Raw genomic sequence first — 57081 nt, 5'->3', positions numbered from 1 at the left:
ATGAAGATGTCGTGCTGGCGCCACAGCACACCCTTCGGCATGCCGGTCGTGCCCCCGGTGTAGAGCACATAGAGATCGTCGGGCGAGGGCTCCAACGGTGGCAGCACCGCAGCGCCCGATCCGACGATCGACTCGTAATCGACTGCGCCGTCGAGCAGATCATTACCCGACTCGTCGGCGATCTGGATCAGCACCCGTAAGTTGGGCAGATCCGGCAGCACCTCGGCGACTCGCGGCGCGAACGCGGCGTGGTAGAGCAGCGCGGTGGCGCCGGAATCGGCGAGCAGGTACTGCAGTTCGGTCTTGACGTAGCGGTAGTTGACGTTGAACGGCGCGACCCGGGCGCGCCAGGCGCCGAGCATCGCCTCGACGTACTCCGGCCCGTTGTAGGCGTAGATGCCCAGCAGGTCCTGGCCCACCTCGTGGCCGGCCAACTCGGAGCGCTCGACATGGCATCCAAGGCCGCGGCTGTGCAGGAAGGCCGCCAGCCGGTTGGCGCGTTCGACGACCTGCGCGTAGGTGTAGCGACGGTCTCCCTGAATGATGAACTCGCGGTCGCCGATCGCGGCGGCGACGGTGTCGGCGGCAGCCGGAACGGTGAACTCGGTGGTGCCCGAAGGCGTGGGCGTGGTGAGCGGATCAGACATCGTGCCTCTCAGGGCTGGTGTGGTAGCAACTTGATCATCAGACCGTTGGCCTCGGATAGTACGTTGCCGGCGAGGTCGGTCATCGCCGCCCTCACGAACAGTTTCCGCCCGTCCACCGAGTCGATCCAGGCGCGCGACTCCAACGGCACATCGATCGGCGTCACCCGCCGGTGGTCCACATGAAGATATGCGGTGCGGCTGTCCGCCCGTCCGGCGGACGCCACCCCGGCGGGTGCCCTGTATTGCTCGAGTTGCTCGCACACGTTCTCGAGGAGTTCGGCGGTGTGATCCCACAGCGCGGCATCGGGGTTGGTTGAGACCGCGATGTCCTGGAGCCGTCGAACGGCCGCACTGAAGCGGCCCATCTCCGCAGTCCCCAGAGTCGGCTGCACTCTGGCGAATTCGCGGATGTCGTCCTCGGTGTCGGTCACTCGTCTACTACTTCCACGCCTTGATCAGGTCGTCGGTGGTGGTGATCGTCGCCAGAAGGGACAACGTGTTGTCGATGATCGCATTCGCATAGTCGGTGGGGACACCTGCCACCGCGTCGCGCGGCACAACGACGTGGTAGGCGGCGTTGACGGCGTCCATCACCAGGTTGGTGATCGCGACGTTGACCGAGACCCCGACGGCGACGACCGTCGTCACCCCGAGATTGCGCAGCACCGCGTCTAGTTCCGTGCCGCCCATCGGTCCGATGCCGTGGCCCCGTCGCAGCACGATGTCGGACGGTTCCGGGCCCAGTGCCGGCAGTAGTTCGGCGCCGGGTGTGCCGGGGGCGATCGCGACGGCGCCGCCGAACGAGAAGATCTTCGCGTTGTGGTTGGCTCCCTTCCCGTCGGCGCGGCGCTGAACAAGGCAGTGCACCACGGTCACCCCCGCGCTGCGGGCGGCGGGCAGCAGCCGTTCGATGTTGGGAACGGCCTCGCGACGGGCCTCGTCGGCAAGGGCTTTGAGCCCGGTGTCGGGGCCGACGACCGCGCCCTGGCATTCCTGCGTGACGATCGCGGTGTGGCCGGGCGCCGCGATCTGGGCCAGATCGACCCTCATACCTGTGCCGGGACCTCGCCGGGCGAGGTGGCGGGGACTTCATAAAACTGAGTCGCCCACTTGCGCATGGCCATATAGGGCTTCGCGTCGACCTTGGACAATGCGGGGCGTTCGATGTACTCCTGGTAGCGCCAGATGTTGAGGTCGTCCCACACCGTGCCCATGAACTGCCGCTCCACCTGCTCGCGCACGTGGTCCGGCGGCACGTCGGAGCTGTCGCCGGGCACTCGGGGCCACCAGATCGAATAGAACATGTCCGAGTAGCCGTCCTCGACCGGTGTGCAGGCGAAGATCAGGCGGTGGTTCGACGATCCCTCGAACGCGCTGATGGCGAAGCCGAGCCCGGAGAAGTGGCTGTGGATGTACAGCGCCATCTTCGCTGGGTCCTCGCTGCGCGCGTCGGGCCAGCCCGTCAGGAAGCGCCATTCCTCGTCGACCGCTTCCCAATTGAGGCACACGGGGGTGACCGTGGCGCCGTGGACGTAGTGGAAGTGGGCGCTGTCGGGACCGTTCTCCGCGACGATCTGAGGGTGCACCGGCTCGCGTTCGGCACGACTTGAAAACTCAGGGTACGGGCGGTAATACGCATCGGGGTCGGTGGGAAACTGCGGGAATTTGTGAAACAGGTCGGGCATTTCCCACTGCGGTTCCTTGCCGTCCGGTTGATGCCAGGCGAACACGCAGCCGTACTGCTCGACGACCGGGTAGACGCGCAGGCGCAGCGCCTTGTTGGGCCGGTCCGGCTGATAGGGGATGTAGCGGTTGGTGCCGTCGGGCCCCCAGCGCCAGCCGTGGAAAGGGCATTCCACGCAGTCGCCGACGACCTTGCCGCCGTGGCCGATGTGGGCACCGAGGTGGCGGCAGTGCGCGGACAGCAGATGCAAGTCGCCGGCCTCATCGCGGTAGGCCACCAGGTCATCGCCGAAATAGCGCAGCGGCCGGACCTCGCCCTGCGGGAACTCCGCGGACCAGCCGATCATGAACCAGCCGGTGACCTTCCAGGTGAACGGGACTTTCACGTCGCCTCCTCTGCCTGCCTCTATACGGAAAATCTTACAGTAGATGTTTCAGCATCGGTGCACAGAAGGTCACGTGTGAGCGTTCGCCCGAATGAGCCCGGATGGCATTCGTTTGCGGGCAATCTGCGATACGCCCCTCGCGTCTTGGGAACCTACGCTAGCGTAGGTTCCACATCCGCAGATGTTGGCGACGGGAGAGTCTTGATGACGACAACCCAAGAGGCGCTGCTCATCGAATTGGAGCCGGTGGTAGAGGCGAATCTGAACCGCCACCATGCGATGGCGAAATCCTGGAATCCGCACGATTACGTGCCATGGAGCCGCGGCCGAGACTTCGCGTTGCTCGGCGGGCAGGACTGGGTTCCCGAGGATTCGCCCCTCGACGAGGTCTCGAAGGCCGCCATGGTCGTGAACCTGCTGACCGAGGACAACCTCCCCTCCTATCACCGCGAGATCGCCATGCGGTTCGGGCTCGACGGGCCCTGGGGCCAGTGGGTCGGTCAGTGGACGGCCGAGGAGGCACGTCACAGCATCGCGATCCGCGACTATCTCATCGTCACCCGCGGCGTCGATCCTGTCGCACTCGAGCGTGGTCGCATGGTGCACACGGCCGCCGGTTACGACTCGGGCGACAAGTCGATGCTGGAGGCGCTGGCCTATGTGTCCTTTCAGGAGCTGGCGACGCGCATCAGCCACCGCAACACCGGACGGGCCTCTGGATGTCCTGTCGCCGAACAACTTCTGAGCCGCGTCGCGACCGACGAGAACCTGCACATGGTCTTCTACCGGAACCTGGTCGACGCGGCGCTCGACATCGCGCCGAATGAAACCATGGTGGCGATCGCTCATGAAGTCATCAACTTCCAGATGCCAGGCAGCACGATGCCCGGTTTCGCCGAGAACGCCGTGACGATCGCCAAGGCGGGCATCTACGACCTGCGTTCGCATCTCGACGATGTGTTGCGTCCAGTGCTGCGGTTCTGGAAGGTGTTCGAGCGCGACGATCTGGACGGCCGGGGTGCACACGCGCGCGACGAACTGGCGGCCTTCCTCGACCTCGTTGACGACCGGGCCGCTCACTACGAGCAGCGCCGCCAGGAACGGTTGGCGGCTTCAGGCGCGTCATCCCGCTGACGGTCGGACTCCGCAGTCTCGCGTCATCGAAACGGACCCGCAGCTCGGTCTAGATACTGTAATCATTACAGTATCTCTGATTCCGCGAACGTGAGGTGACGATCCGTGAGTGCTTCCAGTCCGGCCCGCTTCGATGCGATCGTTATCGGCGCCGGTTTCTCGGGTCTCTACGCGCTGCACCGACTGCGGGAGCAGGGGCTGCGGGTCGTCGTTCTCGAGAAGGCGGAGAACGTCGGAGGCACTTGGCTGTTCAATCGGTACCCGGGAGCTCGTTGCGACATCGAGAGCATCGAGTATTCCTACAGCTTCTCCGACGAGATCCAGCAGGAGTGGGTGTGGACGGAGACCATGCCCGCTCAACCGGAAATCGAGGCGTACCTGAACTTCGTCGCCGACCGCCTGGATCTGCGGCGCGACATCCGCTTCGGCTGCGAGGCCGAGTCGATGTGCTTCGACGAAGCCGCCGCCGAGTGGCGGGTGCGGACAGCGGCGGGGGAGTCGTTCGTCGCGTCGTTCGTCGTCGCGGCGGCCGGCATCCTGTCGGTGCCCCTGGATCCGGACATCGCCGGCATGGACACGTTCGAAGGGCTGTCGCTGTTCACCAGCCGGTGGCCGAAGGAGCGCGTCGATCTCACCGGCAAGCGGATCGGCGTGATCGGCACCGGCTCCACGGGTGTACAGCTGATCCCGGTCGTCGCTGAGGAGGCCGGCCACCTCACCGTGTTCCAGCGTTCGCCCGCCTACACGCTGCCTTGGCGAGTGCGCCGGTTCGACGACGGTGAACTCGACGAATTGAAAGCGAACTACGCCGAAATCCGCACGGCGCAGCGTGAGCACGCCGTAGGGGCGGCCCGGCTCAGCGCTTTCTCGGTGATGTTCGAGATGCTGGCCAAACCCCCGCTGAAGTCGGCGACCCGCGAAGAGCAGGTACGTGCCGTCGAGGAGGGTGGTGTGATCGGTGCGCTCAGCTGGGGTGACGTGTTCTTCGACATCGAAGCCAACCAGATGGCCGCCAAGCTGTACGGCGAGGCCGTGGCGCACATCGTCGAGAACCCCGAGACGGCGGCGTCGCTGACGCCGACGCATCCGTTCGGGTGTAAGCGTCCGATCATCGACCAGGGTTACTACCAGACGTTCAACCGCGACAACGTGACGCTGGTGGACCTGCGCAAGGGGCCGATCACCGAGGTGACCCCGACGGGCATCCGCACCGAGCAGGGCAGCCACGAGCTGGATGTGATCGTCTACGCCACCGGTTTCGACGCGATGACCGGGGCCCTCACCCGCATCGCCACCACCGGCCGCGACGGTACCTCGCTCGGTGACTTCTGGACTTCCGAGGGGCCCTACACCTACCTCGGGATCGCGGTCGCCGGCTTCCCGAACCTGTTCATCGTGCAGGCGCCCGGAAGTCCGGCGCCGGCAAGCAATTTCGTGACCGCACTCGAACAGCACGTGGAGTGGATCGGCGATTGCATCGCGTACGTACGGGCCAGCGGGTACCGCACCATCGAGGCGCTGCCGGACGCGCAGCGAGACTGGGTCGAACACACCACGTCCCTCGTGGCGCCGACGGTGCTCGCCCATCCGACGTGCAACTCCTGGTACAACGGCGGCAACGTGCCGGGCAAGAAGCGGATGTACATGGGTTACACCGCAGGCATTCCGGAGTACCGGCGGCGCTGCGACGAGATCGCCGAGGCCGGCTACACCGGGTTCAAGCTTTCATGAGAGCGACCGAGCGCGCGTACCGCATCGGCCGCGACTTCGCCGGCGTGGTGCCGCGTGCCCATGCCGCGCTGCGGGAAGATGACTGGAAACCAGTCTCCGTGGGCGGTGTTCGACAGCTGGGTGAGGTCGTGCTCGACGAGTTGGCGCTGACCGGCATGACCTTGGCCGCGCCACCGCCGAAGCTGGAGCGCTCGCTCGACTCTTGTGTGACCGTGGCGCAGCAGCTTTCGCCCTCATCGTCGGCTGTACACGCCGAACCGGATCCGTTGCAGCCGACGGCGATCCGGCGACGTCGTTTCGGGCGAGACCGGTACGAGCAGCTGGTCTTCGAACATGATCCGCATCTTCCGGAACCGCTGGCCGAATTCGGCGGACCGGCGACGGCGGTGGTGCACCTGTGCCGACACGGTGACGAGACGCGGCCGTGGCTGGTGTGGGTGCACGGCGCCGGGCAGGGCAGGCCGATGGATCTCCTGTTCTCCCGGGCTCGGCGGCTTCAGGACCGGCTCGGGTACAACATCGCGCTGCCGGTCCAGCCCGGCTGCGGGGTCCGGCGTCGCCGGTGGCCGACCTATCCGAACATGGACCCGCTGAACAACCTGGCCGGCGTGCTCAGGGCGGTCTCCGAGGTGCGGGCGGTGGTCCGCTGGCTGCGGCCGCAGGCCAGTACCCTTGCGGTGTCGGGTGTTTCGATGGGCAGTCCGGTGGCGGGCCTGGTCGCCCATCTCGAGGAGGTGGACGCCGTCGCCGTGTACACCCCGATCTTCGGGCTCAACGCGATGATCGCCGCGCACCTGAGCAGGTGGGGACCGTCGGTGCACGACACCATCGAGTTGCTGCGCTCAGAACCCGTCGAGCAGATGATGTCGCTCGTCGACTATCACCCGCTGCAGCCTTCACCACCGCCCGAACGGCGGCTGATCGTCGGGGCATGGCATGACCAGATGGCCCGACGCGAACCCGCCGAGCGGCTGCACGAACGCTGGGGCGGTGAGCTGTACTGGCATCGCGGCAGCCACGTAGGGCACCTGTTCGCCGGTGGGGTGCGGGCCGCCTCCGAGCGGTTCCTCGCCACGGCCAGTCGGCAGCGGAGCGTTTCATGACAGCGAGCACGGCCGCGGTACCGGCCGGCATCGACGACGTGGACGCCGCCTGGTTGACCGAAGCGCTTCGCGACGACGCCGGCATGGGCACTGCGATCGTGAGAGCTGTTCGCGCCGAGCAGATTGCGATGGACAGCGGGTTCTCGTCGTTGCTGTACCGGCTGCACCTGACCGGCAGCGAGGTGCCGCCCACCCTGATCGCCAAGCTGCCCGCGGTGTCGGAGGCGCGCGGCGCGATGGAGCTGCTGGGCGGTTACCGGCGCGAGCTGGCGTTCTATCGCGACATAGCCGGACGCACCCCGATGCAGACTCCACGCGTGTACACGGCACGGGTGGCCGACAACGGCGTCGACTTCGTACTCCTGCTCGAAGACCTCGGGGACTGGGACAACGCCGACCATCTGGCGGGCCTCTCGATGCAACGTGCCCGCACCTGCATCGGCCAACTGGCCGGACTGCACGCATGGTCATGCAGACGACCCAATTCGACTGCGATACAGCAGTTTCCGAGCATCGATACGCCGATCGCCCGAGACCTGCTGGTGCCGGCCTTCGGGCCGGGTTGGGAGGTTTACCGCGCGCACACCGAGAAAGCGGTGCCCGCGGCGGTGGCCGCATTCGCCGAGCGGTTCGCTGAACGCGCGGTGGAGGCACTGCCCGTGCTCACCGAACGCGACATGCTCTTGCACGGCGACATCCGCGCCGACAACCTGTTCTTCGCGGCCGAGCAGATGAAGGTGGTGGACTTCCAGTTCACCGCCCGTGGCGCGGGCGCTGCCGATGTGGCCTACCTCGTGACTCAGGGCTTGCCGGCTGCGGTCAGGGCGGGCCATGACCAGGCACTCCTGCGCGAGTATCTCGACCACGTCGTGGCGCACGGCGTCACCGATTACGGATTCGACGAGGCATGGCGGCAATACCGGTACGCAGCCGTCTATCTGATGGTCCTGCCGGTGATCACACTCAACGGGTGGGCGACGATGCCCGACCGGTCCCGGCGGTTGTGCCTGACGCTCACCGACCGGGCGGTCGCGGCCATCGACGCGATCGACGCCCTGGAGGTGTTCGGGTGACCCGGTCTGCCCGCGAGGTGGTGGAGTTGTACAACCTGGTGGTATGGAATCAGCGCGACTTCGCGCTAGCCGAGGAGCTGTTGGGCGACACGGTGATTCGTCACGAGGTAGGCGAAGCGCACACCCTCACTCACGATCAGGCGGTGCGGCGGGTCATCGACATGTGGGAGGTCTCCGAGCGCATCCGGTTCGACCTGAACCTGGTGGTGGCCGGCGACGACGGCGAGCACGTTGCGATCCTCTACCAGTCGCCGATGAAGCTCAAGGACGGAACGGAGACGACGATCGGCAGCATGGAGATCTTCAGGGTGGTCGACGGCAGGATCGTCGAAGTGTGGAACTGCGGCTACAAACAAGGAGTCTGGGCGTGACGGATCGGGTGCTCGACGAACTGGGCTACTACCTGCTGGCCGGCGCCGGGGGAGAAGGCCCGGCCACGCTGATGGACGAGGCCCGCCGCGGTGAACAGCTCGGGTTCGGCACCGCTTTCATCTCCGAGCGGTGGAACGTCAAGGAGGCGTCGTCGCTGGTCGGCGCGGCGTGCGCGGTGACCACGCGGATGCAGATCGCTACGGCGGCAACGAATCACAACACCCGCCATCCGTTGATCACCGGCTCGTGGGCGACCACGATGCACCGGCTCTCCGGGGGCCGGTTCACTCTCGGCGTCGGCCGTGGGGTGGCGGCGATGTACGGGGCGTTCGGCATCCCGTCGGTGACCACGGCGCAGATGGAGGATTTCGCCCATGTCATGCGCAGGCTCTGGAACGGCGAGGTGATCTTCAACCACGACGGACCGATCGGCAAGTATCAGGTGCTCTTCCTCGACCCCGATTTCAAGGAGGACATCCGGCTGGCGATCGTGGCGTTCGGGCCGCAGACGCTCGCCCTGGGCGGGCGGGCTTTCGACGATGTCATTCTGCACACCTACTTCACGCCGGAGACGCTGCAGCGTGCCGTCAAGAGCGTAAAGGACGCCGCCGAACAGGCCGGCCGCGACCCGGCGAGTGTGCGGGTGTGGTCCTGTTTCGCCACGGTCGGCGACCACCTGCCCGAGGAGCTGCGGCTGAAGAAGACGGTGGCCCGGCTGGCCACCTATCTGCAGGGTTACGGCGATCTGCTGGTCAATACCAACGGCTGGGATCCTGCTGTGCTGCAGCGCTTCCGGGACGACAAGGTGGTGCAGTCCATCCCCGGCGGTATCGACCACAAGGCGAGTGCCGAGCAGATCGAGCACATCGCCACGCTGATTCCCGCCGAATGGCTCGAACCTGCGGCCACCGGTTCACCGCAGCAGTGCGTGGACCGCATTCGCAAGGAATTCGACTACGGCGCCGACGCGCTCATCATGCACGGCGCCACCCCCGACGAGCTCGAGCCGATCGTCGCCGCCTACCGCGCTTCGTGAGAGTCCTGAGAGCGATTTCGGTGTCGGCAGTTGCGGTGAGCGCAACCAACTACACCGAAATCGCCAGCGCCTACGGCGTGATCACCGTGCGCGACACCGGCTCGGCGGCGGCCTGGCGGCTGTAGACCGCCCGCTGCAGCGCCGACATCAACGCGTTGCGGGTCTCCTCGGGATGGATCAGTTCGTCGAAGCCGAGGTGGCCGGCCGATCGGAACGACGCCTCGACCTCCATCCGCCGAAGGCGTGCCTCGACATCCTCGGCGGCGTGGGAAGCCTTGCTGAGCGCGGCCGCGCTCATCGCACCCATCGTCGCTCCGGGGTAGGCGAACGTCGCACTCTGGTTGTCAAACCCCAACAGCGACATGACCATCGAGCCGAAGCCGTAGGCCTTGCGCAACGTGACGTGCAGCTTGATCGTCGTTGCGGCAGTCTGCGCCGCGAACATCCGCGCTCCGCTGCGCAGCACACCGCTCTTCTCGGACCGGCTGCCGGGCAGCATGCCGGGATTGTCGGCCAGAAACACGATCGGCAGATGGAACGAGTCGGCGACCGCGATGAAGTGTGCGGCCTTGTCGGCGGCCTCGGCATCGATCGAACCGGCAAGGACCTGTGGCTGGTTCGCCACCACCGCGACGGGGTGGCCGCCGAGATGGGCCAGCGCGCAGATGATGGCAGCGCCGAACTTCGGTTGGACCTCGAACCAGTCGGGGCGGTCGAACACCACGTCGAGCACCCGTCGCATGTCGTACACGCGCCGGTTGCCGCGGGGCACGATATCGAGCAGTTCGGACGTCGTCCGCGGTTCGGCATCGTCGGCAAGCGATTCCGGATACGACCACGCACTGGACGGGAAGTAGGACAGATAACGACGGATGTCGTCGAGCACGGCTTCGTCGTCGTCGGCGAAGTTGTGGATGACGCCGCTGGCGAGCGCCACGGCCGGCCCGCCAAGGTCCTCTTTCGAGATCTCCTCGCCCGTCGACTCTTTCACCACCGGCGGCCCCGCAGTGAAGATTGCGCCCTGACTGCTCATGACCGTCCAGTCGCAGACGGGGGCGACGAGTGCGCCGTGGCCGGCCGACGGCCCGAACAGGCCGGCGACCATCGGTACCTTGCCCGAGCACTGCGCCTGCGCGAGCAGGTCGGTCGGTGTGCGGCCGTAGTGCTCACCGCTGGGCCGAAAGCCCGCGCCCTCGAGCAGCATCACCAGCGGTACCCTGTCGCGCAACGCCAACTCCGCCAACCGATAACGCTTGGCGTTCCCGCCGGGGCCGATGCTGCCCGCCAGCGTCGTGAAGTCCTCGGCGCCGACCATCACCGGCCTGCCGTCGACGAATCCGGAGCCGGCGACGATGCCGTCGGCGGCGATGTCTCCGCCGACCAGCGTGCCGAACTCGCGGAAGCTGCCCTTGTCCAGGAGATGCTCGATGCGCGCGCGGGCGTCGAGCTTGCCTTTGCCGTGGTGCTTTGCCAGTCGCTCGGCGCCACCCATGCCGTGGGCATGCCGGCGTCGACGGGACAACTCGTCGAGCGTGTGCTCCCAGCCTTCTGCCTCGGCCATCACAACTCCTGTCTCCGCACGGCGATCGTTGCACTCGGATGTCCGCGTTGACCATACTGAATCGCTTACTGTAGCGTCTACGACCATGCTTAGCGGCGCCGGCCTGAAGGTCGACGGGGCGGTTTCCAGTCAGCTCGCCAACGTCGCGAAAGCGGCGAGCACGCTGCAACGACGCGGCTATGACGGGTGCTGGACGGCCGAGGTCAACCACGACCCGTTTCTGCCGCTGACCCTCGCGGCCGAGCACACCGACACCCTCGAACTGGGAACCAGCATCGCGGTCGCGTTCGCACGTAATCCGATGACAATCGCCAACATCGGCTGGGACCTACAGGACTACTCGCGCGGCCGGCTCATCGTGGGTCTCGGCTCCCAGATCAAGCCGCACATCGAGAAGCGGTTCAGCATGCCGTGGAGTCACCCGGTGCGCCGCATGCGCGAATTCGTTGTCGCGATGCGCGAGATCTGGGCGTGCTGGCGAGATGGCACCAGGCTCGAGTTCGAGGGTGACTTCTACACGCACAAGCTGATGACACCGATGTTCACGCCCGAACCGCACGACTACAGTGCGCCCAAGGTGTTCCTCGCCGCGGTCGGTGGGGCGATGACGGAGTTGGCCGGCGAGGTGGCCGACGGGATTCTGGCGCACGCGTTCACCACCAAGCGCTATTTCGCCGAGGTGACCACGCCGGCGCTGCAGCGCGGAATGGCCCGATCGGGCCGCCAGCGCAGCGACTTTCAGGTGTCTTGTCCGATCTTCGTCGTCACCGGCGAGCAGGACCGCGACGTCACCGCGGCCGCCGCCGCCACGCGCAAGCAGATCGCGTTCTACGGGTCGACTCCGGCCTATCGCAAGGTTCTGGAGTTGCACGGCTGGGGCGATCTGCACACCGAATTGCACCGGTTGAGCCTGGCGGGGCAGTGGGATGCGATGGGCACGCTGATCGACGACGAGATCCTCGAGGCGTTCGCAGTCGTCGCGCCGATCGACAAGCTGGCGGCGAAGATCCGGGACCGCTGCGACGGATTGATCGACCGGGTGATGATCGGCTTCCCCTCGTCGGTTGCCGAAAAGACCGTCTCCCAGGTGCTGAAGGAGTTGCGCGGCAGATGACAGTTCTCCAGAGGAGTTGCTCGTGAGCACACCGATGATGGACGAAGCGGCCAAGGTCTTCGCCACCCCGCGGGCCTACACCGACGAGGCCAAACTGCATGAGTCGCTGACGCATCTGCGCGTGAATGCCCCCGTGTCGTGGGTCGATGTGCCGAACTACCGCCCGTTCTGGGCGATCACGAAACACGCGGACATCATGGAGATCGAACGGGCGAATATGCTGTTCACCAACTCCCCGCGACCGGTATTGGTCACCGAGGAGGGTGACGAACAGCAGGCGGCCATCGGCGTGCGCACCCTGATCCACATGGACGACCCGCAGCACCGCGTCGTGCGGGCGATCGGCGCCGACTGGTTCCGGCCGAAGGCGATGCGCGCGTTGAAAGTTCGCGTCGACGAACTCGCGAAGGTGTACGTCGACAAGATGATGGCGATCGGGCCCGAGTGCGACTTCGTCCAACAGGTCGCGGTCAATTTCCCGCTCTACGTCATCATGTCGTTGCTCGGCATCCCGGAGTCGGACTTCCCGCTGATGCTCAAGCTCACTCAGGAGTTGTTCGGCAGCGACGACGACGAATTCAAACGTAGTACCGACCCGGCCGAGCAGATGTCGGCGTTGCTCGAGATGTTCGAGTACTTCACCGCGCTGACCGCCTCACGCCGCGAGAACCCGACCGATGATCTGGCATCGGCGATCGCCAACGCGACGGTCGACGGTGAACCGCTGTCGGACATCGACACGATCTCGTACTACGCGATCATCGCCGCGGCAGGACATGACACGACGAGCGCGACCATATCCGGAGGGACGCTGGCGCTCATCGAGAATGCCGACCAGCGTCAGCGGCTGTGCACCGATCTTGGGCTGATGCCACTGGCGGCTGAAGAGATGATCCGCTGGGTCACGCCGGTGAAGGCCTTCATGCGTACCGCCGCCGAGGACACCACAGTCCGCGGTGTATCGATCGCGGCTGGGGAATCGGTTCTGTTGTCCTACGTCTCGGGTAATCGCGACGAGGACGTCTTCGACGACCCCTTCCGCTTCGACGTCGGGCGCGACCCCAACAAGCACATCGCGTTCGGTTACGGCGTGCACTTCTGCCTGGGGGCCGCGTTGGCCCGCATGGAGGTGAACAGTTTTTTCACCGAGTTGCTGCCGCGCCTGAAAGCGGTCGAGTTGGCCGGCGAACCCCAGTTCGTCGCAACGACTTTCGTGGGCGGGCTCAAGCATCTGCCGATCCGCTATTCGCTGTCACCTCGCTAGCAGCAGCGCGCGATTGGATTGGCGTCAGCCGCGGCGTGGCGCATCCGCCAGTAATCCCGTTCGGAGAGCACCGGTTCACCCGGATGGATGCGCATCCGGTGCTCGACATAGCGACGGTAGTGGGTGTCGCCCATCAGGTCGCCTATCAACGTGCCCCAGTGCCAACCGAACTTGCGTGCGACTTCGACAACGCGTCCCATTGCTTCTGCACCTCCTTCTCCGGCTTGGTCATGATGAGGCCCCTCGGCCCGAACAGCCGCGAGGGCACCGGTTCGTCTTCGGTCGACGGCAGGGCGGTGCCGCGAACCGCCCGGATCACCATGATGACCCCGGCAAGGAACACGATCAGAACCAACAGCGCGAACACGATCGACAGCGTGCCCTGGATGAAGGTGTTGCGAATGACCGCGTCGAGTTGGTCGGCGTCTTTCGCCGCGCCGAACGCCGTCTCACCGGCATCCCTGGCGTTGCGATACTGGAAGTGCTGCGTCCAGTAGCCGACCTTGGGATCGCCCGAGAAGATCTTCTGCCAGGACGCCGTCATCGTCACCGTCAGATCCCACAACAACGGGATGCCCGGCACCCAAGCCCATTTCAGCAGGCCCTTCTTCACGATGACCACCGTCACGACCGTCAGCGCGATCGCCGCCAGCAACTGGTTGGCGATACCGAACAGCGGGAACAGCGTGTTGATGCCCCCGAGCGGATCGGTGACACCCATCAACAAGATGCTGCCCCACGCCGCCACCACGATCAGGCTGCAGATCCACGCTCCCACACGCCAACTCGGATCCTTGAGCTTTCGCAACGGGCCGCCCAGGTTGCTCAGGCCGTCGGAGAGCATGAACCGGGCGACCCGGGTGCCCGCGTCGACGGTGGTGAGGATGAACAGCGCCTCGAACATGATCGCGAAGTGGTACCAGAACGCTTTGAGCGCGTCACCGCCGAAGACCTTGCTCAGCACTTCGGACATGCCGAACGCCAGCGTCGGCGCGCCACCGGTGCGGGAGACGATCGACTCTTCGCCGACGCTTTCGGCGGCTCTGGTGATGTCGTCGGCACTGATCGGTGGGCTGTCGATCGGCAGTCCGTTGACGTACGCCGCCGCAGTTTCGGCCGTGGCCCCTGTCGACGCCGCAGGCGCGTTGATCGCGAAGTACAGGTGCTGGTTGAGGATGGCCGCCGTGATCAGCGCCATGATCGCGACGAACGACTCGGTGAGCATGCCGCCGTAGCCGATCAGCCGCATCTGTCCTTCCTTCTCCAACAGCTTGGGCGTGGTTCCGGACGAGATCAGCGCATGAAACCCCGACAGCGCACCGCAGGCGATCGTGATGAACAGGAAGGGGAACAGTGATCCTGCGAACACCGGACCCGTGCCCTGGCCGGCGAACGCCGAGACCGCCGGTGCCTCCATGACCGGGCGGGCCAGCAGAATGCCCACCGCCAGCAGGGCGATGGTGCCGACCTTCATGAACGTCGACAGGTAGTCGCGGGGGGCCAGCAGCAGCCATACGGGCAGGACCGAGGCGGCGAAGCCGTACACGATGATGGCCCACGACAGGCTCACCTTCGACAAGGTGAACCAGTCGGTGCCCCATGATGTTTCGGCGACCCACCCGCCGGCGACGACCGCGAGCAGCAGCAGGCCGACACCGATTAGCGACACCTCCGATACCCGGCCGGGGCGAAAGAACCTCAGGTACAACCCCATGAAGATCGCGATCGGGATCGTCATCGCGATCGAGAAGACGCCCCACGGACTTTCGGCGAGGGCGCCGACGACCACCAACGCCAGCACCGCCAGCAGGATCACCATGATGACGAGTACGCCGACGATCGCGGCCACCCCGCCGATCGTCCCGAGTTCGTCGCGGGCCATCTGCCCGAGTGACCGGCCGCGGCGCCGGGTGGAGATCGACAACACGAGATAGTCCTGCACGCAGCCGGCGAGAACGGCACCGATGATGATCCAGATGGTGCCGGGCAGGTAGCCCATCTGCATCGCGAGGACGGGGCCGACAAGCGGACCGGCGCCGGCGATCGCGGCGAAGTGGTGGCCGAACAACACCCGGCGATCGGTGGGCATGTAATCCGTGCCGTTCTCGAATAACTCGGCGGGCGTGGCGTTGTCGTCGCGCGGGCGAACGATTTTCATCTCGATGAGCCGGGCGTAGAACCGGAATCCGATGACGTAGGTGCAGATCGCGGCGATCACGAACCAGACCGCGTTGACCGTTTCGCCGCGGAAGAACGCGATCACCGCCCAGGCGAGCGCGCCGAGCACGGCGACGATCCCGAAGACGATCCGGTGTCTGGCGGTTATCGGCGACCGGTCGATGATCGCCACCGGGGGCAGATCCTTGTCGGTGCGCACGTAGGTGACGTCGCCTTCGGTTTCCTCTGTGCGCTGCGAAGCAGCGGTTGGGGATGCCATGTGGCGATCTTTTCATCGGCCGCGTCGGCCACGTGACAAAACGGTCGCTTTAGCTTCCGCGCTGGTAGAAGGCGCGCACCGTGTCGATGGTGTCGGCTTCTGCGGGGCTCTTGTCGTCGCGGTAGCGCAGTACCCGGGCGAATCGCAGCGCCATTCCGCCCGGGTAGCGCGATGAGCCCTGAACGCCGTCGAACGCGATCTCGACAACCTGCTCTGGCCTCAGCCGCACCACGTAACCGTCGGTCGGTCCGTCGGCCAACTCGAGGAACCGCGCGGTCTGCCACTCGAGCATTGCGTCGGTCATGCCCTTGAAAGTCTTTCCGAGCATGACGAATTCGCCCGTGCGGGGTTCCCTGGCGCCGAGGTGGATGTTGGACAGCTTGCCGCTGCGACGGCCCGATCCCCACTCGACCGCCAGCACCACCAGGTCGAGGGTGTGCACGGGTTTGATTTTGAGCCATCCGGCGCCGCGGCGTCCCGCCTCGTACGGCGCGCCGAGCGACTTCGCCATCACGCCTTCGTGGCCCGCCGCCAGCGTCACCTCCAGGAACTCCCGCGCCTTCGCGGGATCGTCGGTGACCAGGCGGTCGACCCGGTTCACCTTCGGGACAAGCGCGTCCAGCACCTCGATACGCTCCCTGGTCGGCTTGTCCAGCAGATCGACGCCGTCGACGTGCAGCAGGTCGAAGACGAAGACCGACAACGGTTGCGCGGCCGCGGCGGCGGCGATGTCGACGGAGCGACCGAAGCGTGACGCCGTGACCTGGAAGCGGTGCGGACGTCCGTCGGGTCGCAACGCGATCGCCTCGGCGTCGGCGATCAAGGTTGCGACGGGCAGGCCCAGTGCCGTGTCGACGACCTCCGGCAAACGGGCGGTCACGTCGTCGAGGCTGCGGGTGTAGATCGACACGGCGTCACCGGATCGGTGCACCTGCACCCGGGCGCCATCCAGTTTTGCCTCGAAAACGGCTGTGCCGCCGAGACGTTCGAGTGCCTCGGCGACGCCCGCGGCGGTCTGCGCCAGCATCGGGCCGACCGGGCGCCCGACCGTGAGGGTGAACTGTTCGAGCGCCGCCTCGCCCTCGGTCAGGGCGGCGGCCGCGACGGCGGGCAGGTCGCCACCGAGCATGGCGGCACGCCGCACCGCGGCGGCGGGCACCCCGGCGGCCTTGGCGACCGCGTCGGCCATCACGCCGACGAGCGCGCCCTGGCGCAGTTCGCCGCCGAGCAGCCTGCGTAAAAACGTCTGCTCGATGTCGGTTGCGGCGCCGAACAGCCCGGCGAGCAACTCTGCACGCCGCGCCTGCGAGCCCTTGCCCGCGACCAGTCCGATCTCGGTGAAGCGAGCGTGCACCTCCGGCACCGTCAGCGATGCGGCCGTCGCCGGTTCCGGCATCGAGCGAAGCGCGGCCCAACCGACGCCGATCTGGCGTTGCGGCAACTCACCCGACAGCCACGACACGACGACCGCCACCTGATCAGGGTCGCCCTCCTCGCCGACCCTGCGCAGCAGGTCGGCGATCGTGGCGGTCTTGGCCAGCCGCGACGACGAGGCGCCGACTTCCGTGGACGCGGTCGCGACGTCGAGCAACTGCACGGGTTCAGCCTGTCACGGGACACTGAGGATGCGCGAGTGACCGCGTTTGTACCGGCAATCGCGGCGTGTCGGTGTGCAGACACGGTCGCTCGCCGTGGGTGGGGGTCAGGCGGCGATGCGTTAGGTGACCGTGAACTCGACGCTGTGCCAGCCGGTGGCGCCGTCGGGCACCGAGTCGGCGACGTCGGCGGTCTGCAACGCGCCGGTGTTGTCGGTGGCCCGCACGGTGATCGTGTGGCGTCCGGGTCGGGCGGCCTGCCACGGAAAGCTCCACAACCGCCACGTTTCGTCGGAATAGGCGGCGCCGAGATCGGCCTGCTGCCAGTTACCTTGGCCTTCGGGGCTGTCGATGCGCACCTCGACGTTGCGCACCCCGCGGTTCTGCGCCCACGCCACGCCGCCGAACGTCACCGCACCGCGCGGCACGTCCTGACCGCTGCGCGGCGCGTCGATCCGCGACGACGTCTTGATCGGCCCGCGCGCCGACCAGCCCAGCCGGGTCCAGTACGCCTCGGCCCGGTCGAATCGGGTCACTTCCAAGTCGACGACCCATTTGGTCGCCGAGACGTACCCGTACAACCCGGGCACCACCAACCTGGCGGGGTAGCCGTGATTGGTCGGCAGCGGTTCGCCGTTCATGCCGACCGCCAACATCGCGCCGCGGTCATCGGTGAGCGCATCGACGGGCGTCCCCGCGGTGAACCCGTCGATCGACATCGACAGCACCATGTCCGCGTCCGGGCGAATTCCCGCTTCGGCCAACAGGTCCCGCGTTCGGTAGCCCGTCCAGGCGGCGTTTCCGATGAGGTCGCCGCCGACCGGGTTCGACACACACGTCAGCGTCACCAGTTCCTCCACCACGTCGAACCGCTCGAGATCACCGAAGCGCAGGGTGATCTCGCGGTCCACCATGCCGTGGATCCGCAGTTGCCAGTTCTCGCGGCTCAACTGTGGCACCCGTAGCGCCGTGTCGATCCGGTAAAAGTCGGCGTTGCTGGTGATGAACGTCGGCAACGCAACACCTTTCGGCTGCACCGCCGCTGGAACGGGTGGCGCGGCGACGTCGACCGGCGGCAGTGAGAAAGCGTTGCGATCGCCCGAGACGGAGGTCGTCAGGCGGGAGAGCACCACGCCCCCGACACCGGTCAGCGCCCCGACACCGAGAAAACCCAGTGTCACCAACGACAGTCGGCGGCCGGGGTCGGGACCGTCGTCCGTGGGTTGCGGAGCGTCGGTGAACCGGCCCGAGACGAGTAGGCGCAGCACCGCGACGCCGCACGCGGTGCCCACCACGGTCGGCACCACGTCGAACAGGTTCGCTCCCGCGCGCGACAGCACGGCCGCGCAACCGAGGACACCCGCCGCGACGATCGCAATGCTGCCGATGGGAACGCGTCTGGTTTCGAGAGCGGCAGTGGCCGCGGCGACGACGGCGATCACCGCCAGCACGAGCATCGAGAGCACGAGTTTGTCGGCCATCCCGAAGGTCTGGATCGCCCATTCCTTGACCGACCCGGGTGTCCGGTCGATGACCGACGAACCGACAGCGGTGCGGGCGTCGGCCTCCGGCCCAACGAAAGCGGCGAGAAGCTGGGTGACCCCTAGCGCCACGGCGGCCGCTGCGATGCCGCCCATCGCCTTGGTGCTGCGCGCCGTCATGCCGCCAAAGTACTCATGTTGGCGACCCGAAGGCCTTACCAAAAGGTGACGTCGGCTAAGTTGCTTTACGATTCGAGCATTTTTTGGAAAGGGGAGACCCAGGTGGAAATCCAGGGCAAGAAGGCCATCATCGTCGGCGGTGCGTCGGGCTTCGGCAAGGCCACGGCCGAGTTGCTGGCACAGCGCGGGGCGGACGTCGCGGTGCTGGACCGCCCGCAGTCGAAGGGTAAGGAGGTCGCCGACGCGATCGGCGGCTCGTTCTTCGAGGTGGACGTCACCGACTTCGACGGCACCGAGAAAGTGCTGCAGCAGGCCATTGAGAGGCTGGGTGCCCTGCACGTCATCGTGACGACGGCCGGCGGCGGCGCCGCGGAGCGCACCGTCAAGAAGGACGGCCCGCACAGCCTGGAGTCCTTCCGTAAGTGCGTGGACCTGAACCTCATCGGCACCTTCAACATCAGCAGGCTGGCGGGCTGGCAGATGAGCCAGCAGGACCTCGTCGACGACGAGCAGGAAGAGCGCGGGGTCATCATCAACACCGCGTCGATCGCCGCGTTCGAGGGCCAGATCGGGCAGGTCGCCTACACCGCCTCCAAGGCGGCGATCGCCGGGATGTGCCTGACGATGGCCCGCGACATGGGCAGCCTGGGCATCCGGGCGCTGGCCATCGCGCCGAGCCTGTTCGCCACCGGCCTGACCGAGGGCATTCCCGACGAGTTCGCCAAGGCGCTGACCAAGGACGCGGCGTTCCCGAAGCGGCTCGGCAAGCCCGAGGAGTACGCCAAGCTGGTCGCCGCGATCGTCGAGAATCCCATGCTCAACGGTCAGTGCCTGCGGCTGGACGCGGGCCAGCGCTTCGCCCCCAAGTAAGTGGTGGTTTCGGTGTCGCTGGTCGCGCTCACCGCAACCAGCGACACCGAAATCACAATGAGACGATGACGCCATGCCTGACGACGCGCATCAGCTTCCGACCCTGAGTGAGGATGACCGGGCCGCCGTGCAGAAGTGGGTGCGGCGGCAGGGCCTGGGATCCACTGTCAGTGACGTCGAACCGCTGACCGGCGGAACGCAGAACATCGTGGTGCGGCTACGCGTCGACGGCAGACCCATGGTGCTGCGCAGACCGCCGGTGCACCCACGGCCGACGAGCGACAAGACGATGCTGCGCGAGATCGCGGCGCTGCGCACGCTGGCCGGCACGCCGGTGCCGCATCCCGGCTTCATCGCCGGCTGCGAGGACCTCAGCGTCCTCGGAGTGGTGTTCTATCTGATGGAGGAGGTCGACGGCTTCAACCCGGGCGACGACATGGCGGAGGCCTACGTGCGCGACCCGGCCATGCGCCATCAGGTCGGGCTGTCGTATGCGGCGAGCCTGGCGATGCTCGGGCAGGTCGAGTGGGAGGGCCGTCCGCTCGCTGCACTCAAGCGTCCCGGCTCGTTTCTGGAGCGACAGGTCCCGCAGTTCCTGCGGCTGCTCGAGAGCTATCGGCACGACCGCTACGACCCCGAGTCGCTGGCCGTGACGGAACTCGCCGAGTGGTTGGCGTCGAACATACCGCCGGAGGGGCGGCCGGGCGTCATGCACGGGGACCCGCATCTGAGCAACGTGCTGCTGCGCCGTGACAAGCCCGAGCTGGCGGCGTTCGTCGACTGGGAGATGTGCACGGTCGGTGACCCACTGCTGGACCTGGGCTGGATGCTGATCTGCTGGCCGTTGGAAACCAACACGATCACCGCAGGCGCGCAGCTCGCCGCGCTCGGAGGGCTGGCCAGCCGGGGCGAGCTCCTCGCGGCTTACCTCGCTGCGGGCGGCCGCGAAACCGCAAGTCTCGATTGGTATATCGCGATGGCTTGCTTCAAGTTGGGCATCGTGATCGAGGGCACCTGGTCGCGCTTTCTGGTCGGCCAGGCCAGCCGCGACGCGGGTGAGCGGTTGCACGCCAACGCCCAGAACCTCATCGACCTCGGTACCCGGGTCGTGAAGGGCGACAGCCCGTTCGAGCTCTAGTAGCCGCGGCGAGCAGTCGCGAAGTGCCCCACTTTGCGGCGTGTCGAGGGCATTTCGCGTCTGCTCGCGTTAGGAACCGTAGGCGTCGATTCCCAGCTTGAGCGCCAGTGCCACGCCCGCCGCGCCGATCACCACCCGCAGCGGGCCGGCGGGCGCGTGCCGGACGACGATCGGGCCCAGCCGCGACCCGACCAGGCAGCCGAGGCCCAACACCAGCGCCGCCCACCAATGCACCGGCGCCAGCAGCGCGAAGACCACGGCCGCAACGGTATTCGCCACACCGAGGACCACGTTCTTACCCGCGTTGGCGTGAGGGAGCGATACGGGAGCCGCCCGCAGCAGCAGCGCAAGCAGCAGCACACCGGCCGCCGCGCCGAAATAGCCGCCGTAGACACAGATCGCGAAGATCGCCGAGACCTCGAACAGCACTCGGGTTCGGTGCCGCAGGTGACTGGCGACCTGTGCCTCGGTGGATATCCGGCGCGGCAGCAGAATTGCGAGCGAGGCGAGGCCGAGCAGAATCGGCACGGCCTTCTCGAAACCCTCCGCGGGCGTGGAGAGCAACAGCGCGGCGCCCGCCGCGCCACCGAGCACCGCGACCGGCAGGGTGCGCCTGATCCACCGACCCTGGCCCTGGAGTTCGGGCCGCGAGCCCAGCACCGAACCGATGCCGTTGAACACCAGCGCCACAGTGTTGGTCACATTGGCCGTCACCGGCGGCAGGCCGAACAGCAGCAGGGCGGGGTAAGTGGTCACCGAGGCGAGTCCGGCGATGCTGCCGGTGAGCCCGCCGAGAATGCCGGCGGCGAACAGCAGCGCCCAGTTCACCCGCGACCCGAACAACGCTCCAGCCATGCGGATGACACATGACCGGCCGACATCAGCCACACGTTACGGCCACGGGGCACGTCACGAGCCATGGAGGTGAACGGAATTGTCTTTGCAGCCGTGTGCGCATGCGTCTACGATCGGACGCGTGCCGAGGCGACTCGTAGTAGCAACCCGCAGCGGGGTCTGATTCTGACCGACCCCTCGCTGTGGGTCGTCGCTACGTAGTCGGTCACTTCCCTTTCGAAGAAGAGATCGGCACATGACCACCTCGTTCGCAACCGAATCCGCTACCAGCGCAGCGCCGCCCACGTTCGCGGCTCACGTCGACGCCCCGATGCCGCGCGGCCTGCGGGAGGAGGCCTACGCGATGTCCTTCGAATCGTTTGTCGCCGAGTTCGCGCCCAGTTCGGGTCCACTGCGGCTGGGCAACTGGAGTTGCATCGACGGTGACCGCCCCGCTACCCGGCTGGGCCCTCAGGCCCGCCGGTATCAGGCGACACTGGCGTTCGGAGACCGGATCTGCACGACGTCGGCGGCCGCGCCGGGCCCCGTCGCCGCGTTGACATCGATGCTCTACGACCGGGGAATCGCACTGGAGATGACCGCTTTTCACCAGCTGCACGCGGGCGAACGCACCGCCACCTTCATCCGCGGCTCCGACGGTTTGCGGTCCGAATGGGCGATGGGGTTGTCCGACGATCCGACGCAGTCGGCACTGAGCGCCGTCATCGCCTGCGCGAATCGCCTGCTGACAGCGGCCTGATCGCCGAAGGTCAGCGCAGCGGGCGCAGCACGATGTGCATGCCGTCCTTGGGCACCGGCATGCCGCCGTAGTCCCACTCCGTCGTGTAATCCGGGCGCGGCAGTTCAAGCCGATACTTGCGCAGCAACCGGTGCAGGATGGTCTTCACCTCGAACTGGCCGAACGTCATGCCGATGCACTTGTGTGCACCACCGCCGAACGGGCTGAACGCATAGCGGTGCTGCTTGTGTTCGTTGCGGGGCTCGGTGAAACGTTCCGGGTCGAACTTCATCGGCTCGGGGTAGAACTCCTCGAGCCGATGGTTCATGCCGGGATAGGCGATGACGTTGGTGCCCTTCGGCAGGTAGTAGCCCAGCAGTTCGGTGTCGCGCACGGTCTGGCGCATGGCCCACTGCACCGGCGTCACCAGCCGGATCGACTCGTTCATCACCAGATCGAGCGACTCCAGCTTCTCCAGCGCCTCGATGTCGACGGGCCCGTCGCCGAGGCGGTCGGATTCGTCGCGGCAGCGGTCCTGCCACTCCGGGTGCTTGGCCAGGTGGTAGATCATCGTGGTGGCCGTCGACGTCGACGTGTCGTGCGCGGCCATCATCAGGAAAATCATGTGATTGACGATGTCCTCGTCGGTGAAGCTGTTGCCGTGCTCGTCCTCGGTGTGGCACAGCACAGTCAGCAGGTCCGACCCCTCCTTGCCGCGGCGTTCCCTGACCCGCTCCTCGAAGTACTCCTCGAGCAGCTTGCGGGCCTGAATGCCGCGCCACCACGTGAACGGGCGCACCGGCTTGCGGATGATCGCGTTGCCGGCGCGCGTCGTGGTGGTGAACGCCTGGTTCACCTTGGTCACCAGTTCCTTGTCGGAGCCGGGCTCGTGCCCCATGAACACCATCGACGCGATGTCGAGCGTCAGTTCCTTCATGGCCGGATACATGAGGAAGCGCGGGTCGTTGGCCACCCATTGCTTGGCGATGACCTGAGACACCACCTTGTCGACTTTCTCCTGATAGCCGACCAGGCGACTGCGGACGAACGCCTCCTGCATGATCCGCCGGTGGAACATGTGCTCCTCGAAGTCGAGCAGCATCAGCCCACGATGGAAGAACGGCCCGATCACCGGTACCCAGCCCTGTTGGGAGAAGTCCTTGTTGCGGTTGGAGTAGACGGCCTGCGCGGCGTCGGGGCCCAGCGCGGCGACGGCCGGCAAGGCGGGGGAATCTCCGTAGTACAGCGGCCCGTATTTGCGGTAGACGTGCAGCAGATAGTCCGGCCCGCCGCGGAACATCTCGATCATGTGGCCGATGATCGGCAGGCCGGCGTCGCCGATGACCGGCTTCAGGTCGCTACCCGCCGGCGGCAACGCCATCGGCTTCTGCGGAAAGTCGGTGTTGAGAAGCTTGCGCTCGACCAGGCCCATGCCCGGAAAGTTGTTGAACGACGGAGTCAGCCTGCGTTTCGCTTGGTCGAGCAGGTAATCCTTGGTGTTGATGGTCGTCGTCATCGACAAGCTCCTGACACGAAGAGACTGTGGCCGTTCTCACTCTCATCCTCATCCTGGATGGCACACTTGACGCATGTCAAGTTTTGTCTTGGCGCGCCGCGGTGCGAAGGTCTAGGGCGATGACTGCCCAACCAGCGCCGCAGGCGCGTCGCAGCCGCGGCGACCGGCAGCGCGACGCGATCGTCAACGCCGTCCGGGAACTGGTTCAGGAGCGTCCGTTCGCCGACCTGTCGGTCAGCACGATCAGCGAGCGCGCCGGGGTCGCCCGGTCCGGCTTCTACTTCTATTTCGACTCCAAGTACGCGGTGCTCGCGGTGATCCTGGCCGACGCGGGGGAGATGCTCGACAGCCTCACCCACCACTTCGCTCCGCGTGAGCCCGGTGAGACGCCGGAGGCGTTCGCCAAGCGCATGGTCGGCAGCGCCGCGGCCGTATACGCCAATGACGACCCCGTGTTGACGGCGTGTGCAGTCGCTCGCAACACCGACGCCAAGATCCGCGAGATGATGGACGACTTCTACGACGGCATCATCGAGAAACTCATCACGCTGCTCGAACAAGATGTCGACGCGCGCCCGATCTCCGATGACCTGCCCGCACTCGTTCGCACCCTGGCCGCGACGACGACGATGACGCTGACCCAGGACAGCACCTTCGTGGGCCGCGGCATCGATCCGAATCGAGCGATCGACGCCCTGGAGCGACTCTGGGTTGCGGCGTTCTGGGGGAGTCCGGAACCGTCCGGCCGGCCGAAGGGCTGAACACAGTATCCTCACCGCCATGGCGCACCCCGGCTTTGCGAACAAGCGTTGTTTTCTCACCGGAGCCGCCAGCGGCATCGGCCGCGCGACCGCGTTGAAGTTGGCCGCAGAGGGCGCCGAACTCTATCTCATCGACCGCGACGCCGAGGGCCTGGAGAAGACCGTCGCCGACGCGCGCTCGCTCGGCGCCGAGGTGCCCGAGTACCGGGCGCTCGACGTCTCCGACTACGACGCGGTGGCCGCGTTCGCCGCCGACATCCACTCGCGCCACCCCGCGATGGACATCGTGATGAACATCGCCGGGGTATCGGCGTGGGGCACTGTGTCCACGCTGACGCACCAGCACTGGAAGTCGATGGTCGACATCAACTTGATGGGTCCGATCCACGTCATCGAGGCGTTCGTGCCGCCGATGGTCGCGGCGGGCACCGGAGGTCAACTCGTCAACGTGTCCTCGGCGGCCGGACTGGTGGCGTTGCCATGGCACGCCGCGTACAGCGCAAGCAAGTACGGATTGCGCGGGATGTCGGAGGTGTTGCGCTTCGATCTGGCCCGACACCGGATCGGGGTCTCCGTGGTGGTGCCCGGCGCGGTGAAAACGCCGCTGGTGCAGACGGTTCAGATCGCCGGGGTGGACCGCGACGACCCGCGGGTGAAGAAGTGGACGGACCGGTTCGGCGGCCATGCGGTGTCGCCGGAACACGCCGCCGAGTGCATCCTCAAAGGCGTTCGCCGTAACCGGTTCCTGATCTACACCTCGCCCGACATCCGGGCGCTGTATCTGTTCAAGCGCACGATGTGGTGGCCGTACAGCGTCGCGATGCGCCAGGCGAACGTGTTGTTCACCAAGGCGCTGCGGCCGGCGGCGCGCCGCTAACGCCGACCCCAGTCCCACGGCGGCGCAGAGAGCATGCCAAGCCCGTCGACGCGCGTCTCCCCGAGATCCTTGTACAGCGAGATCTCCACAGCATCGCCGCCGTCACCGACCGCAACCGTGTCGAGGTGCTCGAGCAGGGCCTTGCTGTGGGTCACGACGACCACCTGGGTGCCGCCTGTCGCCGCGCGGATCAACGACGCCAGCGGACGGACCAACTCCGGGTGCAGCGAGGTCTCCGGCTCGTTGAGTACCATCAACGACGGCGGCTGCGGGCTGAGCAGCGCGGCGGCCCACAGCAGGAATCGCAATGTGCCGTCGGACAATTCGGCCGCGCGCAGCGGCCTGAGCATGCCGCGCTGCTGCAACTGCAGGTCGAACAATCCGTCGTGCACTGCCACCGACACCGCGGCGCCGTCGAAGGCGTCGGCGATGGCCCGCTGTAGGTCGTCGAAACCGGCTTCGAGGATGGTCTGGATCGCGGCCGCCAGGTCGCTGCCGTCGTCGGACAGGACAGGGGTTCTGGTTCCGACCGTGCGCTGTCGTGACGGCGCGGCGGCGTCGACCCGGAACCCGTCGTAGAAACGCCAGTTCCGCAACCGGTCCCGCACCGCGGCGAGTTCGGGATGTGCGCCGGGATGGGCGAACTCGGCGAGTACGCTGCGGTAGGGCGGTAGCGACTGGGACAGTTTGTCGAACCCTCGGCCGGACTCCGCGCTCGCCTCCACGTACTCGCGGGTTCGGCGCACCAGAGTCGAACTGCTGCGCATGACCGGACCGGCGAACACGACTTCTCGCTTGATCTCCGGATCGCGCCCGAACAGCGACCCGTGGCCCGCCATCTGCGGCAGGCCCAGGTCGACAAGGTAGCCGAAATCGTCTGATGCAAAGCCCATTTCGAGTGACACCGGACCGGTCCGCGTCGTGCCCTCGACGCGTCCGGTGCGGCGGGCGCCGCTGGGCTGTTCGGGACCGGCCCACAGCACCGATTCGAGGCCACCCTCGCGCGCCAGTGAGCCGATCACCTCGCCGCGGCCGCAGTCGGCCAGCAGGCGCAAGGCGCGATACAGCGACGACTTACCCGTCCCGTTGGCGCCGGTGACGACGGTCAGTCCCGCCAGCGGTAGGACGATGTCGCGCAGTGACCGGTATCCGCGGATCGCGACCGTGTGCAGCATTGGTTCAGTACCCGCCTTCTGGCGGCGTCAGTTCCAGCCGCACGCCGAGCAGTCGGACGGGTCGGTCGAGCTCGAACTGGCCGAGGAGATCGAGTGCGGTCCGGGTGACAATTCCGGCGTCGACTGTCGGTGCGGGTAGCTTGCGGATCTTTGTCCTGGTGTAGAAGGTCTTCGTCCGCACCGTCACGGCCACCCGGCTGACGACCCGGTTCTGCTCGACGACCTCGCTCAGGGTCTGCCGTGCGAGATCGACGACCGCGCTGTCCATTTCGGCGCGCTCGGTGAGGTCGGCGGGGAAGGTGACGACGTGGCTGCGCGAGCGCGGCACCCACGGTGTGGCGCTGACGTCGGTGTCGCCGCCGCCCTTGGCGAGCAACAGAATCCACAGCCCGGTGGTGGGGCCGAAGGTCGCGGTGAGCAGCGACGCGTCGGTGGCTGCCAGATCGGCGACGGTGGTGATGCCCATCGCTGCAAGCCTTTTCGCGGTTTTCGGTCCGATGCCCCAGACGGCGTCGACCTCACGGTCGCCCATCACCGCCATCCAGTTCTCGTCGGTGAGTTGGTAGATGCCCGGCGCGTCGTCCGCCCCCGGGATACGCGTCGGCTTGCCGAACCCGGTCGCGACCTTGGCGCGCTGTTTGTTGTCGCTGATGCCGACCGAACACGACAGGCCCGTGTGGGTCGCGATCGCCTCGCGGATCCGCTCGGCGAGCCCGAACGGGCTCTGCGCGTCGTCGAGGTCGGCGCCGATGTACGCCTCGTCCCAGCCCCACACCTCCACGGGGTGCCCGAGGTTGCGCAGCAGGTCCATCACCTCCTCGGAAGCCGCATCGTAGGCGTCCGTGTCCAACGGCAGGAACGTCGCATCCGGACACTTGCGAGCCGCGGTGCGCAACGGCATGCCCGCGTGCACCCCGTACGCGCGGGCCGGATAGGACGCGCACGTCACCACCTTGCGGGGTTCGCTCGGATCGCCGTTGCCGCCGACGATGAGCGGCAGACCGGCGAGCGCCGGGTTGCGGCGGATCTCGACCGCGGCCTGGAACTGGTCGAGGTCGACGTGCAATATCCAGCGCCTCATCGGAGCCGTCTGTCCCCCTGCTCTTTGGGCGGGTGGTGCCCCGACTTCGCCCAAGCGCTCATCGCCCGCACAGCTTGCGCGCCAACGCTTCCCAGGCGTCGGCGAGTGACTCGAGCGTCGCACCGCGGGCGTTGAGTTCGTGGTGCACGTAGTCCGCGTCGAGCAGGGCGAGCAGCGCCGCGGCCTGCGCGTCGAGGTCACCGGTGGTGTCGGCGGCCTGCAGCAGCACGCGGACATGCTGATGGTGCAGCGTGGCCGGCGGGCTGAACCGCATCTGGGGATCCCGGTTGGCATCGGAGAGCAGCGCGTGGTGGCTGTGCACGAACTGCAATCGGTCGCGGCCGTAGGCCAGCAGCCGCTCGAGCGGCGGAGCTCCCGGCCCCAGCGGTGGGGGCCCGAACAGGAACGCCTGCTGCTGGGCCTTCTCGTCCTCGTCGAGCAGCACGAGCATCAAGCCCGCGCGGCTGCCGAACCGGCGGAACACCGTGCCCTTGCCGACGCCGGCGGCCGTGGCGATGTCATCGGTGGTGACCGCGTCCGCGCCGCGGTCGGCGATCAGCTTCCGCGCGGCGTCGAGAATCAGCGTTCGGTTGCGGGCGGCGTCACCGCGCTCGTGAGGAGTTGTGGTGGAAACCGGCAGCGCGTTGAGGGGACGAGGCGCGGCCATGTCAGCAGTTTAGTTCAGCCGGAATGATTCGGACTGCAGTCCGGTTGTGCTGTGCGAGGATTTTCACCGTCGATCGAGGAGAACACGAAGATGTCGGACACGTCGAACGTCAAGGTGCTGGTGCTGCTGGGCAGCCTGCGGGCGGGATCGGTCAATCGGCAGCTGGTCGAGACTGCGGTCGAGACAGCTCCGGACGGCGTGCAGTTGGAGCTTTTCGACCGGCTGGGCGAGTTGCCGTTCTACAACGAGGACATCGACACCGGTCAGGATCAGGGCGGAGTGCCCGAACCGGTGGTGGCGCTGCGCCAGGCCGCGGCCGATGCGGACGCCGCGCTGGTGGTCACCCCCGAGTACAACGGCAGCATCCCGGGCGTGCTCAAGAACGCGATCGACTGGTTGTCGCGGCCCTATGGCAACAGCGCGCTCAAGGACAAGCCGCTCGCGGTCGTCGGCGCGTCGCTCGGGCGCTACGGCGGCCAGTGGGCGCACGACGAGACGCGCAAGAGCTTCGCGATCGCTGGACCGCGCGTCGTGGAGGATCTGCGGCTGTCGATACCGACCACCACGCTTGAGGGCAGGCATCCGCGGGAGGACGCGGAAGTAGTCGCCAAGCTGCGCGACATCGTCGGCAAACTGGCCGCCGAGGCCGGCTGAGGTCCACCTGTGCACTGGCCGTCGGTCCGGCCGTCAGGACGGGCCGGCGGCTTTGCTGAATCGTGACCGGCCGGAGTGGGTTTGTCGGTGCCGAGTGCTATACCTGCCGCAGGCACCCGACACGCTTGGGGTGTGACGTGCGACACGCCGAGCGTCGGTGGCCGCAAGAGCTTACGACCTGGGAATTCCAAGATTGTTATTCAGAACATCTGGTATTCCTTCGCAATGTCGGACACTAGGTGTAGTGTTTCGAGCACCGACAGGCCCCCACGATTCCAAGCTCGCTGAGGGTCGGCCGGAGCCCCCGAACCCGGTCGTGTCGGCGTCAAGGCACACCGGACGGTGGCCTCGGGCGACAGGAATTTTCAGGGTCTCCGGGCTGCTGAAATTCGATGAATCTCGGCCAGATGAAGTGTTCGACCAGTTGCCAGTCCCAGTTCGCAGACCCAGTTCGCAGAGGAGCCGTACCGCATGACTCAGCACTCGATCACCGTGTACACCAAGCCCGCGTGCGTGCAGTGCAACGCGACCTACAAGGCGCTGGACAAGCAGGGCATCGCCTACGAGAAAGTCGACATCACCCTGGACAGCGAAGCCCGCGACTACGTGATGGCGCTCGGCTATCTGCAGGCACCGGTCGTGGTGGTCGGCAACGAGCACTGGTCCGGATTCCGGCCCGACCGCATCAAGGCCCTCGGAGCGGTCGCGGCGACGGCTTAGGGGTATCCGACGGGCAGAAAGGGAGAGCGCGATGAGCAATCTCGTCTATTTCTCCAGCGTCTCGGAGAACACCCACCGTTTCGTCGAGAAGCTGGGCCTGCCCGCCATCCGGATCCCGCTGCACGGGCGCATCGAGGTCGACGAGCCCTACGTGCTGGTGCTGCCCACCTACGGCGGTGGACGCGCCACACCGGACATCAACGACGGTGGCTATGTGCCCAAGCAGGTCATCGCGTTCCTCAACAATGAACACAACCGGTCGTTGATCCGCGGCGTCATCGCCGCGGGCAACAACAACTTCGGCGCCGAGTTCGCCTACGCGGGCAATGTCGTGTCCCGCAAGTGCGGCGTTCCGTACCTGTACCGCTTCGAACTGATGGGAACCCCGGACGACGTCGACGCCGTCCGATCGGGCTTGGAAGAGTTTTGGAAGGACCAGACGTGTCACCAACCGTCACAGCTGCAGAGCCTGTAGCGACCGCCGCGCCGGCCACACATTCGGCTCCGGGGGCCGGCGAGATGGATTACCACGCGCTCAACGCGATGCTGAATCTGTACGACGCCGACGGCAAGATTCAGTTCGACAAGGACCGCGAGGCCGCGCACCAGTACTTCCGTGAGCACGTCAACCAGAACACGGTCTTCTTCCACGATGTCGACGAGAAACTCGACTACCTGATCAAGGAGAACTACTACGAGCGCGAGGTGCTCGACCAGTACTCGCGCAACTTCGTCAAGAGCCTGCTCGATCGCGCGTACGCCAAGAAGTTCCGGTTCCCGACGTTCGTCGGCGCGTTCAAGTACTACACCAGCTACACGTTGAAGACCTTCGACGGAAAGCGCTATCTCGAGCGGTTCGAGGACCGCGTGGTGATGGTGTCGCTCACGCTGGCAGCCGGTGACACGCTGTTAGCTGAGAGACTGGTCGACGAGATCATGGACGGCCGATTCCAGCCTGCCACACCAACTTTCCTCAACTCGGGTAAGAAGCAGCGTGGTGAGCCGGTTAGCTGTTTCCTCCTTCGCATCGAGGACAACATGGAGTCGATCGGCCGCTCCATCAACTCAGCGCTGCAATTGTCCAAGCGCGGTGGCGGAGTTGCCTTGCTGCTGAGCAACATTCGCGAGCACGGCGCACCGATCAAGAACATCGAGAACCAGAGCTCGGGCGTCATCCCGATCATGAAGCTGCTCGAGGACTCGTTCTCCTACGCCAACCAGCTCGGCGCACGCCAGGGCGCGGGCGCGGTGTACCTGCACGCACACCATCCAGACATCTACCGCTTCCTGGACACCAAGCGGGAGAACGCCGACGAGAAGATCCGGATCAAGACGCTGAGCCTCGGCGTCGTGATACCCGACATCACCTTCGAGCTGGCCAAGAAGAACGAGGACATGTACCTGTTCTCGCCGTATGACGTCGAACGCGTCTACGGCCTGCCGTTCGCCGACATCTCGGTCACCGAGAAGTACTACGAGATGGTCGACGACGCGCGCATCCGCAAGACGAAGATCAAGGCGCGCGAGTTCTTCCAGACCTTGGCCGAGCTGCAGTTCGAGTCGGGCTACCCGTACATCATGTTCGAGGACACGGTGAACCGGGCCAACCCGATCGACGGCAAGATCACGCACTCCAACCTGTGCTCGGAGATCCTGCAGGTGTCGACGCCGTCACTGTTCAACGAAGACCTCTCCTATGCCAAGGTGGGCAAGGACATTTCGTGCAACCTCGGATCGTTGAACATCGCCAAGGCGATGGACTCGCCGGACTTCGCGCAGACCGTCGAGGTGGCGATCCGGGCGCTGACCGCGGTATCGGATCAGACGCACATCGCATCGGTGCCGTCGATCGAGCAGGGCAACAACGACTCCCACGCGATCGGGCTCGGGCAGATGAACCTGCACGGCTACCTGGCGCGAGAGCGGATCTTCTACGGGTCCGAAGAGGGCATCGACTTCACCAACATCTACTTCTACTGCGTGCTGTACCACGCGCTGCGCGCGTCGAATCGCATTGCGATCGAACGCGGTACGCATTTCAAGGGATTCGAGAAGTCGAAGTACGCGAGTGGCGAGTTCTTCGACAAGTACACCGAACAGGTGTGGGAACCCAAGACCGACAAGGTTCGTCAGCTGTTCGCCGACGCAGACATCCGCATACCGACGCAAGAGGATTGGCTACGGCTCAAGGAATCGGTGCAGGCGCACGGCATCTACAACCAGAATCTGCAGGCGGTGCCGCCGACCGGGTCGATCAGCTACATCAACCACTCGACCAGCTCGATCCACCCGATCGCCTCGAAGATCGAGATCCGCAAGGAAGGCAAGATCGGCCGCGTCTATTACCCCGCGCCGTATATGACCAACGAGAACCTGGAGTACTTCCAGGACGCCTACGAGATCGGCTACGAGAAGGTCATCGACACCTATGCCGCGGCCACCCAGCACGTGGACCAGGGCTTGAGCCTGACGCTGTTCTTCAAGGACACCGCCACCACGCGCGACGTCAACAAGGCGCAGATCTACGCCTGGCGCAAGGGCATCAAGACGCTGTACTACATCCGGTTGCGCCAAATGGCTTTGGAAGGCACCGAGGTGGATGGCTGCGTCAGCTGCATGCTGTGAGATCGCCATGCCGAGTGTCGGGTTGAGACACGCGAATCGCGAACAGCCGTGCATTAAGCCAACACTCGGCGTCGACCGTCTACACCTAGCGCTGGCATCGTTTGTGAATCTGACGACGCTTTTCGGCAATTTACGTCGTCAAATTCACAAACGGCGCTGCGGCGTCGACCCTCTCCACGGTGTGACGGTCCGGCGTTCGCCGGGCCGCCAGTAACCGCACGCGAACCTTGCGTTCGCGCGGCAAAAATCGCCAGTCGGTAGGGCCTAAAGGTGAGGCTTGCCTCATCCAGTATCGCCGTCTACATTAACCGGAAAAGTTTCCTCTAAATAAGGAGCCGGTCATGGCGAGCGATCCTGCTCTGGGTGTACGTCATCGACACCACGGCCGGGTACCTGCCGAGCGGAGCGCCGCCGCAGACGTCTGCGCGATATTGCCCGCGATCTTCGCGCTCTCGTTTGCCGGAAGGAGACAACGAAAATGACTGGAAGAGAGAGCCTTCCACTTGCCCAGCGGTCCGACGCCGACCTGCCCGGGCACTGGCTGCTGGCGAGGCTGGGAAAGCGGGTGCTGCGCCCCGGTGGTCTGGAGCTGACCACCCGCCTGCTCACCGCGGCGGGTGTCGAGGGTGCCGACGTCGTCGAACTCGGGCCCGGTTTGGGGCGCACCGCGAGCGATATCGTCGCCCTGCGGCCGCGCTCCTATGTCGGTGTCGACGACACCGCCGCCGCGACGGAGGCCGTACGCACGATCGTCGCGCCCGTCAACGGACAAGTGGTGGTGGCCAACGCCGCCGACACCGGGTTGCCCTCGGGCAGCGCCGATGTCGTGATCGGCGAGGCGATGCTGACCATGCAGGGTGACCGCGACAAGCGGGCGATCGCCGCCGAAGCATTCCGCGTGCTCCGGCCGGGCGGGCGGTACGCCATCCACGAACTGGGTCTGAAGCCGGACACCCTCCCGCAGGACACCAAAGACGAGATCCGCCGCGACATGGCGCGTGCGATCAAGGTCAACGCCCGCCCGTTGACGACGGCGGAATGGTCTGCGCTGCTGACCGATGCCGGTTTCGAGGTGGTGACCGTCGACCATGCGCCGATGGCGCTGCTCAACCCGGCGCGGGTGCTGGCCGACGAAGGGTTGGGCGGAGCGCTGCGCATCGTGGGCAACCTGATTCGGCGCCGCGCAGCCCGCAAACGCGTCATCGGGATGCGCAAGACCTTCCATCGGTACCGGCGCGCCTTGACCGCGGTCGCGGTCGTCGGTGTCGTACCGGCATCATGACAGACTCAGAGAATGTCGGCGCCCCGCCACGACCGCGATGCGCCGCCCGACCGGGCGGCAGGCCAACAGCGACAGCGTGTCCTGAACCTGTTGCGTTCGGCGACGGGACCGGTCGACGTCCAGCACGTCGCGGACGCCTTGCAGATACACGTCACCACGGCCCGGTTCCACCTGAGCACGCTCGAGGGCCAGGGCTTCGTCCGGCGCAGCGGCGGTGTGCGCAACCGGGGAGCCGGCAGGCCGAGGCTGACCTACGAGATCGCGCCGCGACTGGACTACGCGGAGATCGTGTCGCTGTTCGCCGCGCACCTAGGCGGGACCGTCGAGGAACGCGAAGAGCGCGCCCTGCGTATCGGTGCGGACCTCGCGCACCGCGTGCACTTGGCGCGGCCGCGCGCCGAAACATCGGTGGGCGACCTCGTCATGTTGACACTCGACGAGCTCGGTTTCCAGGTCCGTTCCGTGCTGACCTCGTTCGGCGAGATGACGGTAAAGATCTGCACGTGCCCGCTGGCCGAGGTCGCCGCGTCGGCGCCCGAGGTGGTCCGCGGCATGCAGCAGGGGCTCATCCAGGAAGTGATCGACTTGAACGCCGACGCGATCGGTGCGCGGTACCAGGTTTCGGTGGTACCCGATGCGCGCGGTGGCTCGTGCGAGATCGGCTTGGTGTTGCGCCCCGGACCGTAAACGCCTGGGCGAGAAGGGGAAACCGGTGACCAGTCAGACTGTCCAGTCGTTGTCGACGATGGCCGATGAACAGCTCGCCTCGGCGAAGGCCGCTTCCTCCGGCCGCTCGGCGCACACGGTGTACGGCGGCCGCGGGCACACACTGCGCCAGACCTTGCTGGCGCTGGTCGCCGGCCACGGACTCGATGAGCACGAAAGCCCAGGCGAGGCAACGTTGTTCGTGTTGCGCGGCCGGGTCCGGCTCAACGCCGTGAGCGGCGCGGTTGACGGCATCGCGGGCGACCACATCGCGATCCCCCCAGAACGGCACAGCCTTTCAGCCCTCGAGGACTCGGCGGTCATGCTGACGGTCGTCGCCAAATAGCCGCGCCGCACCGAGGCGTGCCGGACGCGAATCTGCGAAGACCGCGAGACAACTGGCCGTTCGGCCTCACCTGACCGTGTGCTGGGGCCCCTGTGCCTTCTTGTACAGCGCCTTGAGCATCCGGTCGCGGAACGCGGCGTTGTCGATGAGCTTGATGCCGGCATTGGCGAAGCGGGGATACCCGAGCAGCTTGTGGAAGTAGCGGCCGCGCCGGTATTCCCGACCCCAGGCCGCCTCCATCCGCTGCGCGTAGTTCGTGAAGTCGTCGGGCCCGCCGTTCTGCAGTGCGGCGATCGCGCATTCACCCGCGGCCAGACCCGACTCCAGCGCCTTGGAGATGCCCGCGCCGGAAGCCGGCTTGCCGGCGCCCAGCGAGTCGCCGGTGAACAGCACACCCGGACGCCACGGCGGCCATGCGGTGAAGCCCATCGGCAGGCGCCACGCCCGCACGCTCTTGTTCTTCTTGAGCTCTTCGATCGGCGGCAGTTCCCACTCAGGCGGCAACGTGCGCAGGAACTCGCCGAGGAACTGCGTCGCGTTGATCGACTGCCAGTTCTTGTAGCTGTTGACGTAGCCGAGCCCGATGTTGAACACGCCGTTGCCCATCGGGAACACCCAGCCGTAGCCCGGCAGCTGATCGCCTTCGAAAACCAGCTTCAGGTAGATGTCGAGGCTGTCGGAGTCGGGACGGTTGGCGGGCATCTCCGAGCGGATCGCGATCGCCGAGTAACCGTTGTACTCCGAGTCGATCTTCAGCGCCCGTTTGATCGGCGAATAGGCGCCGTCGGCCGCGATCACCGCGTCGCCGTGGACCTTCTCGCCGCTCTTGAGCGTCACGCCGACCACCCGGCCGTTCTCCACCATCGGCCCCGTCACCTCCGCGCCCTGGCGCACCTCGGCGCCCGCGGACTCGGCGTGCTTGAGCAGCACCGTGTCGAGGTGTTCGCGGCTGACGGTGTGGCCGTGGTCGGGCATGCCGGGGCGCTTGGGGAACGACAGCTCCCACTCGCTCGGGCTGAACACCGTCACTCGGTTCACCCGGTGGTAGGTGGCGACCTCCTCAGCCAGTCCCATCTTCTGCAGATAGCTCACTGCGCGGGCGGTGAGCCCATCGCCGCAGGGCTTGGCTCGGGGGAACTCGGCCTTGTCGAGGACCACTACCTTCGCGCCGGTCTGCGCGGCCTGCCACGCGGCGGCCGAACCCGAAGGCCCGCCACCCGCAATGACCAGGTCGTATCGCTGGGTCATGATTCTCGTCTCGTCGATCGGCTGTCGCAGCGATCTTACCTGCGGCGAGACCGCCTCCCTCGTCGCACGGAGTTGCCTGGCCAGCGCCCCGCGAAACACGGCGCGGCATGGTCTGAGCAGGTCAGCGCCGCTTGAGCGGTAGAGTGGCCGGGTGCGACGAGGGTCCAGGCCACGCTCGAGTGGTGAGCCGGGTGTCAAGGTGGACGCCCGCAGCGAACGCTGGCGCGAGCACCGCAAGAAGGTGCGCGCCGAAATCGTCGACGCCGCCTTCCGCGCCATCGACCGTCTCGGCCCCAACGTCAGCGTGCGGGAAATCGCCGAGGAGGCCGGCACCGCCAAACCCAAGATCTACCGGCACTTCACCGACAAGTCCGACATGTTCGCCGAAATCGGCCAGCGTATGCGGGACATGTTGTGGGCGGCAATCATTCCGTCGATCGACGTGGAGAAAGACTCGGCCCGCCAGATCGTCGGTCGCGGCGTCGCGCACTACGTCGAACTCGTCGACCGCCACCCGAACGTCGTGCGCTTTCTTCTGCAGGGCCGGTTCGCAGACCAGTCGGCGGCAGCGATGACGACCGTCAACAAGGGCAGCGAGATCACCCTGGCCATCGCCGACATGATCAGCGCGGAACTGAAGGATCTGGCGCCCGAACCCGCCGCCTTCGAGCTGGCCGCGTTCGCGATCTTCGGCACCGCGGCCTCAGCCACTGACTGGTGGCTGGGCGCCGACGACGACCGCCCCCGTCGGATGCCCGCCGACCAGTTCGTCGCGCACATGACGACGATCATGGTGGGCGCCATCAACGGCACGGCCGAGTTGCTCGGCATCAAGATCGAGCCCGACCAGCCCATTCACACCGCGGTCCGCAAGCAGCAGCCCGTCGCCTGACGGCGCGTTGACACCTTCCGGTCGAGGCCGGAGACTGGGGTCAAGTATCCGGTACCGGCGTTCCCAGGAACGGGCCACATCGACGATTGGGGAGACCCGACCATGACCGTTGCCGAGCAGACGGCCGACGACATCACCGTCCGACCACCTGTGCACACCCGCGCGCTGATCATCGGCACCGGCTTCAGCGGCCTCGGCATGGCGATCGCGTTGCAGCGCCAGAACGTCGACTTCCTGATGCTGGAGAAGGCCGACGAGATCGGCGGCACGTGGCGCGACAACACTTATCCCGGATGTGCTTGCGACATCCCGTCGCACATGTACTCGTTCTCATTCGAACCGAAGCCGGACTGGAAGCACATGTGGTCGTTCCAGCCGGAGATCTTCGACTACCTCAAGGGTGTCACCGACAAGTACGGCCTGCGCCGCTACATCCGCTTCGGTTCACATGTCGACCGCGCGCACTGGGACGACGACGAGAACCGCTGGCACGTCTTCACCAAGGACGGGCGCGAGTTCATCGCGCAGTTCGTGATCTCCGGCGCGGGCGGTCTGCACATCCCGTTGGTGCCGGAGTTTCCCGGTCTCGACGAATTCACCGGCGCCGCTTTCCATTCCGCGGAGTGGGACCACAGCGTCGATCTCACCGGCAAGCGGGTCGCGGTGATCGGCACCGGCGCCAGCGCGATCCAGATTGTGCCTGAGATCGTCAAGGACGTCGCCGAGTTACACCTGTATCAGCGCACACCCGCGTGGGTGATGCCGCGGCCCAACAACCCGATCCCGGAGTGGATGCGCAACCTGTTCGCCACCGTGCCGGGCACCCGGGCGCTGGTGCGCGCGGGTATCTACTGGATCCACGAGGGCGTCGGCTTCGCGATGACCAAACAGCCTCGGCTGCTGAAAATCGGTGAGCTGATGGGCAAGTGGAACATCCGCCGGTCGGTCAAGGACAAAGAGCTGCGCCGCAAGCTGACGCCCGACTACCGCGCCGGCTGTAAGCGGATCCTGAACTCCGACACCTACTACGTCGGTGTCGCGAACCCGAAGACCGAGGTGATCACCGACGGCATCGCGCGGTTCACCCCGACCGGAATCGTCACGGCCGACGGAGCAGAACGCGACGTCGACGTCGTAGTGTTCGCGACGGGTTTTCACGTCACCGACTCCTACACCTACGTCCACATCAAGGGCCCGCGCGGAGAGGACCTGGTGGATCGGTGGAACCGTGAGGGCATCGCGGCCCTGCGCGGCATCACCGTCGCCGATATGCCGAACCTGTTCTTCCTGCTCGGTCCCAACACCGCGCTGGGACACAACTCCGTGGTGTTCATGATCGAGTCGCAGATCCGCTATGCCGCCCATGCGATCGCGGCGGTCGACCGTGCAGGCGCGCAGGCGCTGGCCCCGACGCGCGAGGCTCAGGACCGCTACAACGAGGAGTTGCAGAGCGAGCTCGCCGGCACGGTGTGGAGCACGGGAGGTTGCCAGAGCTGGTACCTCGACGAGCACGGCGTGAACCGGACGTTGTGGAGCGGCATGACGTGGCAGTACTGGTTGGCCACCCGCAAATTCGACCCGTCGGAGTACCGGTTCTTCGGCGAACGTCGCGCGGATTCGGCGGCCTGATTCGGTACCGATTTCGGCGCATGGGTCGTAAACAGGGGCGAGACCACGACCGCGGCGCAGAATTCGCCGACGTTGCCGGCGACACGGTGAAATCAACATGTTGGGTTGGCACGAGATGTCCGACCCCAGGGGTAGTGTCGCAATTGGGAAACAGAACCGTTTAGGGCGGCTGCAGACCATCCAAAGGCCCAGGGAAACGAGGTTGTCGTGAGTGATGGCATGAAGCTGATTGACCGCGTTTCGGCGATCAACTGGAACCGTCTCCAGGACGAGAAGGACGCCGAGGTGTGGGATCGGCTGACGGGCAACTTCTGGTTGCCGGAGAAGGTTCCGGTGTCCAACGACATCCCGTCGTGGAACACGCTCAACGACAACGAGAAGCAGTTGACGATGCGGGTGTTCACGGGCCTGACGTTGCTCGACACCATCCAGGGCACGGTCGGCGCGGTCAGCCTGATCCCCGACGCGCTGACCCCGCACGAAGAAGCGGTCTACACCAACATCGCGTTCATGGAGTCGGTGCACGCGCGCAGTTACAGCAATATCTTCTCCACGCTGTGTTCGACCGCCGAGATCGACGATGCGTTCCGCTGGTCGGAGGAGAACCCGAACCTTCAGCGCAAGGCCGAGATCGTCATGCAGTACTACAAGGGCGACGAGCCGCTGAAGCGCAAGGTGGCCTCCACGCTGCTGGAGAGCTTCCTGTTCTACTCCGGCTTCTACCTGCCGATGTACTGGAGCAGCCGGGCAAAGCTGACCAACACCGCCGACATGATCCGGCTGATCATCCGCGACGAGGCCGTGCACGGCTACTACATCGGCTACAAGTACCAGCGTGGGCTGGCCATGGAGGACGCCGCCAAGCAGCAGGAGCTCAAGGACTACACCTATGAGCTGCTGTTCGAGCTCTACGACAACGAGGTCGAATACACCCAGGACCTCTACGACAGTGTCGGGCTGACCGAGGACGTCAAGAAGTTCTTGCGCTACAACGCGAACAAGGCGTTGATGAACCTGGGCTACGAGGCGCTGTTCCCGCGCGACGAGACCGACGTCAACCCGGCGATCCTGTCCGCGCTGGCGCCGAACGCCGACGAGAACCACGACTTCTTCTCCGGTTCGGGGTCGAGCTACGTGATCGGCAAGGCCGTCGTCACCGAAGACGAGGACTGGGACTTCTAGAGTTTCAGTTCAGGAGGCTATCTGCGGGAGTGCTGCTGGTACTACTGTCCAGCGGTACTTTGCCCACCGCGTCTTGTCGGGTTAGCTGAGGCGAGCTCGAAATATAGGGAAACACCTGATTCCATTGCGCCGTCTCGCGCGCAGACTTGGTGTTGTGGGCGGGCCCCGGCTGGGGTGGACCGGCTCAGCTTCAAGATCAAAAGCGGGGCATGCCAAACGATTCGAACCCCGGCGTGGCCGCGTTGCCGTGGCAGCAACACCCGTCGGGGCGGCTCCAGCGACGAGTGCAACACCCCTGACGTGAACGACAGAAGGCAGGGCTGGACATGTTGAGACGATTGCTGATGATCGGAGTCGCCGCGGCCTCGATCGGTGTCGGCGGTTGCGTGGGTATGGGTGCCGCGTCGGCTGACCCTGTGGTGTGTGGGGTGCCGGGGACGCCGCCGTGTGCGCCGTCGCTGAGTCCCCAGCAGCAGTGCGCGCTGGTCGCGTGGCGGACCTGGACACCGTGCAACTGGGTAGGTGTACAGGTTCCGATCGGTACACCGGGCAGCGTCGGCTGAGGACGCGCCGGAGGACCTCAGTCAACGGACGGGTGTTCGGTTGCCACCGCGGCAGTCCCCGCATTCGCTGACATTCCGCCGTCAACCGCCTCAACGTGGTCGGTAGAGAAGGACGGGGTGATGAGTAGCGGGCGTCTCATCATCGTCACCGACGGAGTGACACCCTAACCAGCGACGCTCGGATCGCCGCCTTCCCGGTTCACTGACTTCGCGGTCGTACGTCATCGGCGACGGGGACTTCGGAATCCGCTGCTGCGCCGCGCATGGTCGCCTTGCGACGGCTGCGCGCCATCGCCAGTGCGTTTCGGCCAACTGCTCTTTCGCCTCGCCACGGCTCGGATCCTGTCCCGAGATGACGCGGCGAGATTGTCTGCGCCCAAGAGACGCGCAAAATGGAATAGGAGCGCAGGAGGAGTTGGTGATGAAGGCAAACGTAGGCGATTGGTTGGTGATCAAGGGCAGGACAACAGAGCTTTCGGAGCAGCGGGGGCTGATTACTGAGGTGCACTCGGCGGACGGGTCGCCTCCGTATGTGGTGCGCTGGGTCGCCACCGGCCATGTGGCGACGGTGGTTCCTGGTCCTGACGCAATTGTTCTGAAAGCAGAGGAGCAGGAAGCTGCCGACGAGCGGGCACAGGAACGGGCCGCTCACCGCGCCGCCGGCGAGTAGGTGCTGCGGTTAGCAGGCACTGAGAGTCTCAGATCGCGGGAAATCGGCCTGTCATGATCGCCACCGTGAGACCATTCCCGGCTGAAGGTGATGGCGGGTGACGTGGAGACGGGCATGATTCGGCGGGCAGTTACGGCTTTGGGTGCGGCAGTCCTGGGCGCGGTGGCGCTGGCACCGCCGGCGGCAGCGGATCCGGGGCAGCAGGTGCTGCTCAACTCCGGCGCGGTGCGGTGCGTGCTGAGCGCGGACGAGGTGGCGTTCGGCGGCGGACCGATGACGGTGTGCGCGCTGACGAACGGACAGCCGTGGGGGATGGCGCCTCCCGAGACGTCCAAATGGAATCAGCGGCTGAATCTCGCCGTCGTGCGGGGGACCGGCGAGTTCTATTGGGACCGAGGCCTTATCGCCGACCCGGTGGCCGCACCCGTTTCCGTGGACGGCGGGCAGGCGTACCAGGTCAACGGTTGGACCGTTCAGCCGGAGGGGCTGCGCACGCGGATCACCTACGACAGCACCGGCCACGGCATCTTCATCAACGCGGTTGAAATCCGCGGGTTCTGAACGTCTGAGCAGGATCGAAACTGCAGCGAGATCGCGACTTTCGCGGAAATCGCGATCTCGCCGCAGTTTCGGCGAATCAAGCCCGCAGTGACTCCGTGCCTTTGGTCGTCACCGCAGTGACTCGGTGTCGATCACGAACCGGTACCGCACATCGCTGGCCAACACCCGCTCATACGCCTCGTTGATGTAGTCCGGTGTGATGACCTCGATCTCCGGCAGTACGCCGTGCTGGGCGCAGAAATCGAGCATCTCCTGGGTTTCGGCGATACCACCGATCAACGAACCGGCGATGCGGCGGCGGCCGAAGATGAGCGCGCCGGCGGGCACCGACATCGGGTTCTCCGGCATCCCCAGCTCGACCAGCGTGCCGTCGAGTTTGAGCAATCCGAGATAGCCGGCCAGATCGAGATTGGCCGACACCGTGTTCAGGATCAGGTCGAACGATCCCCGCAGCTTGGTGAAGGTCTCGGGATCGGAGGTGGCGTAGTACTCGTCGGCGCCGAGACGCAGCCCGTCCTCCATCTTCTTCAGTGACTGGCTCAGCACCGTCACGTGCGCACCCATCGCGTGCGCGAGCTTGACACCCATGTGGCCCAGTCCGCCGAGCCCGACGATCGCGACCCGGGCGCCCGGACCCGCATTCCAGTGTCGCAGAGGCGAATACAGCGTGATGCCCGCGCACAGCAGTGGCGCGGCAGCGTCCAGCGGCAGGCCGTCGGGGATGCGTAACACATAGTTCTCGTCCACCACGATGGCGCCGCTGTAACCGCCCTGCGTCGGCTCACCGTCGCGACCGACAGCGTTGTAGGTGCCGACCATCCCCTTGGCGCAGTACTGTTCCTCGCCGGCGCGGCACTGCGCGCATTCGCGGCAGGAGTCGACGAAGCAGCCCACGCCGACGCGGTCGCCGACCGCGAAGTTGGTGACCTCGGCGCCGACCTCGGTGACAATGCCTGCGATCTCGTGCCCGGGCACCAGCGGATAGCGCGCGCGGCCCCACTCGTCGCGGACGGTGTGGATGTCGGAGTGACAGATGCCTGAGAAGTGGATGTCGAACGCCACGTCGTGCGGCCCGACCTCGCGGCGGGTGATCGTGGTTTTGGCGAGCGGTTCGGTCGCCGACGGCGCGGCATATGCGGTAACAGTGCTCATAACGGCCTTCTTCTGCTTCGAGTGACTTCGAGAAAACCGCCGCTGACGGCGCGGCGGGCCCACCACGACAACGGTCGGCCGCACCGCGATCATTCCGGGTCGAGCTGTGAGATCCGCCCTACAGTCCCGGCGCGCGGAACGCGCCGTTGAACGACAGCCGTTCGTAGCTGGCGACCGCCGCCAGCGTGTACGGGTCGCGGTCGATGACGTCCTGGGCCGCATCGGCATCGATGTCGGCAGTGATCAGAACGGCGCCGGACTCGTCCTCCCGGCGGCCGGCCAGCACGATCCGGCCCGCGCTGACCTCGTTCTCGAGCCATTCGAGGTGAGCTGGCCTGGTCTGGTTGACGACGTCGGGCGGCTGCAGATAGGTCGACTTCAAGACGTGGAACACGGCTCGAACGCTAGTTGATCGGGGCATTGAGCCACCGCAGGTCGGCGAGGATCCCCCGGGCGGCGACGATGCCCTGCCCGGTCTGCCACACCTCGTTGTTGACCGCGAACACCCGCCCGTCGCGCATGGCGCCGAGCCTCTTCCATGCGTCGCTTTCCAGCACCTCCGGCGCGCGCTCGCGAGCCGCGTCCGACTCGAACGACAGGTAGACGATGTCACCGTCGGCGATGGACAGATCGGGATTGTCGGCCAGGTCCCTGTCGCTGATCCCCACCTCGATGTAGGGCCTGTCGGTGAAGCGTTGCGTCACAGGGCGATCGACGCCGACGTCGGAGAGCACGCTGCCGGGGAACGTGTCGGCGCCGTACACCCGCATCGTGGTGTCGGTGAACTGCACGACCGACGCCTGAAAATGTGTGGCGTCGTTGTCGGCACCGGTTCTGTCGGCGGCGCGGTGAAATCCCTCGACCAGACCGTTGGCCGCGTCCTGGCGGCCGGTCGCCGCTCCCACGGTGCGCAGATTGTCCTGCCACGCCGGCCCGGGGGGACCGGTGAACACCGTCGGCGCGATGTCCGACAGTGCGCCGAACGCCTCGGGCGTCAACGCCTGCGAACCGAGGATCAACTCGGGCGCTGCGGCCCGGATGGCGTCCATGTCGGGGGCGCTGCGGGTGCCGACGCCGGGTACGTCGTGGATGACCTGCCCGAGGTACGACGGCTGGCTGTCCGACCCGTCGGGCAACGCGGCCGCCACCACCCGCGACTGCAACCCGAGGGCACACAGCGCATCGAGTTGGTCACCGGAGAGCACCACGATGCGCTGCGGGTCGGCGGGCACCCGCGTCTCGCCCGCCGCGTGCCGCACCATCCGCTCCGGCGGCCCCGGATCCACCGGCGCGGGTTCGGGTGCGCACGACTCGTCGGGCCTGCGCTCGTTGCCCAGCACTCCGGCGCCGGCGATTTTCGTCGTACTCGTCACGATCGACCGCGTTGCGGCGGTGCGGGACTCGCCGCCGCCGGGGGAGCCGCAACCGCTGATCACAGTCACGGCGACTGCGGTGGCGATCGCCGCCAGCCCCAGCGTCCGGCCCGCCAAAAGACCCTTCCGCGGTCCGCTGATCAGCACGTCGCCGACGGTAACATCCGGCCAGCTCCCGGGCCGTGTGCCGACGGGAGCGAGCCAATACGACACTTTGTAGGACCGCCCCCGACTTGCGCGTGAGACGGCAGCTAGGATTCATCGAGAAAACCGCGGGGATGTCCCGACCTGGATGTATGGAGGACCTGTTGGTAGCCGAAGCGCCCCCAATCGGAGAACTCGAGGCACGGCGTCCGTTCCCGGCGCGACTCGGCCCCAAGGGCAACCTGGTCTACAAGCTCATCACCACGACCGATCACAAGCTGATCGGCATCATGTACTGCGTCGCCTGCTTCATCTTCTTCTTCATCGGCGGGCTGATGGCGCTGTTCATGCGCACCGAGCTGGCGATGCCGGGCCTGCAGTTCCTGTCGAACGAACAGTTCAACCAGCTGTTCACCATGCACGGCACGGTGATGCTGCTGTTCTATGCGACCCCGATCGTGTTCGGGTTCGCCAACCTGGTGCTGCCGCTTCAAATTGGCGCACCCGACGTGGCGTTCCCCCGGCTCAACGCGCTCTCGTTCTGGCTGTTCGTCTTCGGCGCCTTGATCGCCATCTCCGGGTTCATCACCCCCGGCGGCGCGGCGGACTTCGGCTGGACGGCGTACGCGCCGCTGAGCAACGCCATCCACTCGCCCGGCGCCGGCGGAGACCTGTGGATCCTGGGCCTGGCCATCTCGGGTCTGGGCACCATCCTCGGCGGGGTCAACATGATCACCACCGTGGTGTGCATGCGCGCACCCGGCATGACGATGTTCCGGATGCCGGTGTTCACCTGGAACATCCTCGTCACGTCGATTCTGGTGCTGCTGGCCTTCCCGCTGTTGACGGCGGCGCTGTTCGGCCTGGCCGCCGACCGCCATCTCGGCGCGCACATCTACGACCCGGCCAACGGTGGCGTGCTGCTCTATCAGCACCTGTTCTGGTACTTCGGCCACCCCGAGGTGTACATCATCGCGTTGCCGTTCTTCGGGATCGTCAGCGAGATCTTCCCGGTGTTCAGCCGCAAACCGATCTTCGGCTACACGACGCTGATCTACGCGACCATTTCGATCGCCGCACTGTCGATCGCGGTGTGGGCGCACCACATGTATGCCACCGGCGCGGTGCTGCTGCCCTTCTTCTCGTTCATGACGTTCCTAATCGCGGTGCCGACCGGCATCAAGTTCTTCAACTGGATCGGCACGATGTGGAAAGGCCAGTTGACGTTCGAGACGCCGATGCTGTTCTCGGTCGGCTTCCTGCTGACGTTCCTGCTCGGCGGCCTGTCGGGCGTGCTGCTGGCCAGCCCGCCGCTGGACTTCCACGTCACCGACAGCTACTTCGTCATCGCGCACTTCCACTACGTGCTGTTCGGCACCATCGTGTTCGCCACCTACGCGGGCATCTACTTCTGGTTCCCGAAGATGACCGGCCGGCTGCTCGACGAGCGGCTCGGCAAGCTGCACTTCTGGTTGACCTTCATCGGTTTCCACACCACGTTCCTGGTGCAGCACTGGGTCGGCGACGAGGGCATGCCGCGCCGGTACGCGGACTATCTGCCGACGGACGGCTTCACCACACTCAACGTGGTGTCGACCATCGGCGCGTTCATCCTCGGCATCTCGACGCTGCCGTTCGTCTGGAACATCTTCAAGAGCTGGCGGTACGGCGAGCCGGTCACGGTCGACGATCCGTGGGGTTACGGCAACTCGCTGGAGTGGGCGACCTCGTGTCCGCCGCCGCGACACAACTTCACCGAGCTGCCCCGGATCCGTTCGGAGCGCCCCGCTTTCGAATTGCACTACCCGCACATGGTGGAACGGATGCGCGCCGAAGCCCACGTGGGGCGCAGTCACGATCACTCGGACTCGCGGCCCGTCGACCAATCCAGCTGACGATCGGCCGCGAACGGGGGTGAGCATGCCGTCGCGCGCGCGCTCGTCGCTGTTGATCACGGTGACGGGCCGGGACCGACCCGGCGTCACTTCGGCCCTGTTCGAGGTGTTGTCGCGGCATCAGGTCGAGTTGCTCAACGTCGAGCAGGTCGTGATCCGCGGGCGGCTGACGCTGGGCGTGCTGGTCGCCGGCCCCGCCGAGGTGGCCGGCGGCGCCGAGCTGCGCGATGCGGTGACGACGGCGATCCACGACGTCGGGCTGGACGTCACGATCGAGCCCAGTGACGACGAGCCCGTCCTGCGTGAGCCGTCCACGCACACCATCGTCGTGCTCGGCCGCCCCATCACGGCCGAGGTGTTCGGTGTGGTCGCCCGCGAGCTGGCGAGGCTGAAGGTCAACATCGACTTCATCCGCGGGGTATCCGATTACCCGGTAACCGGATTGGAGCTGCGGGTGTCGGTGTCCGAGCAAGCGGTGTACGAACAGCTGCAGAAGGCGTTGGCACACGTCGCGGTCACCGAGGAAATCGACATCGCGCTCGAGGACTACAGCCTGACGCGACGGGCCAAGCGCCTCATCGTATTCGACGTCGACTCGACCCTGATCCAGGGCGAGGTCATCGAGATGTTGGCGGCTCGCGTGGGCGCGGAGGCCGCGGTCGCCGAGGTCACCGAAGCCGCCATGCGTGGCGAACTCGACTTCGCCGAATCGCTGCACCGGCGAGTGGCGACGCTGGCGGACCTGCCTGCGACGGTGCTCGACGACGTCGCTGAACAGATCGAGCTGACCCCCGGGGCCCGGACCACGGTGCGCACGCTGCGGCGGTTGGGATATCACTGCGGCATCGTGTCGGGCGGCTTCCGGCAGGTGATCGAACCGCTCGCACACGAGCTGATGATGGATTTCGTCGCGGCCAACGAACTCGAGATCGTCGACGGCAAGCTGACCGGGCGGGTCATCGGCCCCGTCATCGATCGGGCCGGAAAAGCCAAGGCGCTCCGCGATTTCGCGCAACAAGCCGGCGTGCCGATGGAGCAGACGGTGGCCGTCGGCGACGGCGCCAACGACATCGACATGCTCGCCGCCGCGGGTCTCGGTGTGGCCTTCAACGCCAAGCCGGCGTTGCGGGAGGTCGCTGACACCTCGCTGAGCCATCCGTATCTGGACACCGTGCTGTTCATTCTCGGCATCACCCGCGGCGAGATCGAGGCCGCCGACGCCCTCGACGGACTGGTGCGCCGGGTCGACATCCCGGACTGACATCTCGCGCGAGCGACCGCAAAATGCCAACTTTTCGCGGCGTGTCATGTGCAGACACGGTCGTCCCCAGCTTGCGCGTGGGCCCACGCGGCGGTTACTAGACCACCACGGTCGTCGGCTCCGGGGTGGACAGCCCGGTGACGCTGTGCCAGGACCGCGCCAGCAGTTCCACCGCCTCACTCAACTGCTCTTCGGGCAGCGCGTACGGCACCCGGACGAACCGCTCGAGCGTGCCGTCCACCCCGAACCGCGGCCCGGCCGGCAGGTCGAGGCCGAGCCTGGAGGCGGCGGCCGACAGTGCGGTGCTCATCGGTGCGGGTAGCCGCACCCACAACGACATGCCACCCGCTCCCGGGCCGGGTTGCCAGTCGGGCAGGTGCTGGCTCAGCAGCTTCTGCAGATGGGCGCGACGGCTCCGCAGGATTGCGCGCCGCTCCGGCAGCACATCGTCGTGTCGAGCGAGAAGCCTTGCAGCGGCGCATTGTTCGAGTACCGCGGTGCCCATGTCGACCGACGGCCGGAGCGCGGCAATGGTGGCGATCGTCGCGCGCTCCGCGCGGATCCAGCCGACCCGCAGCCCACCCCAGAACGACTTCGACATCGAACCGACGGTGAGCACAAGGTCACGACGCGAAGCCATCTCGGCCGCGATCGGCCCAGGCACCGGCTCATCCAGCCACATGTCGAGGATGGTCTCGTCGATGACCGTGCGGGTGCGGGTCTCGGCGATGATGCGCGCCAACCGTTTCCGGTCCGCCGCAGGCATGGTCAACCCGGTGGGGTTCTGGTTGTCCGGGATCAGATACGCCAGGCTGGGCGACAATTGCTGCACCGCGCTCAGCAACGCGTCGAGGTCCCAACCGGTTTCGGTCATCGCGACCGGGACCGGCCGTGCTTCGGCGGTCGTGATCGAGGACAGCGCACCGTGATAGGTGGGCTGCTCGACGAGCACCCGATCTCCCGGTTGAACATAGGTGATCAGGATCAGCCCGATGGCGTGCAGCGCGCCCGTCGTCACCATGATCTCGTCCGGGTCGGTCAAAAGACCGCGTTCGCAGTATCTTTCGGCGATGGCCTGACGCAGCGCGGTGACGCCGACGAGTTCGTGTCCCGGCGCGTGAAGATACGGCGTGACGTCGTGCGTGGCCTCGGCGAACGCCTCCATCACCGCGGCGGCGGGGGCGGACAGCGCCGCGGCGGCCAAGCTCACCGCCGGCGGGGTGGTTGCGGTGTGCGCCGTCGGTGCGACGGGTAACGCGGTCGTGCTGCGGGCTCCGCGACGGGCGATCAGGTAGCCGTCCTCACGCAGCTGGGTGTAAGCGCCGGTGACGGTCGTGCGCGATACCCGCAGCACGTCGGCGAGCACGCGTTCGCTGGGCAGTCGTGAACCCACGGGCACGCGTCCGTCGACGATCAGCAACCGGATCGCATCGGCCAAACCCCGATAGGCAGGACCGCTCCGACTGGAGGTCCGCCAGTTACCCAGCTCGCGCACCAGGAGGTCCACATCGAGCGCACGTGCCGGAATTTCGAGGGTCATTACAGGCCAGTATGGCCGAACTGGCTATTGAAGAGCAAGCCAGTCGGCGGCGACGATGGGAGCCATGAGCACAAACTGGATCTCTCGGATGAGCCGGCGGCTTGCCAGGCACTTCGCCTGGCACCCGCCGATCGCCTACACCGATTACCAGGACCGCGACGCCGAGCGGATGGCCCGTGAACTCGAGCTGATCCGGTTGCGCTTCCCACACCATGCGTAGCGGGGGCTCGTCGTGCAGGCGGTCGGCGTGGGTGCGCGAACAGCCGCCGGGCGAGCACGAGCGCACCGAAATCGCCTGACTACGATGAGCGGGTGCCCGCCACCGAAGGAGATGCAGCCGACCCCGATGTGCTGATCGACTTCGCCAAGGTGTCGCTGCGGCGCGGCGGTCAGGTCCTGGTCGGGCCGATCACCTGGGCGGTCGAACTCGACGAACGCTGGGTGGTGATCGGTCCCAACGGTGCCGGTAAGACGTCGCTGCTGCGCATCGCCGCCGCCTTGGAATATCCGTCGTCGGGGACGGCGTACGTGCTCGGCGAGCGGCTCGGCCGCACGGACATGACCGAATTGCGGGCCCGGGTCGGGCTCAGCAGTTCGGCGCTCTCGCAGCGGGTGCCCGACGGCGAGGTGGTGCGCGATCTGGTGGTCTCCGCCGGTTACGCGGTGCTGGGCCGGTGGCGCGAGCAGTACGACGACACCGACTACGAGCAGGCGATCGACATGCTCGAGAGCGTCGGCGCCGAACACCTGGCCGAACGCACGTACGGCACCTTGTCCGAAGGGGAGCGCAAGCGGGTGCTGATCGCGCGGTCGATGATGACCGACCCCGAACTGCTGTTGCTCGACGAGCCCGCCGCTGGACTGGACCTTGGCGGGCGCGAGGAACTACTGGCCCGACTGGAGGACCTGGCGGCCGACCCGGACTCGCCGGCGATGGTGCTGGTGACCCACCACGTCGAGGAGATTCCGCGCGGCTTCTCCCACGGGCTGATCCTGTCCGAGGGCAAGGTCGTCGACTCGGGTCTGCTACCCGACGTGTTGACCGCCGAGAACCTGTCCAAGGCGTTCGGCCAGGCGATCACACTCGAGGTCGTGGAGGGCCGGTACTTCGCGCGGCGGGCCAGGAGCCGGGCCGCACACAGGAGGCGAGCATGACAGACCAACCGGCCGAAGAACCACTGACGCCGCGGCCTGCCGCGACCGTGATGCTGATCCGCGACAAGCATCCGGGACTTGAAGTGTTCCTGATGCGGCGGCACTCGGCGATGGATTTCGTGGCCGGGGTGATGGTGTTTCCCGGCGGCGGTGTCGATGACCGCGACCGCAACGTCGACATCGCCTGGTTCGGTCCCGAGCCTGCCTGGTGGGCAACGCGTTTCGGTGTCGAGACGGATCTGGCGCAGGCGCTGGTGTGCGCCGCGGCGCGCGAGACGTTCGAGGAGTCAGGGGTGTTGTTCGCCGGCGCGGCCGACGATCCCGACGTGCTTGTCGACGACGCCTCGGTCTACCGCGAGGCGCGGGCCGACCTGGTGAATCGGTCGCTGTCGTTCGCCGACTTCCTGCGCCGCGAGAAGCTGGTGCTGCGCGCCGATCTGCTTCGGCCGTGGGCGAACTGGGTGACGCCGAAGGAGGAACGCACCCGCCGCTACGACACCTACTTTTTCGTCGGGGCACTGCCGGAGGGGCAGCGCGCCGACGGGGAGAACACCGAGACCGACAGGGCCGACTGGATCACGCCGCACGAAGCGCTCGAGGACTTCGCCGACGGACGGACTTTCCTGCTGCCGCCCACGTGGACCCAACTCGACTCGCTCGACGGCCGGACGGTTGCCGAAGTGCTTGCGGTGGAACGCCAGATCATCTCCGTGACACCTCATCTGGCGGCTAACAAGGACACCGGTAACTGGGAGATCGAGTTCTTCAACAGCGACCGGTACAACGCCGCCCGCAACCGTCGCGCGCCGCAAGGCTACGGATCCGATACGCGCCAGGCATGAGCGAGTTCGTCTCCGTCCACACCAGCGATGCGCAACCCGGCATCGCCACGCTGTTGCTGTCGCGGCCGCCGACCAACGCGCTCACCCGCCAGGTGTACCGCGAACTGGCCGGCGCCGCCCACAGCGTCGGGTGCCGCGACGACGTCCACGCCGTGATCCTCTTCGGCGGCCACGAGATCTTCTCCGCCGGCGACGACGTGGGCGAACTGCGCACGCTGGACGCCGACGAAGCCGCCACGGCCGCACGGGTCTGCCGTGATGCGGTCGACGCGCTGGCCGCCGTCCCCAAGCCCACGGTCGCCGCGATCACGGGCTACGCCCTGGGCGGCGGGTTGGCGCTGGCGCTGGGCGCCGACTGGCGAATCTCGGGCGACAATGTCAAGTTCGGGGCGACCGAGATCCTGGCCGGGCTCGTGCCGGCGGGCGGCACGGCACGGCTGGCCCGCGCCGTCGGCCTGAGCAAGGCGAAAGAACTGGTGTTCAGCGGCCGGTTCGTCGATGCCAAGGAGGCGTTCTCCCTGGGGCTGATCGACCAGATGGTGGCGCCCGACGGCGTGTACGACGCGGCGCTGGCCTGGGCGCGGCGGTTCGTCGAGCATCCGCCGCAGGTACTGGCTGCCGCCAAGGCCACCTTCGACAATTAGGCTGCCCTGTTATGAGCATTGACCCCACGCCGAATCCGCACGCCACCGCGGAACAGGTGGAGGCGGCCCGCCATGATTCGAAGCTCGCCCAGGTGCTCTACCACGACTGGGAAGCGGAGAGCTACGACGAGAAGTGGTCGATCTCCTACGACAAGCGCTGTGTGGACTACGCCCGCGACCTGTTCGATGCGACTGTCCCCTTCGACGAGCAGCGCAAGCTGCCCTTCGACCGGGCGTTGGAGTTGGGCTGCGGCAGCGGGTTCTTTCTGCTGAACCTGATCCAGGCCGGGGTCGCGCGGCGCGGTTCGGTCACCGATCTGTCGCCGGGGATGGTCAAGGTGGCCGTGCGCAACGGCGAGAACCTCGGCCTCGAAGTCGACGGCCGCGTCGCCGACGCCGAGGGCATCCCGTACGAGGACGACACCTTCGACCTCGTGGTCGGCCACGCGGTGCTGCACCACATCCCCGACGTCGAACTGTCGCTGCGGGAAGTGGTGCGGGTGCTCAAGCCGGGCGGCCGCTTCATCTTCGCCGGCGAGCCGACGAACGCGGGCGAGAACTACGCGCGTCCGCTGTCGACGTTGACGTGGCGGGCAGTGACCAATGTGACGAGGCTGCCGGGCCTGGCGGGTTGGCGCCGCCCGCAGGCCGAGCTCGACGAGTCGTCACGAGCGGCCGCGTTGGAGGCGATCGTCGACTTGCACACGTTCTCACCCGCCGACCTGGAACGCATGGCAGGCAACGCAGGCGCCGTCGACGTGTCCACCGCCACCACCGAATTCACCGCCGCGATGCTCGGCTGGCCGCTGCGCACCTTCGAGGCTGCGGTGCCCCCGGACCGATTGGGCTGGGGGTGGGCCAAATTCGCGTTCAACAGCTGGATTGCGTTGTCCTGGGTGGACCACAACATCTGGCGTCAGGTGGTCCCGAAGGGCTGGTTCTACAACGTCATGGTGACGGGGGTCAAGCCGCCCGCGAAGTGACTGTCGCATTCGGCGTCGAGGACGTCGGCTATCTGCGGAGCAAGGCCGGCGTTGACGCTCTGCGCGAGACCGCCGCGCTGCGGCTGACGAGTGCGACGCTGATCTCCGACATCGCCTCGGCGCGAGCCCGTTTCGGTGAGCGCGCCGCCATACTGGTCGAGACCACGGTCCTGCGCAGGAAGGCCACGGCGAAACTCTCTCGCCCTGACGACTGGCTGTTCACCGACGAGGCGCTGCAGCAGGCCACCGCCGAACCGGTCGCCCGTCACCGCGCGCGACGGCTGGCCGGTTTGCGTGTGCACGACGCGACCTGCTCGATCGGCACCGAGCTTGCCGCGCTGCGTGATTCGGCCGCGCTTGTGGTCGGCAGCGACATCGATCCGGTCCGCCTTGCGATGGCTCGCAACAACGTCGCCGACGTGGATGTCTGCCGCGCCGACGCGCTGCGACCGGTCACGCGTGACGCCGTCGTCGTGCTCGACCCCGCCCGACGCAGCGGCGGACGACGCCGGTTCGACCCGCGGGACTACACACCGCCGCTCGACGCGCTTCTCGAGGCGTACCGCGGTCGCGACGTGGCCGTCAAGTGCGCTGCCGGAATCGATTTCGACGCCGTGACCCGGCTGGGGTTCGACGGCGAGATCGAAGTCACCTCGGTGGCGGGCACCGTACGCGAGGCCTGCCTGTGGTCCGCGGCGCTGGCGGGCTCGGGCGTGCGGCGCCGAGCCACGGTGTTGGACACCGGCGAACAGGTCACCGACGCGGAACCCGGCGAGTGCGCGGTGTCGCGGGCCGGGCGGTGGATCGTCGACCCGGACGGCGCAATCGTGCGCGCCGGAGTGGTGCGGCATTACGCGGCGCGCCACGGCCTGTGGCAACTCGACCGCGACATCGCGTACCTGTCGGGGGACCGGTTGCCGCACGGGGTGCGGGGCTTCGAAGTGCTCGAAGAGCTACCGTTCAGCGAACGACGGCTGCGCCAGGCACTTTCGGCACGCGATGTCGGGGCGGTCGAGATCCTCGTCCGCGGTGTCGCGGTGGACCCAGACGCGCTGCGCCCGCGGCTTCGCCTGCGTGGCACACAGCAAGCTTCGGTGGTCATCGCCCGCATCGGAGCCGGGGGAACAAGTAGGGCAACGGCATTCATTTGCCGTTCGTCCCGCTGACCGCACACGTATTGTGGCGGTGATGCCGGTATCCAGACCGGTGCCGGCTGCAAGGACGTCGACAATGCGCATTCTCAGGTGGACCGCCCCGTTCGCGGTCGCCGTTGTCGTGGGCGTCGTCGCCGCTTCGGGTGCGGTCGCGCAAACCGGGTGCGCCGACCTCCAAGGCACCGTCGGGCCGGACCAGATATGCCGGGTACACGTCGAGAACCCGACGTACACCGTCGATTTGAGTTATCCGAACGACTACCCCGACCAAGCGCCTCTGGTGGACTATCTGAAGAAGACCCGCGACGGGTTCATCAACGTCGCCCAGGACCCCGACGCCTACAACCTGCCCTACGAACTCGACGCCGAAGGCGTCGGCTATCGGTCGGGGCCGCCGACCGCGGGCACCCGCAGCGTGGTCTTCACCGTCTGGCAGAACGTCGGCGGGGTGCGCCCGCAGACCTTCTACCAGGCGTTCAACTGGGACGTCGCGAAGAGCGCGCCGATCACCTTCGACACCCTGTTCAAGCCGGGCACCAAGCCGTTGGAGGTGATCTATCCCGAGATCGACCGGTACCTGCAGAGGCAGGGCATGATCGATCCGGTCCCGCCCGGCGACGGCATGGACCCCGCTAACTACCAGAACTTTGCGCTGACCGACGATTCGCTGATCTTCTTCTTCAGCCAGGGCGAACTGTTCCCCGAATCCTCCGGTCCGGTTCAGGCGAACGTGCCGCGCGCCGCGGTGGCACCACTGCTCGCGCTTTAAACCGGCGCGAAGCCGTACACCACACCGTCACTGGTGGCGGTCACGACTCGGCGGTCGTTCCCCACGGAGACGCCGACCGGCCACCCGGTGGCCCTCGGCAGCGGATAGGTGTTGAGTGTGCGGCCGTCGGCGGGATCGAACACCAGCAGCGCTTGGCCGGCGTCGTCTCCGGCGCCCTCGCGCGTGACGGTGTAGGCGACATCGGGGCCGGCCTGGCTCGATGTTGTCAACGGCCCGACGTCATCGCGGGTCCAGAGCACCTCGCCGCTGTCGCCCTCGTCTCTGATCCCGATCAACTTTGCGCCTGGGCCGCCGCCCGCGACGATCAGCCCGTCGGGTGACACCGACGGCGGCGTCTGCGCGAGGTAGTCGAGCCGAACCGACCACTTGGCCTTTCCGTCGGCGGCGTTCAGCGCCCACAGCTGCTCGTCGCGGCCGTTGACGTACACCGTCGACCCGTCGGCCGAGAACACCGGGCTGGCCAGGGGCCCGCCGCCGACGGCGTCGCTGGTCCACTCCCGGGTGAGCATCGGCGTCTGGCCCGGCTGGTACCGCAACCCGACGAGGATGGGCTTGTCGGCGTTGGGCTCCCAGAGGCTGAGCACGACGGTCCCGGTCGCGGCCGCGAATGCCGGCGCGGCGGCCACCGGGCAGCGGGGCCGGGCGAGGCGGCAGTCGGCGAGCCCGCGCTCGGGGTCCTTGGGGTCGACACCGGCGACCAGGTCCATCGGGCTGCCCACCACGGTGCCCCGGTGGGCGTCGAAGACCAGCACCTGTCCCAGATGCGTCACGACCAGCAGGTGGCCCGGGTTGAGGATGCGGGCGGTGGTCGGCATCCCGATGACCGGTTGGCGCCAGCGGATCCACTGCGTGGGCGGGAACGACAGCATCGCGCCCGGCTGTCCGATGTAGAGGTTGTCGAACCCATCCCAGAGAGGACTGGAGAGGGGGCCGCCGGGTTCCGGACCCTGCACGAGCCGGGTGCACCAGCGCTGCCGCGCGTTTTTGTCGGCCTCCCACACCATCAACGAGCAACCGGTGGACGTCTGCGCGTTGATGGCCAGGTAGCTGCCTGATGCCAGCGCGACCTGGGCCGCGAGACTGCCCTTGACCGAGCGGGTCCATTCCAGGCGCAGCGTGTCGGCGCCGGCCCGCGGTTGGTAGCTGCTGTTGCCGGCGTCGCGGTACTGGGCCGCCCAGCCGTCGGAGGCCTTCGCGTCGACCCAGGAGTCGGTGCTTTGACACCCTGCCAATGTGGCCGTGATCAGCGCTGTTAGTGCCAGCACAGTCAGCACGGTCAATCGCCGGAACACTCGATCCTTTCCCGTTTCCTCGTCTTGGGCCCACGTGAGGGTAACCGTTCGCGGTGGGATCGCTCGCGTAGGCTTTCCGGCCATGACGACGATGTGGGGCGCGCCGTTACACAAGCGCTGGCGCGGATCGCGGCTGCGCGACCCACGACAGGCGAAGTTCCTCACGCTGGCCTCGCTGAAGTGGGTGGTGGCCAACCGCGCGTACACGCCGTGGTATCTGGTGCGGTACTGGCGGTTGCTGAAGTTCAAGCTGCGCAATCCGCACATCATCACCCGCGGCATGGTGTTCCTCGGTAAGGGTGTGGAGATCGAGGCGACGCCGGAGCTGTCGACGATGGAGATCGGCCGCTGGGTGCACATCGGCGACAAGAACACGATCCGCTGCCATGAGGGTTCACTGCGGTTCGGCGACAAGGTCGTGCTCGGCCGCGACAACGTGATCAACACCTACCTCGACATCGAGTTGGGCGATTCGGTGTTGATGGCCGACTGGTGCTACATCTGCGATTTCGACCACCGGATGGACGACATCAACGTGCCGATCAAGGATCAGGGCATCGTCAAGGGCCCGGTGCGGATCGGGCCCGACACGTGGGTCGGGGTGAAGGTGACGGTGTTGCGCAACACGACGATCGGGCGTGGGTGCGTGCTGGGGTCGCACGCCGTCGTGCGGGGCGACGTCCCCGATTACTCGATCGCGGTCGGCGCTCCGGCGAAGGTGGTCAAGAACCGCCAACTCGCGTGGGAGACATCGGCAGCGCAGCGCGCGGAACTCGCGGCGGCACTGGCCGACATCGAACGCAAGAAGGCCTCCCGCTAGCGGTCCCCGCCGCGCGTGGGCCTTCGCTCCAGTAGGGGACGTGCGTGTTGGCGCACGACACGCCGCCGAATTCCAGCATTTTGCGCACGCTCATGCGCATTCTTCTGCCCCGCCGCCGCCATCCCCTAATCCCCTAACGGGCACAGGTTGTCGAACCTGGACAGCGCGCCGCAGGAAGGGGGCGGCGTCCCGTTTCGCCGGGTTTTCCGAATCCATAACGTTCCGATCAGTTCGCCGGACGGCCCGGTGACCAACTCTCGACAACACACTCGAAAGGACCACGGAGATGAACGTAATCGACTGGATTCTGAACCTGTTTCGCGACGAGGTTTCGGCCCAGGCCTTCCTCGAGGACCCGGATCGCGCCATGTGCAGCGCCGGCGTGCAGCACGCCTCGGCGGCGCAACTGCAGCAGGCCGCCGCAGCGGTGGCGCCGGCTGCGGTGGTGCATGGTGGGGGTGATCCGGTGGTGGGTCTGCAGCAGGCGGTGGCCCAGACGCATGG

Annotated in this window: 56 protein-coding genes (1 of these 56 only partly in view); 36 read left to right on the top strand and 20 right to left on the bottom strand. The window is 66.7% G+C overall.

The features are described 5' to 3' along the window. The 4 genes in view from AU188_RS12190 to AU188_RS12175 are tightly spaced (at most 8 nt apart) and all read right to left on the bottom strand, a layout consistent with a single transcriptional unit that may run on beyond the window. Window positions 1-647 carry the beginning of an acyl-CoA synthetase gene (locus AU188_RS12190; protein WP_059163976.1) on the bottom strand. Its footprint begins 1036 nt before the window's first position, so only the first 647 of its 1683 coding nucleotides appear in the window; its start codon is at window positions 645-647; its stop codon lies beyond the left edge, outside the window. 8 nt (window positions 648-655) lie between these two features. Continuing rightward, window positions 656-1078 carry a hotdog fold domain-containing protein gene (locus tag AU188_RS12185; protein WP_059163975.1) on the bottom strand — a complete coding sequence of 141 codons (423 nt, stop codon included), beginning with the start codon at window positions 1076-1078 and terminating at the stop codon, window positions 656-658. Between the two features lie 7 nt (window positions 1079-1085). Continuing rightward, the gene (locus AU188_RS12180) at window positions 1086-1697 is read right to left on the bottom strand and encodes an isochorismatase family protein (RefSeq protein WP_059163974.1); all 612 of its coding nucleotides are present in this window, start codon (window positions 1695-1697) and stop codon (window positions 1086-1088) included. Beyond that, a complete protein-coding gene (locus AU188_RS12175; RefSeq protein ID WP_059163973.1) occupies window positions 1694-2716 on the bottom strand; it encodes an aromatic ring-hydroxylating oxygenase subunit alpha in 1023 nt (340 codons plus the stop codon). The genes AU188_RS12180 and AU188_RS12175 overlap by 4 nt, the downstream gene beginning before the upstream one ends. Window positions 2717-2920: 204 nt before the next feature. Between AU188_RS12175 and AU188_RS12170 the strand changes: the two genes are divergently transcribed. The 6 genes from AU188_RS12170 (at window position 2921) to AU188_RS12145 (ending at window position 9165) form a co-directional block, all read left to right on the top strand. Then, window positions 2921-3850, top strand: a complete 930-nt coding sequence (locus AU188_RS12170) for an acyl-ACP desaturase (RefSeq protein WP_059163972.1) — start codon at window positions 2921-2923, stop codon at window positions 3848-3850. 105 nt (window positions 3851-3955) lie between these two features. Continuing rightward, the gene (locus AU188_RS12165) at window positions 3956-5581 is read left to right on the top strand and encodes a flavin-containing monooxygenase (RefSeq protein WP_059163971.1); all 1626 of its coding nucleotides are present in this window, start codon (window positions 3956-3958) and stop codon (window positions 5579-5581) included. Then, complete coding sequence (locus AU188_RS12160) at window positions 5578-6684, top strand: alpha/beta hydrolase (protein ID WP_059163970.1); 1107 nt, start codon at window positions 5578-5580, stop codon at window positions 6682-6684. The genes AU188_RS12165 and AU188_RS12160 overlap by 4 nt, the downstream gene beginning before the upstream one ends. Beyond that, window positions 6681-7757 carry a phosphotransferase gene (locus AU188_RS12155; protein ID WP_059163969.1) on the top strand — a complete coding sequence of 359 codons (1077 nt, stop codon included), beginning with the start codon at window positions 6681-6683 and terminating at the stop codon, window positions 7755-7757. The genes AU188_RS12160 and AU188_RS12155 overlap by 4 nt, the downstream gene beginning before the upstream one ends. Then, window positions 7754-8128, top strand: coding sequence for a nuclear transport factor 2 family protein (locus tag AU188_RS12150; RefSeq protein WP_059163968.1), 375 nt, complete (start codon window positions 7754-7756; stop codon window positions 8126-8128). The genes AU188_RS12155 and AU188_RS12150 overlap by 4 nt, the downstream gene beginning before the upstream one ends. Then, window positions 8092-9165, top strand: coding sequence for a TIGR03857 family LLM class F420-dependent oxidoreductase (locus AU188_RS12145; RefSeq protein WP_502687610.1), 1074 nt, complete (start codon window positions 8092-8094; stop codon window positions 9163-9165). The genes AU188_RS12150 and AU188_RS12145 overlap by 37 nt, the downstream gene beginning before the upstream one ends. Window positions 9166-9235: 70 nt before the next feature. Here the strand turns inward: AU188_RS12145 and AU188_RS12140 are convergent, their stop codons facing one another. After that, the gene (locus AU188_RS12140) at window positions 9236-10726 is read right to left on the bottom strand and encodes an acyl-CoA carboxylase subunit beta (protein WP_059163966.1); all 1491 of its coding nucleotides are present in this window, start codon (window positions 10724-10726) and stop codon (window positions 9236-9238) included. A gap of 85 nt (window positions 10727-10811) precedes the next feature. Here AU188_RS12140 and AU188_RS12135 point away from each other — a divergent pair, with 85 nt between their 5' ends. Then, window positions 10812-11840 (top strand): LLM class F420-dependent oxidoreductase, encoded by a 1029-nt coding sequence (locus AU188_RS12135; protein WP_059163965.1) that lies wholly within the window; start codon window positions 10812-10814, stop codon window positions 11838-11840. Window positions 11841-11877: 37 nt separating this feature from the next. Further along, a complete protein-coding gene (locus AU188_RS12130) occupies window positions 11878-13104 on the top strand; it encodes a cytochrome P450 (RefSeq protein ID WP_059163964.1) in 1227 nt (408 codons plus the stop codon). Here AU188_RS12130 and AU188_RS24960 read toward each other — a convergent pair. The 4 genes from AU188_RS24960 to AU188_RS12115 form a co-directional block, all read right to left on the bottom strand. Next, window positions 13101-13304 (bottom strand): YbdD/YjiX family protein, encoded by a 204-nt coding sequence (locus AU188_RS24960; protein WP_082686604.1) that lies wholly within the window; start codon window positions 13302-13304, stop codon window positions 13101-13103. The genes AU188_RS12130 and AU188_RS24960 overlap by 4 nt on opposite strands. After that, on the bottom strand, window positions 13250-15541 hold the full coding sequence (locus AU188_RS12125; protein ID WP_059163963.1) for a carbon starvation CstA family protein: 2292 nt from the start codon (window positions 15539-15541) through the stop codon (window positions 13250-13252). The genes AU188_RS24960 and AU188_RS12125 overlap by 55 nt, the downstream gene beginning before the upstream one ends. A gap of 49 nt (window positions 15542-15590) precedes the next feature. Then, the gene (locus tag AU188_RS12120; protein WP_059163962.1) at window positions 15591-17138 is read right to left on the bottom strand and encodes an ATP-dependent DNA ligase; all 1548 of its coding nucleotides are present in this window, start codon (window positions 17136-17138) and stop codon (window positions 15591-15593) included. Between the two features lie 120 nt (window positions 17139-17258). After that, window positions 17259-18797 carry a molybdopterin-dependent oxidoreductase gene (locus AU188_RS12115; RefSeq protein WP_059163961.1) on the bottom strand — a complete coding sequence of 513 codons (1539 nt, stop codon included), beginning with the start codon at window positions 18795-18797 and terminating at the stop codon, window positions 17259-17261. A 102-nt stretch (window positions 18798-18899) separates the two neighbouring features. Between AU188_RS12115 and AU188_RS12110 the strand changes: the two genes are divergently transcribed. Both AU188_RS12110 and AU188_RS12105 read left to right on the top strand, forming a co-directional pair. Then, a complete protein-coding gene (locus AU188_RS12110; protein WP_059163960.1) occupies window positions 18900-19667 on the top strand; it encodes an SDR family NAD(P)-dependent oxidoreductase in 768 nt (255 codons plus the stop codon). A 73-nt stretch (window positions 19668-19740) separates the two neighbouring features. Further along, a complete protein-coding gene (locus tag AU188_RS12105) occupies window positions 19741-20805 on the top strand; it encodes a phosphotransferase family protein (RefSeq protein ID WP_059163959.1) in 1065 nt (354 codons plus the stop codon). Window positions 20806-20874: 69 nt separating this feature from the next. Here AU188_RS12105 and AU188_RS12100 read toward each other — a convergent pair whose 3' ends face one another. Beyond that, the gene (locus tag AU188_RS12100) at window positions 20875-21660 is read right to left on the bottom strand and encodes a sulfite exporter TauE/SafE family protein (RefSeq protein WP_059163958.1); all 786 of its coding nucleotides are present in this window, start codon (window positions 21658-21660) and stop codon (window positions 20875-20877) included. A gap of 235 nt (window positions 21661-21895) precedes the next feature. Here AU188_RS12100 and AU188_RS12095 point away from each other — a divergent pair, with 235 nt between their 5' ends. Then, window positions 21896-22399: a 2-isopropylmalate synthase gene (locus tag AU188_RS12095; RefSeq protein ID WP_059163957.1), complete on the top strand. Its 504-nt coding sequence runs from the start codon at window positions 21896-21898 to the stop codon at window positions 22397-22399. 10 nt (window positions 22400-22409) lie between these two features. Here AU188_RS12095 and AU188_RS12090 read toward each other — a convergent pair whose 3' ends face one another. Further along, a complete protein-coding gene (locus tag AU188_RS12090; RefSeq protein ID WP_059163956.1) occupies window positions 22410-23894 on the bottom strand; it encodes a cytochrome P450 in 1485 nt (494 codons plus the stop codon). A gap of 119 nt (window positions 23895-24013) precedes the next feature. Here AU188_RS12090 and AU188_RS12085 point away from each other — a divergent pair, with 119 nt between their 5' ends. Continuing rightward, window positions 24014-24655: a TetR/AcrR family transcriptional regulator gene (locus AU188_RS12085; protein WP_059163955.1), complete on the top strand. Its 642-nt coding sequence runs from the start codon at window positions 24014-24016 to the stop codon at window positions 24653-24655. A gap of 19 nt (window positions 24656-24674) precedes the next feature. Beyond that, window positions 24675-25532, top strand: coding sequence for an SDR family oxidoreductase (locus AU188_RS12080; RefSeq protein ID WP_059163954.1), 858 nt, complete (start codon window positions 24675-24677; stop codon window positions 25530-25532). Here AU188_RS12080 and AU188_RS12075 read toward each other — a convergent pair. From AU188_RS12075 to AU188_RS12065, 3 genes are read right to left on the bottom strand one after another with little or no spacing between them, the layout of a single operon-like run. Then, window positions 25529-26707 carry an AAA family ATPase gene (locus AU188_RS12075; RefSeq protein ID WP_059163953.1) on the bottom strand — a complete coding sequence of 393 codons (1179 nt, stop codon included), beginning with the start codon at window positions 26705-26707 and terminating at the stop codon, window positions 25529-25531. The two genes, AU188_RS12080 and AU188_RS12075, sit on opposite strands and share 4 nt — an antisense overlap. Before the next feature lie 4 nt (window positions 26708-26711). Then, window positions 26712-27788: a DNA polymerase IV gene (locus AU188_RS12070; protein ID WP_059163952.1), complete on the bottom strand. Its 1077-nt coding sequence runs from the start codon at window positions 27786-27788 to the stop codon at window positions 26712-26714. Window positions 27789-27846: 58 nt separating this feature from the next. Then, complete coding sequence (locus AU188_RS12065; protein ID WP_059163951.1) at window positions 27847-28455, bottom strand: TetR/AcrR family transcriptional regulator; 609 nt, start codon at window positions 28453-28455, stop codon at window positions 27847-27849. Between the two features lie 90 nt (window positions 28456-28545). Here AU188_RS12065 and AU188_RS12060 point away from each other — a divergent pair, with 90 nt between their 5' ends. From AU188_RS12060 to AU188_RS12030, 7 genes are all read left to right on the top strand, one after another. Beyond that, window positions 28546-29109 carry an NAD(P)H-dependent oxidoreductase gene (locus tag AU188_RS12060; protein ID WP_059163988.1) on the top strand — a complete coding sequence of 188 codons (564 nt, stop codon included), beginning with the start codon at window positions 28546-28548 and terminating at the stop codon, window positions 29107-29109. A 471-nt stretch (window positions 29110-29580) separates the two neighbouring features. After that, entirely contained in the window at window positions 29581-29829 is a 249-nt protein-coding gene (locus tag AU188_RS12055) for a redoxin NrdH (protein WP_059100836.1), read from the top strand. A gap of 31 nt (window positions 29830-29860) precedes the next feature. Then, window positions 29861-30304, top strand: coding sequence for a class Ib ribonucleoside-diphosphate reductase assembly flavoprotein NrdI (gene nrdI, locus AU188_RS12050; protein WP_059163950.1), 444 nt, complete (start codon window positions 29861-29863; stop codon window positions 30302-30304). After that, a complete protein-coding gene (gene nrdE / locus AU188_RS12045; RefSeq protein ID WP_059163949.1) occupies window positions 30271-32454 on the top strand; it encodes a class 1b ribonucleoside-diphosphate reductase subunit alpha in 2184 nt (727 codons plus the stop codon). The genes nrdI and nrdE overlap by 34 nt, the downstream gene beginning before the upstream one ends. A gap of 478 nt (window positions 32455-32932) precedes the next feature. Continuing rightward, entirely contained in the window at window positions 32933-33736 is an 804-nt protein-coding gene (locus AU188_RS12040) for a class I SAM-dependent methyltransferase (RefSeq protein WP_059163948.1), read from the top strand. A gap of 12 nt (window positions 33737-33748) precedes the next feature. Then, window positions 33749-34423, top strand: a complete 675-nt coding sequence (locus AU188_RS12035) for a helix-turn-helix transcriptional regulator (protein ID WP_059163947.1) — start codon at window positions 33749-33751, stop codon at window positions 34421-34423. 25 nt (window positions 34424-34448) lie between these two features. Further along, window positions 34449-34787, top strand: coding sequence for a cupin domain-containing protein (locus AU188_RS12030; RefSeq protein WP_502687609.1), 339 nt, complete (start codon window positions 34449-34451; stop codon window positions 34785-34787). A 66-nt stretch (window positions 34788-34853) separates the two neighbouring features. Here the strand turns inward: AU188_RS12030 and AU188_RS12025 are convergent, their stop codons facing one another. Continuing rightward, window positions 34854-36035 carry an NAD(P)/FAD-dependent oxidoreductase gene (locus tag AU188_RS12025; RefSeq protein WP_059163945.1) on the bottom strand — a complete coding sequence of 394 codons (1182 nt, stop codon included), beginning with the start codon at window positions 36033-36035 and terminating at the stop codon, window positions 34854-34856. Window positions 36036-36186: 151 nt separating this feature from the next. Here AU188_RS12025 and AU188_RS12020 point away from each other — a divergent pair, with 151 nt between their 5' ends. The 5 genes from AU188_RS12020 to AU188_RS12000 all read left to right on the top strand — a co-directional run bounded on the left by AU188_RS12020 (window position 36187) and on the right by AU188_RS12000 (window position 41532). Further along, a complete protein-coding gene (locus AU188_RS12020; protein WP_059163944.1) occupies window positions 36187-36927 on the top strand; it encodes a TetR/AcrR family transcriptional regulator in 741 nt (246 codons plus the stop codon). Window positions 36928-37029: 102 nt separating this feature from the next. Further along, window positions 37030-38556, top strand: coding sequence for a flavin-containing monooxygenase (locus AU188_RS12015; protein WP_059163943.1), 1527 nt, complete (start codon window positions 37030-37032; stop codon window positions 38554-38556). Between the two features lie 219 nt (window positions 38557-38775). Then, complete coding sequence (nrdF, locus tag AU188_RS12010; RefSeq protein WP_059100827.1) at window positions 38776-39738, top strand: class 1b ribonucleoside-diphosphate reductase subunit beta; 963 nt, start codon at window positions 38776-38778, stop codon at window positions 39736-39738. 984 nt (window positions 39739-40722) lie between these two features. Then, a complete protein-coding gene (locus AU188_RS12005) occupies window positions 40723-40971 on the top strand; it encodes a DUF1918 domain-containing protein (protein WP_059163942.1) in 249 nt (82 codons plus the stop codon). 114 nt (window positions 40972-41085) lie between these two features. Next, entirely contained in the window at window positions 41086-41532 is a 447-nt protein-coding gene (locus AU188_RS12000) for a hypothetical protein (RefSeq protein WP_059163987.1), read from the top strand. A 108-nt stretch (window positions 41533-41640) separates the two neighbouring features. Here the strand turns inward: AU188_RS12000 and AU188_RS11995 are convergent, their stop codons facing one another. From AU188_RS11995 to AU188_RS11985, 3 genes are all read right to left on the bottom strand, one after another. After that, complete coding sequence (locus tag AU188_RS11995) at window positions 41641-42684, bottom strand: NAD(P)-dependent alcohol dehydrogenase (protein ID WP_059163941.1); 1044 nt, start codon at window positions 42682-42684, stop codon at window positions 41641-41643. A gap of 118 nt (window positions 42685-42802) precedes the next feature. After that, entirely contained in the window at window positions 42803-43078 is a 276-nt protein-coding gene (locus tag AU188_RS11990; protein ID WP_059163940.1) for a YciI family protein, read from the bottom strand. 10 nt (window positions 43079-43088) lie between these two features. Then, a complete protein-coding gene (locus AU188_RS11985) occupies window positions 43089-44204 on the bottom strand; it encodes an iron-siderophore ABC transporter substrate-binding protein (RefSeq protein ID WP_082686603.1) in 1116 nt (371 codons plus the stop codon). A 161-nt stretch (window positions 44205-44365) separates the two neighbouring features. On the opposite strand from AU188_RS11985, the gene ctaD reads away from it, so the two are divergent. Together ctaD and serB are read left to right on the top strand one after the other, a co-directional pair. Further along, the gene (gene ctaD, locus AU188_RS11980; protein WP_059101121.1) at window positions 44366-46096 is read left to right on the top strand and encodes an aa3-type cytochrome oxidase subunit I; all 1731 of its coding nucleotides are present in this window, start codon (window positions 44366-44368) and stop codon (window positions 46094-46096) included. 25 nt (window positions 46097-46121) lie between these two features. Beyond that, on the top strand, window positions 46122-47357 hold the full coding sequence (serB, locus tag AU188_RS11975; RefSeq protein WP_059163985.1) for a phosphoserine phosphatase SerB: 1236 nt from the start codon (window positions 46122-46124) through the stop codon (window positions 47355-47357). A 97-nt stretch (window positions 47358-47454) separates the two neighbouring features. Here serB and yczR read toward each other — a convergent pair whose 3' ends face one another. After that, window positions 47455-48897: a MocR-like transcription factor YczR gene (gene yczR / locus AU188_RS11970; RefSeq protein WP_059163939.1), complete on the bottom strand. Its 1443-nt coding sequence runs from the start codon at window positions 48895-48897 to the stop codon at window positions 47455-47457. A 64-nt stretch (window positions 48898-48961) separates the two neighbouring features. Here yczR and AU188_RS25510 point away from each other — a divergent pair, with 64 nt between their 5' ends. From AU188_RS25510 to AU188_RS11940, 7 genes are all read left to right on the top strand, one after another. Continuing rightward, complete coding sequence (locus AU188_RS25510; RefSeq protein WP_172799476.1) at window positions 48962-49117, top strand: hypothetical protein; 156 nt, start codon at window positions 48962-48964, stop codon at window positions 49115-49117. Between the two features lie 92 nt (window positions 49118-49209). Beyond that, window positions 49210-50052, top strand: a complete 843-nt coding sequence (locus tag AU188_RS11965; protein WP_059163938.1) for an ABC transporter ATP-binding protein — start codon at window positions 49210-49212, stop codon at window positions 50050-50052. Continuing rightward, window positions 50049-50894, top strand: coding sequence for an NUDIX hydrolase (locus AU188_RS11960; protein ID WP_059163937.1), 846 nt, complete (start codon window positions 50049-50051; stop codon window positions 50892-50894). The genes AU188_RS11965 and AU188_RS11960 overlap by 4 nt, the downstream gene beginning before the upstream one ends. Next, window positions 50891-51538, top strand: coding sequence for an enoyl-CoA hydratase (locus AU188_RS11955; RefSeq protein WP_059163936.1), 648 nt, complete (start codon window positions 50891-50893; stop codon window positions 51536-51538). Before AU188_RS11960 ends, AU188_RS11955 begins: the two co-directional genes overlap by 4 nt. An 11-nt stretch (window positions 51539-51549) precedes the next feature. Beyond that, window positions 51550-52521 carry a class I SAM-dependent methyltransferase gene (locus AU188_RS11950; RefSeq protein ID WP_059163935.1) on the top strand — a complete coding sequence of 324 codons (972 nt, stop codon included), beginning with the start codon at window positions 51550-51552 and terminating at the stop codon, window positions 52519-52521. Continuing rightward, window positions 52518-53687 (top strand): class I SAM-dependent methyltransferase, encoded by a 1170-nt coding sequence (locus tag AU188_RS11945; RefSeq protein ID WP_059163934.1) that lies wholly within the window; start codon window positions 52518-52520, stop codon window positions 53685-53687. Before AU188_RS11950 ends, AU188_RS11945 begins: the two co-directional genes overlap by 4 nt. Window positions 53688-53751: 64 nt before the next feature. After that, window positions 53752-54444: an esterase gene (locus AU188_RS11940; protein WP_059163933.1), complete on the top strand. Its 693-nt coding sequence runs from the start codon at window positions 53752-53754 to the stop codon at window positions 54442-54444. On the opposite strand, the gene AU188_RS11935 is transcribed toward AU188_RS11940, so the two are convergent. Next, on the bottom strand, window positions 54441-55757 hold the full coding sequence (locus AU188_RS11935; protein WP_059163932.1) for an outer membrane protein assembly factor BamB family protein: 1317 nt from the start codon (window positions 55755-55757) through the stop codon (window positions 54441-54443). The two genes, AU188_RS11940 and AU188_RS11935, sit on opposite strands and share 4 nt — an antisense overlap. Window positions 55758-55839: 82 nt before the next feature. On the opposite strand from AU188_RS11935, the gene AU188_RS11930 reads away from it, so the two are divergent. Together AU188_RS11930 and AU188_RS11925 are read left to right on the top strand one after the other, a co-directional pair. After that, the gene (locus tag AU188_RS11930) at window positions 55840-56577 is read left to right on the top strand and encodes an acyltransferase (protein WP_059163931.1); all 738 of its coding nucleotides are present in this window, start codon (window positions 55840-55842) and stop codon (window positions 56575-56577) included. Window positions 56578-56863: 286 nt separating this feature from the next. Further along, a partial coding sequence (locus tag AU188_RS11925; protein ID WP_216636179.1) for an IniB N-terminal domain-containing protein occupies window positions 56864-57081 on the top strand: 218 nt, incomplete at its 3' end.

Origin of the sequence: Mycobacterium sp. IS-3022, assembly GCF_001500065.1 — a bacterium.
GTDB lineage: Bacteria > Actinomycetota > Actinomycetes > Mycobacteriales > Mycobacteriaceae > Mycobacterium.
The sequence above is the reverse complement of the archived record's forward strand: the minus strand, read 5'-3'. Positions and strand labels throughout refer to the sequence as shown.

What these genes read in the sequence shown, in the direction of transcription:
- AU188_RS12180 (WP_059163974.1), bottom strand. Translation starts at nt 1,697, where the DNA reads ATGAGGGTCGATCTGGCCCAGATCGCGGCGCCCGGCCACACCGCGATC.
- AU188_RS12170 (WP_059163972.1), top strand. Translation starts at nt 2,921, where the DNA reads ATGACGACAACCCAAGAGGCGCTGCTCATCGAATTGGAGCCGGTGGTA.
- AU188_RS12160 (WP_059163970.1), top strand. Translation starts at nt 5,578, where the DNA reads ATGAGAGCGACCGAGCGCGCGTACCGCATCGGCCGCGACTTCGCCGGC.
- AU188_RS12155 (WP_059163969.1), top strand. Translation starts at nt 6,681, where the DNA reads ATGACAGCGAGCACGGCCGCGGTACCGGCCGGCATCGACGACGTGGAC.
- AU188_RS12140 (WP_059163966.1), bottom strand. Translation starts at nt 10,726, where the DNA reads ATGGCCGAGGCAGAAGGCTGGGAGCACACGCTCGACGAGTTGTCCCGT.
- AU188_RS12135 (WP_059163965.1), top strand. Translation starts at nt 10,812, where the DNA reads ATGCTTAGCGGCGCCGGCCTGAAGGTCGACGGGGCGGTTTCCAGTCAG.
- AU188_RS12130 (WP_059163964.1), top strand. Translation starts at nt 11,878, where the DNA reads ATGGACGAAGCGGCCAAGGTCTTCGCCACCCCGCGGGCCTACACCGAC.
- AU188_RS24960 (WP_082686604.1), bottom strand. Translation starts at nt 13,304, where the DNA reads ATGGGACGCGTTGTCGAAGTCGCACGCAAGTTCGGTTGGCACTGGGGC.
- AU188_RS12125 (WP_059163963.1), bottom strand. Translation starts at nt 15,541, where the DNA reads ATGGCATCCCCAACCGCTGCTTCGCAGCGCACAGAGGAAACCGAAGGC.
- AU188_RS12115 (WP_059163961.1), bottom strand. Translation starts at nt 18,797, where the DNA reads ATGACGGCGCGCAGCACCAAGGCGATGGGCGGCATCGCAGCGGCCGCC.
- AU188_RS12105 (WP_059163959.1), top strand. Translation starts at nt 19,741, where the DNA reads ATGCCTGACGACGCGCATCAGCTTCCGACCCTGAGTGAGGATGACCGG.
- AU188_RS12100 (WP_059163958.1), bottom strand. Translation starts at nt 21,660, where the DNA reads ATGGCTGGAGCGTTGTTCGGGTCGCGGGTGAACTGGGCGCTGCTGTTC.
- AU188_RS12095 (WP_059163957.1), top strand. Translation starts at nt 21,896, where the DNA reads ATGACCACCTCGTTCGCAACCGAATCCGCTACCAGCGCAGCGCCGCCC.
- AU188_RS12090 (WP_059163956.1), bottom strand. Translation starts at nt 23,894, where the DNA reads ATGACGACGACCATCAACACCAAGGATTACCTGCTCGACCAAGCGAAA.
- AU188_RS12085 (WP_059163955.1), top strand. Translation starts at nt 24,014, where the DNA reads ATGACTGCCCAACCAGCGCCGCAGGCGCGTCGCAGCCGCGGCGACCGG.
- AU188_RS12080 (WP_059163954.1), top strand. Translation starts at nt 24,675, where the DNA reads ATGGCGCACCCCGGCTTTGCGAACAAGCGTTGTTTTCTCACCGGAGCC.
- AU188_RS12075 (WP_059163953.1), bottom strand. Translation starts at nt 26,707, where the DNA reads ATGCTGCACACGGTCGCGATCCGCGGATACCGGTCACTGCGCGACATC.
- AU188_RS12070 (WP_059163952.1), bottom strand. Translation starts at nt 27,788, where the DNA reads ATGAGGCGCTGGATATTGCACGTCGACCTCGACCAGTTCCAGGCCGCG.
- AU188_RS12065 (WP_059163951.1), bottom strand. Translation starts at nt 28,455, where the DNA reads ATGGCCGCGCCTCGTCCCCTCAACGCGCTGCCGGTTTCCACCACAACT.
- AU188_RS12060 (WP_059163988.1), top strand. Translation starts at nt 28,546, where the DNA reads ATGTCGGACACGTCGAACGTCAAGGTGCTGGTGCTGCTGGGCAGCCTG.
- AU188_RS12055 (WP_059100836.1), top strand. Translation starts at nt 29,581, where the DNA reads ATGACTCAGCACTCGATCACCGTGTACACCAAGCCCGCGTGCGTGCAG.
- nrdI (WP_059163950.1), top strand. Translation starts at nt 29,861, where the DNA reads ATGAGCAATCTCGTCTATTTCTCCAGCGTCTCGGAGAACACCCACCGT.
- AU188_RS12040 (WP_059163948.1), top strand. Translation starts at nt 32,933, where the DNA reads ATGACTGGAAGAGAGAGCCTTCCACTTGCCCAGCGGTCCGACGCCGAC.
- AU188_RS12035 (WP_059163947.1), top strand. Translation starts at nt 33,749, where the DNA reads ATGTCGGCGCCCCGCCACGACCGCGATGCGCCGCCCGACCGGGCGGCA.
- AU188_RS12025 (WP_059163945.1), bottom strand. Translation starts at nt 36,035, where the DNA reads ATGACCCAGCGATACGACCTGGTCATTGCGGGTGGCGGGCCTTCGGGT.
- AU188_RS12015 (WP_059163943.1), top strand. Translation starts at nt 37,030, where the DNA reads ATGACCGTTGCCGAGCAGACGGCCGACGACATCACCGTCCGACCACCT.
- nrdF (WP_059100827.1), top strand. Translation starts at nt 38,776, where the DNA reads ATGAAGCTGATTGACCGCGTTTCGGCGATCAACTGGAACCGTCTCCAG.
- AU188_RS12005 (WP_059163942.1), top strand. Translation starts at nt 40,723, where the DNA reads ATGAAGGCAAACGTAGGCGATTGGTTGGTGATCAAGGGCAGGACAACA.
- AU188_RS12000 (WP_059163987.1), top strand. Translation starts at nt 41,086, where the DNA reads ATGATTCGGCGGGCAGTTACGGCTTTGGGTGCGGCAGTCCTGGGCGCG.
- AU188_RS11995 (WP_059163941.1), bottom strand. Translation starts at nt 42,684, where the DNA reads ATGAGCACTGTTACCGCATATGCCGCGCCGTCGGCGACCGAACCGCTC.
- serB (WP_059163985.1), top strand. Translation starts at nt 46,122, where the DNA reads ATGCCGTCGCGCGCGCGCTCGTCGCTGTTGATCACGGTGACGGGCCGG.
- yczR (WP_059163939.1), bottom strand. Translation starts at nt 48,897, where the DNA reads ATGACCCTCGAAATTCCGGCACGTGCGCTCGATGTGGACCTCCTGGTG.
- AU188_RS25510 (WP_172799476.1), top strand. Translation starts at nt 48,962, where the DNA reads ATGAGCACAAACTGGATCTCTCGGATGAGCCGGCGGCTTGCCAGGCAC.
- AU188_RS11960 (WP_059163937.1), top strand. Translation starts at nt 50,049, where the DNA reads ATGACAGACCAACCGGCCGAAGAACCACTGACGCCGCGGCCTGCCGCG.
- AU188_RS11955 (WP_059163936.1), top strand. Translation starts at nt 50,891, where the DNA reads ATGAGCGAGTTCGTCTCCGTCCACACCAGCGATGCGCAACCCGGCATC.
- AU188_RS11950 (WP_059163935.1), top strand. Translation starts at nt 51,550, where the DNA reads ATGAGCATTGACCCCACGCCGAATCCGCACGCCACCGCGGAACAGGTG.
- AU188_RS11940 (WP_059163933.1), top strand. Translation starts at nt 53,752, where the DNA reads ATGCGCATTCTCAGGTGGACCGCCCCGTTCGCGGTCGCCGTTGTCGTG.
- AU188_RS11930 (WP_059163931.1), top strand. Translation starts at nt 55,840, where the DNA reads ATGACGACGATGTGGGGCGCGCCGTTACACAAGCGCTGGCGCGGATCG.